At 70.7% G+C, this 41,638-nt stretch carries 42 protein-coding genes and 2 tRNA genes (1 of these 44 running past the window's edge); 15 read left to right on the top strand and 29 right to left on the bottom strand.

Features of this window, described 5'->3' with window-relative positions; all coding sequences use genetic code 11:
* Positions 1–854 carry the 5' portion of a UDP-glucose 4-epimerase GalE gene (galE, locus tag CRP50_RS19915; protein ID WP_097280945.1) on the bottom strand. The gene continues 148 nt to the left of window position 1, outside the view, so only the first 854 of its 1,002 coding nucleotides appear in the window; it begins with the start codon at positions 852–854; the stop codon falls past the left edge of the window.
* A 235-nt stretch (positions 855–1,089) separates the two neighbouring features.
* Between galE and CRP50_RS19920 the strand changes: the two genes are divergently transcribed.
* Positions 1,090–2,202, top strand: coding sequence for a glycosyltransferase (locus CRP50_RS19920; RefSeq protein WP_217992089.1), 1,113 nt, complete (start codon positions 1,090–1,092; stop codon positions 2,200–2,202).
* Positions 2,203–2,221: 19 nt separating this feature from the next.
* Here CRP50_RS19920 and CRP50_RS19925 read toward each other — a convergent pair whose 3' ends face one another.
* Both CRP50_RS19925 and CRP50_RS19930 read right to left on the bottom strand, forming a co-directional pair.
* On the bottom strand, positions 2,222–3,370 hold the full coding sequence (locus CRP50_RS19925) for a cyclic nucleotide-binding domain-containing protein (protein WP_097280947.1): 1,149 nt from the start codon (positions 3,368–3,370) through the stop codon (positions 2,222–2,224).
* A 34-nt stretch (positions 3,371–3,404) separates the two neighbouring features.
* On the bottom strand, positions 3,405–4,079 hold the full coding sequence (locus CRP50_RS19930; RefSeq protein WP_097280948.1) for a DUF6962 family protein: 675 nt from the start codon (positions 4,077–4,079) through the stop codon (positions 3,405–3,407).
* A 280-nt stretch (positions 4,080–4,359) separates the two neighbouring features.
* Between CRP50_RS19930 and CRP50_RS19935 the strand changes: the two genes are divergently transcribed.
* Positions 4,360–5,304 carry a diacylglycerol/lipid kinase family protein gene (locus CRP50_RS19935; protein WP_176525271.1) on the top strand — a complete coding sequence of 315 codons (945 nt, stop codon included), beginning with the start codon at positions 4,360–4,362 and terminating at the stop codon, positions 5,302–5,304.
* Here CRP50_RS19935 and CRP50_RS19940 read toward each other — a convergent pair.
* Together CRP50_RS19940 and CRP50_RS19945 are read right to left on the bottom strand one after the other, a co-directional pair.
* A complete protein-coding gene (locus CRP50_RS19940; protein WP_097280950.1) occupies positions 5,208–5,837 on the bottom strand; it encodes a class I SAM-dependent methyltransferase in 630 nt (209 codons plus the stop codon). The two genes, CRP50_RS19935 and CRP50_RS19940, sit on opposite strands and share 97 nt — an antisense overlap.
* A gap of 292 nt (positions 5,838–6,129) precedes the next feature.
* Positions 6,130–6,203 (bottom strand) — tRNA-Gln (locus CRP50_RS19945).
* Between the two features lie 320 nt (positions 6,204–6,523).
* Between CRP50_RS19945 and CRP50_RS19950 the strand changes: the two genes are divergently transcribed.
* The 3 genes from CRP50_RS19950 to CRP50_RS19960 are packed head-to-tail and all read left to right on the top strand — an operon-like array spanning position 6,524 to position 8,959.
* Positions 6,524–7,567: a Ppx/GppA phosphatase family protein gene (locus CRP50_RS19950; protein ID WP_245913552.1), complete on the top strand. Its 1,044-nt coding sequence runs from the start codon at positions 6,524–6,526 to the stop codon at positions 7,565–7,567.
* Between the two features lie 4 nt (positions 7,568–7,571).
* Positions 7,572–8,348: an RlmE family RNA methyltransferase gene (locus CRP50_RS19955; protein ID WP_097280952.1), complete on the top strand. Its 777-nt coding sequence runs from the start codon at positions 7,572–7,574 to the stop codon at positions 8,346–8,348.
* A gap of 59 nt (positions 8,349–8,407) precedes the next feature.
* The gene (locus tag CRP50_RS19960) at positions 8,408–8,959 is read left to right on the top strand and encodes a septation protein A (protein WP_097280988.1); all 552 of its coding nucleotides are present in this window, start codon (positions 8,408–8,410) and stop codon (positions 8,957–8,959) included.
* Positions 8,960–8,966: 7 nt separating this feature from the next.
* On the opposite strand, the gene CRP50_RS19965 is transcribed toward CRP50_RS19960, so the two are convergent.
* The 6 genes from CRP50_RS19965 to proV form a co-directional block, all read right to left on the bottom strand.
* Complete coding sequence (locus tag CRP50_RS19965; RefSeq protein ID WP_097280953.1) at positions 8,967–9,305, bottom strand: helix-turn-helix domain-containing protein; 339 nt, start codon at positions 9,303–9,305, stop codon at positions 8,967–8,969.
* Complete coding sequence (locus tag CRP50_RS19970; RefSeq protein WP_097280954.1) at positions 9,298–9,555, bottom strand: type II toxin-antitoxin system RelE family toxin; 258 nt, start codon at positions 9,553–9,555, stop codon at positions 9,298–9,300. The genes CRP50_RS19965 and CRP50_RS19970 overlap by 8 nt, the downstream gene beginning before the upstream one ends.
* Positions 9,556–9,691: 136 nt before the next feature.
* Positions 9,692–9,768 (bottom strand) — tRNA-Pro (locus tag CRP50_RS19975).
* 124 nt (positions 9,769–9,892) lie between these two features.
* On the bottom strand, positions 9,893–10,915 hold the full coding sequence (gene proX, locus CRP50_RS19980; protein ID WP_097280955.1) for a glycine betaine/L-proline ABC transporter substrate-binding protein ProX: 1,023 nt from the start codon (positions 10,913–10,915) through the stop codon (positions 9,893–9,895).
* Positions 10,916–10,961: 46 nt separating this feature from the next.
* On the bottom strand, positions 10,962–11,945 hold the full coding sequence (gene proW / locus CRP50_RS19985) for a glycine betaine/L-proline ABC transporter permease ProW (protein WP_097280956.1): 984 nt from the start codon (positions 11,943–11,945) through the stop codon (positions 10,962–10,964).
* 2 nt (positions 11,946–11,947) lie between these two features.
* Positions 11,948–13,141 carry a glycine betaine/L-proline ABC transporter ATP-binding protein ProV gene (gene proV / locus CRP50_RS19990; RefSeq protein WP_097280957.1) on the bottom strand — a complete coding sequence of 398 codons (1,194 nt, stop codon included), beginning with the start codon at positions 13,139–13,141 and terminating at the stop codon, positions 11,948–11,950.
* Between the two features lie 424 nt (positions 13,142–13,565).
* Here proV and CRP50_RS19995 point away from each other — a divergent pair, with 424 nt between their 5' ends.
* Together CRP50_RS19995 and CRP50_RS20000 are read left to right on the top strand one after the other, a co-directional pair.
* Complete coding sequence (locus CRP50_RS19995; protein WP_097280958.1) at positions 13,566–13,865, top strand: SCP2 sterol-binding domain-containing protein; 300 nt, start codon at positions 13,566–13,568, stop codon at positions 13,863–13,865.
* Between the two features lie 19 nt (positions 13,866–13,884).
* The gene (locus CRP50_RS20000; RefSeq protein WP_097280959.1) at positions 13,885–14,502 is read left to right on the top strand and encodes a DUF6134 family protein; all 618 of its coding nucleotides are present in this window, start codon (positions 13,885–13,887) and stop codon (positions 14,500–14,502) included.
* 153 nt (positions 14,503–14,655) lie between these two features.
* Here CRP50_RS20000 and CRP50_RS20005 read toward each other — a convergent pair whose 3' ends face one another.
* Together CRP50_RS20005 and CRP50_RS20010 are read right to left on the bottom strand one after the other, a co-directional pair.
* Positions 14,656–17,733, bottom strand: a complete 3,078-nt coding sequence (locus CRP50_RS20005; protein ID WP_097280960.1) for an efflux RND transporter permease subunit — start codon at positions 17,731–17,733, stop codon at positions 14,656–14,658.
* 19 nt (positions 17,734–17,752) lie between these two features.
* Positions 17,753–18,871, bottom strand: coding sequence for an efflux RND transporter periplasmic adaptor subunit (locus CRP50_RS20010; protein WP_097280961.1), 1,119 nt, complete (start codon positions 18,869–18,871; stop codon positions 17,753–17,755).
* Positions 18,872–19,039: 168 nt separating this feature from the next.
* On the opposite strand from CRP50_RS20010, the gene CRP50_RS20015 reads away from it, so the two are divergent.
* Complete coding sequence (locus CRP50_RS20015) at positions 19,040–19,447, top strand: response regulator (protein WP_097280962.1); 408 nt, start codon at positions 19,040–19,042, stop codon at positions 19,445–19,447.
* Here CRP50_RS20015 and CRP50_RS20020 read toward each other — a convergent pair.
* The 9 genes from CRP50_RS20020 to CRP50_RS20060 all read right to left on the bottom strand — a co-directional run bounded on the left by CRP50_RS20020 (position 19,420) and on the right by CRP50_RS20060 (position 29,033).
* Complete coding sequence (locus tag CRP50_RS20020) at positions 19,420–19,722, bottom strand: hypothetical protein (protein WP_097280963.1); 303 nt, start codon at positions 19,720–19,722, stop codon at positions 19,420–19,422. The two genes, CRP50_RS20015 and CRP50_RS20020, sit on opposite strands and share 28 nt — an antisense overlap.
* A gap of 84 nt (positions 19,723–19,806) precedes the next feature.
* Positions 19,807–22,914 (bottom strand): efflux RND transporter permease subunit, encoded by a 3,108-nt coding sequence (locus CRP50_RS20025; protein WP_097280964.1) that lies wholly within the window; start codon positions 22,912–22,914, stop codon positions 19,807–19,809.
* 5 nt (positions 22,915–22,919) lie between these two features.
* Positions 22,920–24,245: an efflux RND transporter periplasmic adaptor subunit gene (locus tag CRP50_RS20030; protein WP_097280965.1), complete on the bottom strand. Its 1,326-nt coding sequence runs from the start codon at positions 24,243–24,245 to the stop codon at positions 22,920–22,922.
* A 79-nt stretch (positions 24,246–24,324) separates the two neighbouring features.
* A complete protein-coding gene (locus CRP50_RS20035; protein WP_097280966.1) occupies positions 24,325–24,708 on the bottom strand; it encodes a response regulator in 384 nt (127 codons plus the stop codon).
* A gap of 142 nt (positions 24,709–24,850) precedes the next feature.
* Entirely contained in the window at positions 24,851–25,804 is a 954-nt protein-coding gene (locus CRP50_RS20040) for an Hsp33 family molecular chaperone HslO (protein WP_245913554.1), read from the bottom strand.
* The gene (gene argF / locus CRP50_RS20045; RefSeq protein ID WP_097280968.1) at positions 25,786–26,700 is read right to left on the bottom strand and encodes an ornithine carbamoyltransferase; all 915 of its coding nucleotides are present in this window, start codon (positions 26,698–26,700) and stop codon (positions 25,786–25,788) included. Before argF ends, CRP50_RS20040 begins: the two co-directional genes overlap by 19 nt.
* A gap of 18 nt (positions 26,701–26,718) precedes the next feature.
* Positions 26,719–27,897 carry an aspartate aminotransferase family protein gene (locus CRP50_RS20050; RefSeq protein WP_097280969.1) on the bottom strand — a complete coding sequence of 393 codons (1,179 nt, stop codon included), beginning with the start codon at positions 27,895–27,897 and terminating at the stop codon, positions 26,719–26,721.
* A gap of 110 nt (positions 27,898–28,007) precedes the next feature.
* A complete protein-coding gene (locus tag CRP50_RS20055) occupies positions 28,008–28,247 on the bottom strand; it encodes a hypothetical protein (RefSeq protein ID WP_176525272.1) in 240 nt (79 codons plus the stop codon).
* Positions 28,248–28,262: 15 nt separating this feature from the next.
* Positions 28,263–29,033 carry an ABC transporter permease gene (locus CRP50_RS20060; RefSeq protein WP_097280970.1) on the bottom strand — a complete coding sequence of 257 codons (771 nt, stop codon included), beginning with the start codon at positions 29,031–29,033 and terminating at the stop codon, positions 28,263–28,265.
* A 98-nt stretch (positions 29,034–29,131) separates the two neighbouring features.
* Between CRP50_RS20060 and CRP50_RS20065 the strand changes: the two genes are divergently transcribed.
* From CRP50_RS20065 to CRP50_RS20075, 3 genes are all read left to right on the top strand, one after another.
* The gene (locus CRP50_RS20065) at positions 29,132–29,758 is read left to right on the top strand and encodes a regulatory protein RecX (protein ID WP_245913556.1); all 627 of its coding nucleotides are present in this window, start codon (positions 29,132–29,134) and stop codon (positions 29,756–29,758) included.
* Positions 29,759–29,856: 98 nt separating this feature from the next.
* Positions 29,857–30,315 (top strand): c-type cytochrome, encoded by a 459-nt coding sequence (locus CRP50_RS20070; protein WP_176525273.1) that lies wholly within the window; start codon positions 29,857–29,859, stop codon positions 30,313–30,315.
* A 57-nt stretch (positions 30,316–30,372) separates the two neighbouring features.
* Positions 30,373–32,556 carry an adenylate/guanylate cyclase domain-containing protein gene (locus CRP50_RS20075; protein ID WP_097280972.1) on the top strand — a complete coding sequence of 728 codons (2,184 nt, stop codon included), beginning with the start codon at positions 30,373–30,375 and terminating at the stop codon, positions 32,554–32,556.
* A 240-nt stretch (positions 32,557–32,796) separates the two neighbouring features.
* Here CRP50_RS20075 and CRP50_RS20080 read toward each other — a convergent pair whose 3' ends face one another.
* The 4 genes from CRP50_RS20080 to CRP50_RS20095 form a co-directional block, all read right to left on the bottom strand.
* Positions 32,797–33,435 (bottom strand): FecR domain-containing protein, encoded by a 639-nt coding sequence (locus CRP50_RS20080; protein WP_097280973.1) that lies wholly within the window; start codon positions 33,433–33,435, stop codon positions 32,797–32,799.
* Between the two features lie 98 nt (positions 33,436–33,533).
* A complete protein-coding gene (rsmD, locus tag CRP50_RS20085; RefSeq protein WP_097280974.1) occupies positions 33,534–34,094 on the bottom strand; it encodes a 16S rRNA (guanine(966)-N(2))-methyltransferase RsmD in 561 nt (186 codons plus the stop codon).
* Positions 34,094–35,122: a pseudouridine synthase gene (locus CRP50_RS20090; protein WP_097280975.1), complete on the bottom strand. Its 1,029-nt coding sequence runs from the start codon at positions 35,120–35,122 to the stop codon at positions 34,094–34,096. The genes rsmD and CRP50_RS20090 overlap by 1 nt, the downstream gene beginning before the upstream one ends.
* Positions 35,119–35,835: a gamma-glutamyl-gamma-aminobutyrate hydrolase family protein gene (locus tag CRP50_RS20095; protein ID WP_097280976.1), complete on the bottom strand. Its 717-nt coding sequence runs from the start codon at positions 35,833–35,835 to the stop codon at positions 35,119–35,121. The genes CRP50_RS20090 and CRP50_RS20095 overlap by 4 nt, the downstream gene beginning before the upstream one ends.
* 99 nt (positions 35,836–35,934) lie before the next feature.
* Here CRP50_RS20095 and CRP50_RS20100 point away from each other — a divergent pair, with 99 nt between their 5' ends.
* Positions 35,935–36,390, top strand: a complete 456-nt coding sequence (locus CRP50_RS20100) for a nucleoside deaminase (RefSeq protein ID WP_245913558.1) — start codon at positions 35,935–35,937, stop codon at positions 36,388–36,390.
* A 23-nt stretch (positions 36,391–36,413) separates the two neighbouring features.
* On the opposite strand, the gene CRP50_RS20105 is transcribed toward CRP50_RS20100, so the two are convergent.
* A complete protein-coding gene (locus CRP50_RS20105) occupies positions 36,414–36,971 on the bottom strand; it encodes a hypothetical protein (protein WP_097280977.1) in 558 nt (185 codons plus the stop codon).
* A gap of 240 nt (positions 36,972–37,211) precedes the next feature.
* Between CRP50_RS20105 and ispH the strand changes: the two genes are divergently transcribed.
* Genes ispH through rnhA form a run of 3 tightly spaced genes read left to right on the top strand, consistent with a single transcriptional unit; the run spans position 37,212 to position 39,662 of the window.
* On the top strand, positions 37,212–38,171 hold the full coding sequence (ispH, locus tag CRP50_RS20110) for a 4-hydroxy-3-methylbut-2-enyl diphosphate reductase (RefSeq protein WP_097280978.1): 960 nt from the start codon (positions 37,212–37,214) through the stop codon (positions 38,169–38,171).
* Positions 38,172–38,223: 52 nt separating this feature from the next.
* Complete coding sequence (locus CRP50_RS20115; RefSeq protein ID WP_097280979.1) at positions 38,224–39,201, top strand: homoserine kinase; 978 nt, start codon at positions 38,224–38,226, stop codon at positions 39,199–39,201.
* Complete coding sequence (gene rnhA / locus CRP50_RS20120; protein WP_097280980.1) at positions 39,198–39,662, top strand: ribonuclease HI; 465 nt, start codon at positions 39,198–39,200, stop codon at positions 39,660–39,662. Before CRP50_RS20115 ends, rnhA begins: the two co-directional genes overlap by 4 nt.
* A 28-nt stretch (positions 39,663–39,690) precedes the next feature.
* Here the strand turns inward: rnhA and CRP50_RS25270 are convergent, their stop codons facing one another.
* Together CRP50_RS25270 and CRP50_RS20130 are read right to left on the bottom strand one after the other, a co-directional pair.
* On the bottom strand, positions 39,691–40,899 hold the full coding sequence (locus CRP50_RS25270) for a DnaJ domain-containing protein (protein WP_245913565.1): 1,209 nt from the start codon (positions 40,897–40,899) through the stop codon (positions 39,691–39,693).
* A 13-nt stretch (positions 40,900–40,912) separates the two neighbouring features.
* Positions 40,913–41,308, bottom strand: a complete 396-nt coding sequence (locus tag CRP50_RS20130) for a hypothetical protein (protein WP_097280981.1) — start codon at positions 41,306–41,308, stop codon at positions 40,913–40,915.
* Positions 41,309–41,638: the final 330 nt, after the last annotated feature.

Raw genomic sequence — 41,638 nt, forward strand, 5'->3', positions numbered from 1 at the left:
GCACGGGCGTCACGGTGTTCTGTCGGCACCGGCACGCCCGCCACGGCCTCCAGGCTGTCGAGCACCTGGAGCACCGAGGCGCCGGTCCCGGTGCCCAGGTTGAAGGTGGTCGACGCGCCGCCGTCCAGCAGCCGCTTCAGGGCGAGCACGTGGGCCTCCGCCAGATCGGAGACGTGGATGAAGTCGCGGATGCACGATCCGTCCGCCGTCGGGTAGTCGGTGCCGAACACGGCGAAGGCGCCACGTTCGCCGCGGGCGGCCTGCACGGCCAGCGGGATCAGGTGGGTCTCGTGGCGGTGCGCCTCGCCGATGGTGCCCTCGGGGTCGGCGCCGGCGGCGTTGAAATAGCGCAGGTTGGTCCAGCTCATGCCCGTCGCCGCGCCCATGTCGGCGATCATCCGCTCGGCCACCAGCTTGGAGCGGCCGTAGGGATTGATGGGGTCGCAGGGGTGGCTCTCCGGCGCCGGCGTCGCATGGAGCACGCCGTAGGTCGCGGCGGTGCTGGAGAAGATCAGCGCCTGGATGCCGGCCTCGGCCATGACGTCCAGCAGGGTGAGCGTGCCGGCGACGTTCACGTCGTAGAAGGGGAAGGGTGCCAGCAGGGACTCGCCCACCTCGATCCGGCCGGCGAAGTGCAGCACGGCTTCCGGCCGGTAGGCGGCGACCACGGCGCGCAGGCGGTCGCGGTCGCGGATGTCGCCGCGCTCCAGCGGTCCCCACTGCACCGCCCAGGCGTGGCCGTTGGAGAGGTCGTCGTAGGCGACGGGCGTCCATCCGGCCTCGGCCAGGGCCTTGCAGACGTGGCTGCCGATATAGCCGGCGCCACCCGTCACGAGAACGGCCCTTGCTTGCATCGCCGCGATCCTCGAAAGTCCTGAACAGTCGATTTCTGTCGTATTGCGATTTGGTGAAGTAGGAACCGAAACCGCAGCGCGAGCGGGAGGTTTTCACGGTGGGTTTTCGAAGTCAATGTGAACCGCGCCAAACATGGACGAAAGTCATAGTCGTAGACCTTGGTCGGTAAGGGTTATTTGAATGTGGTTTATTCCTCGTCCGAGCCGTCGAGTGCCCGGGCCTCCTGTGGATATCGTGGTCCTGACGACCGCGGCGCTGCCGTGGCGCACCGGTCCGTCCATCTTCTCCCTGTGGCATGCCGGCGGTCTCGCCGCCCTGGGCCATCGCGTGGCCTACGGCGTGCCGTGGCTGGATGCGGCGTCGCAGAAGCGCCTGTGGGGCGAAGTCCTGTTCGCCGACGAGGACGCCCAGGCCGACTGGCTGCGGGCCGAGGCGCAGCGGCTCGGCGTGCCGCCGCTGCCGGAGGTCTTCTTCTTCGACGGCGTGTTTTCCCGCTCCATGTTCAGCATCTTCATCACCGAGGACGCTTTCGCCGCCGCCCCGCCGGCCCGCGCCATCCTGGTGCAGGAGCCGGAGCATTTCGGCTGGCTGCCGGTGACCAGTCCGCGCCGGCGGGTCGCCGCCGACAAGGTCGTCGGCATCGTGATGACCAACTACGGCTACTACATCCGCCGCCCCGGCCGTCCCGACCGCGCGGTCTTCGCCGCCGGGGTGGAGCGCACCCACAAGCAGCTCATGCGCCGCTTCACCGACGTCGTCGTGCCGCTGTCGCCGGCCCTCGACCTGCGGGGGCTGGAGGACATGACGGAGTGGCGGCAGGTGACCGGTGTGCTGCGCGCCTTCGCCGAGGTGCCGCCGGTGGCCGAGGGCGACGACGGCGTCTACTTCCTCGGCCGCCTGACCTGGGACAAGGGCCTGCGGGACGTGATCGACGCCGCCGCCCGCCTGGACGTGCCGGTGGACGTCTACGGCGAGGGGCCCGACCAGGCCGCCATCCGCGCCGCCGCCGCCGAGGCGGGGGCGCCGCTGCGCTTCCTCGGCGGGACGGCGAGCCCGTGGGAGGTGATGCGGCCCTACCGGGTGTTCTTCAACCCGTCGCTGTCGGAAGTGCTGTGCTCCACCACCGCCGAGGCGCTGGTCGCCGGCCGGCACGTGGTGCTGCCGCGCTGCCCGGCCAACGAACCGTTCTACGACCTGCCCAACGTCCACCTCTACGACACGCCGGCGGAGATGGACGCCGCCCTCCGTCACGCCCGCACGGCCGCGGTGGAGCCGCCGACGGTGGCGCGGGCGCGCTTCGACTGGGAGGCGGTGTGCCGCTCGGTGGCCGACCTGCTGCTGTCGTGACGGCCGCCGGCGCGGCGCCTCAGAGCAGGCCGCTCCAGAAGGCGGCGCCGCCGGCGAAGAAGTGCAGCAGCGTCACGCCGGCCAGGTTGCGGTGGCGCAGGTAGACGGCGCCGAACAGCAGGCCCGACAGGATCGTCACCACCACCGCCATGAAGCCGAAGTGGATGTGGAAGACGCCGAACAGCGTCGACGACAGCACCACCGACTGCAGGCCGCGGCGGTCGTCGAGGAAGCGCTGGAACGACGACTGCAGCAGCCCGCGCGCCACCAGTTCCTGCAGCACGCTGTGGAAGAAGTAGCCGGTGGTCGGCCCCCATTCGGCGGGCACCGGCGTGCCGGCATGGATGCCGGTGGTGCGCAGGACCCAGGCGGCGGCGAAGGCGACGGCGACCGTCGCCGCCGACAGGATGGCGCCCTCGACGATGGAGCGCTTCATCCCGATGGTGGTGATGCCGAGGTCCCGCAGCGGGATCTTCATGCGCCAGATCACCAGCGACGTCGGGATCATGATGATGAGCAGATAGACCCAGGCGAAGGTCGGCGTGAAGATGTCGACGTCGAGGATCTGCTTGGACAGGATGTCGTTGACCAGCAGGCCGATGGTCATCAGGCCGAGGGCGTAGATGAAGAACCGGCCGAAATGCTGGCGTTCCTTGATCGCCGCCATTTCGCGCTCGACGGCGGCGACGTACTTGTCGGTCTGGGTCCGCATGCGGTTGGTGACGGCGACGGCGAGGCTGCTGCGGATGGCGGCGAGCACCTGCTCGCCGTTGGGCAGCGCCAGGACCTTCGCCGGCGCGATCTCGGTCAGGCGGCAGTCGGTGGCGGCGCGCACCGACGCCGACCGCGGCTGACCGTCGAGCAGCGCCATCTCGCCGAGGATGGCCCCGGCGGGCAGGGTCGCGAGGATGCGTTCGCCGCCGTCGATCCCCAGCGCGCGGAACACGGTGACGTTGCCGTCCTCGATGAGGTAGAGCGAGTCCGTCCGGTCGCCTTCGGTCATGATCGTGGCGCCGGCGGCGACGTGGCGGACCACCATCGCCTGCCGGACGGCGTCGGCCATGGCCGGCGACAGGCCGGGCAGGATCTTGTCCAGGGCGTCCCGCGGCGATGCCGCAGGGGCCTCTGAACTCGGGGCCGGGGGGACGGAGGCGAGGGGCGATGTCATCGGGTGTCCGTGGTGCGGGCGGCGCTGGGCAGGGTCAGGCGGTGGTGGTGGAGGGCGCGGGAACAGGAGCCCCGGCGGGCCGCGGCCGGTCGTCGTCGAGCGCCCGGCCGGCGAAGTAGAAGGCCACGACCGCCGGCATCAGGGCAATATGGTAGGTGGCATAGATGCCGAGGCCGGCGATGCCCTCGTACCCCACCAGCGGCAGGGCGGAGGCGCCGAAGGTGATGACGATGCCGGCGATCATGGCGGGCGAGCCGGTGCCGCGGCGCAGGCCGGCGATGCTCAGGACCAGCAGCAGCAGCAGGGCCGTGGAATAGCCGGCGATGACGATGAAGAAGTTGTCCGACAGGAACACCAGGACGACCACCGCCGCATTGCCGATGGCGCCCAGCGCCAGCACCACCCGGCGGGCCTGCGGGCCGAGGAAGCGGACGGCCGCGACCGCGATCATCAGGAAGGACACCACGGCGACCAGCGCCCGGTTCACGCTCATCAGCGTCGGGTGCAGCGGGTGATCGACGGGCTCGAAGAAGCCGTGGTCGATGGCGCCGACCAGGAAGACGGCGGCGATCAGGGTCATGGTCCAGGCCCACAGGCCCGCGGCCGACATCGTCCGCAGGCCGGGGCGGAACAGCAAGCCGGCCGCGAAGGCCTGCAGGCTCGCCAGGATGACGTCGGTCAGGGCGGACAGGGCGAGTTCGGACAACATGGAAAACCCTCGCGGCAGGGGGCAGACGACCGCCCGATTTCGGCCGGGCGACGGGCGGGCATTCAACCCTGAAATTTCTACTCGTTGCCGTTGTATCGCCGATCTGGTTTGCTAGTCATCGAGTTTTTCGTGTTCCAACCGGAACAGGACCGATCGTCCGGTCCCGTCGCGGCACAGGCCGCAGGGGTCGGCGGCGGGGACGGAGGGGGCTTGGGGGCCCATGCCTAGAGGGGAACGGGACAGCGCAGGGGAAGGTGCGGCCGGACCGGCGGATGCGCCGGTGGACCGACCGCGACACCTGCTGATCATTCTCAACCGGCGTGCGGCGCAGAAGCGGATGGACCGGTTCCGCGCCGTGCTCGGGCTGCTCGACGCCGTCGGATGCACCTACGAGGTGAAGGAGACGCAGGCCGCCGGCGATGCCGCCCGGTTCGCCGCCGAGGCCGCCGCCGAGACGGTGGATGCGGTGGCCGTGGCCGGCGGCGACGGCACCATCAACGACGCGATCAACGGGTTCCATCCCGCCACGCCGCCGCTCGGCCTCATTCCGCTCGGCACCGCCAACGTGCTCGCCCACGAGATCGGCCTCGCCACCGATCCCGCCGCCATCGCCGCCGCCCTGACGGCGGGCCGGTGCCTCTCCGTCGTGCCGGGCCAGGCCAACGGCCGCCGGTTCATGATGATGGCGAGCGTCGGCTTCGACGCCCATGTGGTGGGCGGGGTGCGGCGCTCGGTCAAGCGCCGGATCGGCAAGCTGGTCTACGTCCTGTCGGCCCTGCGCCAGCTGCTCCGCTACCCGTGCCCGCATCTGACGGCGCTGGTGGACGGACGGCCCGTCACCGCGGCCACCTTGGTCGTGTCCCGCGGTCGGCTGTACGGCGGTCGCTACGTCATGGCGCCCGCGGCCGATCTGGCGACGCCGGAATTCCAGGTGTCGATCTTCCGCCGCAAGGGCCGGCTGGCCATGGCGGGCTATTCCGCCGCGCTTCCGCTGGGCTTGCTGAACCGGTGGAACCTGATCGACCACGTCGTCGCCCGCCGGGTCGAGGTCCACGCCCGTCCCGGCGATCCGGTACAGGCGGACGGCGATACGGCCACCGCGCTGCCCGTGGTCATCGACCTGGCGGATCAGGCCATAGAGGTGCTCGTGCCGCCCGATTCCCCCGTGCCCTCGGTCGGTGCGAGCAGGAAGACGACCTGCTTGGAACGGTCGTACGGCGCATAGTGGAACCGTTCGGTCGATACGGCGGTGAGGGACAGTTCTTCGAACAGGGCGGACCACTGCTCCATGCGCAGGAAGTTGTAGGGCAGCGCGACCCCGTTGGGCTTGTTGCCGAGGTAGTCCGCCAGCGCCAGAATCCACCGGTCGAGCCGCGTCACCCAGTAGTGGTCCTTGACCAGGACGGGCCCCTTGGAAACGCGCGCCGCCTCGGCCAGAAGACGGCTGCAATGCATGGTGTGGTGCAGCACGTCGATCAGGGTGACGAGATCGAAGGTGTCGTCCTCGTAGGGAAGGTGGTGGCCGTCGAAGACCGTGACGGGGATGTGCGGCTTGGGCTGCGGCAGAACGTCGACGCCGCAGACGCCCGCCGCGCCGGCCTCGTGCAGCAGGCGGCTCGCGATGTAGCCGTCGCCCGAGCCGACATCCAGAACGGTCCCGCCGGCCGGCACGTAAGGGATCAGCAGTGCCGGCAGGCGCCGCGTGCGGACTTGCGAGACTTCCAGCCTGTTCCAGCAGCGGAGCAACGGTGCAATCATCGGGATCTGCTTCTTTCCATCGGCGCGACAAGGCAGCCGCCTGATCCGGGCCGTCTGCCGCCATCGCCGACGGTTTCTGGTGGTCGCGTCGGCGGCGGTGCTGCCCGTGCATGGGGCCGCCGCCGGAAATGATACGGACGTCGTGGGCTTTGAACAACGGGCCACGACCTGGCACCGCAGCGGCTGCGCGGAGGCGGCGAGGACTGAAGCGCCGAGCAGCGGAGTTTGCAGAACCGGCTGCAAAACCAAGAAGGGCTTGCCGATCTGCCGATCGGCAAGCCCTTCATGTTGGTGGCTGGGGGACCAGGACTCGAACCTGGACTAACGGAGTCAGAGTCCGCAGTTCTACCATTAAACTATCCCCCACCAGGGGTTCTTCGTCGGTCCGCCGGGGCGGTTCGTTCCGAAGAGGCCGCGTATGTACCATCGTGATTTCGGGCTGTAAACCCTTTTTTGCAAAAAATTCCGACGTGGATTCGCCCGTCCGGCTGCGGCCGGTGGCCGCGATGCCTTACCTTGGATGGACGATTCAGACACGGCCGGGGTTTCATCAAGGCCCGCCCTGCTATAGGTTATAAGGTAAGTATAAACATGCCGCCGTGCCCCAGCGGGCCCTTGTGCGCCGTGCGCGCGCCTCGTGCGCCCGGTGACGGACCGGCGGCCGGGAACGAGGACAGATACCAACCGTGGTCGTGATCAGCGCTGGATACCCCGGGTTCGCCCCCGGTCCGTCGGCGCGGCGCAGCCTCGGCGCGGACGGGGACGACGGCGTCTATGCCGCCATCGACCTCGGGACCAACAACTGCCGCATGCTGGTCGCCCGGCCCACGCCGGACGGCTTCCGGGTGATCGACAGTTACTCCCGCATCACCCGGCTCGGCGAAGGACTCGCCGGCAGCGGCACCTTGTCCCGGGCGGCCATGGATCGCACGCTCGATGCGCTCGCCCATTGCGCCGACAAGATGCGCCGCCGCGGCGTCACCGCCGCCCGTACCGTGGCGACCGAAGCCTGCCGCCGGGCCCGCAACGGCTCCGCCTTCCTCGACGAGGTGCGGCACAAGACCGGGCTGCGGCTCGAAACCATCTCGCCGGCCGAGGAGGCGCGTCTCGCGCTCGGCGGCTGTGCGCCCCTGCTGGACCCCGAGATCCCCTATGCCCTGGTGTTCGACATCGGCGGCGGCTCGACCGAGCTTCTGTGGGTGGAGCTGAAGCCCGACGGCGGTCTCGACGTCCAGGGGCTGGCCAGCCTGCCGCTCGGCGTCGTCACCGTGGCCGAGGAATGCGGCGGCGGCGACCTGTGCAGCCGCACCTACCGCGCCGTGAAGGAGCGCGTCATGCAGCTTCTGCGCCCCTTTGAGGCCATGCATGCCGTGGCCGAGCAGGTGGAGAGCGGCGGCGTGCAGATGCTCGGCACCTCGGGCACGGTGACGACGCTCGGCGGCGTGCACCTCGGGCTGAAGCGCTACGACCGCTCGCTGGTGGACGGCATCAGCATCGAATTCGCCGACATCTTCGACGTCAGCCGGCGCCTGTCGTGCATGACGCTGCGCGAACGTGCCCAGCACCCCTGCGTCGGCCGCGAGCGCGCCGACCTGGTGCTGTCCGGCTGCGCCATTCTGGAAGGCCTGTGCGAGCTGTGGCCGGTGGGGCGCCTGCGCGTCGCCGACCGGGGCCTGCGCGAAGGCATGCTGCTCGACCTCATGCGGGTCGATGCGATGGAGGTTGCATAACGACATGACACGCAAGCCCACGTCCTCCCGCGGTGGCGCCCGGCGCTCCGCGGCGGGCGCGGTCGCCAATACGGGCGACCGACAGCTGACGGTGCGGGTGAAGACCGCCAAGAAGCGCTCCAAGTCCTCGGCGGCCTGGCTGCAGCGCCAGCTCAACGATCCCTATGTCGCCGAGGCCAAGGCGCGCGGCCTGCGCTCGCGCGCCGCCTTCAAGATCATCGAGCTGGACGACCGCTTCGGCTTCCTCGTCCCCGGCGCCCGCGTCGTCGACCTGGGCGCCGCCCCGGGCGGCTGGACCCAGGTGGCGGTGGACCGGGTGAACGCCGGCAAGCCGGGCGGCGGCCGGGTGGTCGGCCTCGACATCCTGGAGTGGGAGAGCGTGCCCGGCGCCACCTGCATCACCAAGGACTTCAACGACGACGACGCGCCCGCCGTGCTGAAGGCCGCCCTGGGTGGCCCGGCGGACGTGGTGCTGTCGGACATGGCGGCGCCCACCACCGGCCATCCGGCGACCGATCACCTGCGTATCATGAACCTGCTGGAACTGGCCTGGCACTTCGCCGAGGACGTGCTGGCGCCCGGCGGCACCTTCGTGTGCAAGGTCTTCCAGGGCGGCACCGAGAACGAGCTGCTGGCCCGCATGAAGGCGACCTGCGAGACGGTGCGCCACGCCAAGCCGCCGGCCAGCCGCAAGGACAGCGCGGAAATGTACGTGATCGCCTCCGGCTTCAAGGGCCGCCCGGCCGACCGCGACGACGACGACCAGGAGGAAACGGCGTGAGCGGCGAGGCGCGGCAGCAGCCGGAGACGACGGCGGCCGAGACCGGCGGCAGGAAGCCCCTGAACCAGTGGCTGAAGCTGCTGCTGGAGGCCGGGCCGCTGGTGATCTTCTTCATCGGCAACAACAAGTTCGGCATCATCCCGGCGACCGCGGCCTTCGTGGCGGCGACGGTGGTGTCGCTGGCGGTGACCTGGACGCTGGCGCGCAAGCTGCCGGTGGTGCCGCTGGTGTCGGGCATCTTCGTGGTGGGCTTCGGCGGGCTGACGATCCTGCTGGAGGACGACCTGTTCATCAAGCTGAAGCCGACCATCGTCAACGCGCTGTTCGCGGCGACCCTGTTCGTCAGCCTGTTCTTGCGCAAGAACGTGCTGAAGATCGTTTTCGACGCGGCCTTCCACCTGACCGACGAAGGCTGGCGCAAGCTCACCTGGCGCTGGGCGTGGTTCTTCGTGCTGCTGGCGGTGCTGAACGAGATCGTCTGGCGCAGCTTCGAAACGGACGTGTGGGTGCAGTTCAAGGTCTTCGGCATCATGCCGCTGACCATCGTGTTCAGCCTTACGCTGATCCCGCTGCTGACGAAGTACCACCCGGAGAAGGAAGGGAAGGCGTAGGGCGCCTTCAGTCGGCCGGCGGCAACAGCTCGTCGACGCTGACGTCGAGCGCGGCCGCCAGCGCCCGATAGGCTTCGACCGTGCCGGTCTTCCGGCTGCTCTCCATCTCCGTAATGGTGCTCAGCCCGACGCCCGAGGCTTCGGACAGCGCCTGCTGCGTCAAGCCGCGATGGCGGCGCCACAGGCGCAGCGCGCTCTCCCCGCCGCTCAGGAGCAGGGTGACGAGGTCATGCGGTAGGCGCTCGTCGTGTTCCGCGGCGCGGGAGGCGACGATGTCCTCCAGGTCCTCGAGGCGCTCCCGCATGGCGTCGTACGTGGCGCGGGGGATGGTGATCATCTCATTCATAGGCTTCCCTCCGGTGCAGAACGCGCTGGATCACCATGAGGATGATGGTGTCGTTCTCGATCCGGTAGATGACGCGGTAGTCGGCGACCCGTAAGCGGAAGTCGGGGGATCCCTGCAGGGCCTTCACGTTGTTGGCGAGGCTGTGCGGATCCGCCGCGAACTGTTCGATCTTGGCGACAATGCGAGTGCGGTCGGCGGACGCAATCCGCCGCATGTCCTTCTGCGCCGTCCTGGTCCACGCGATCCGCACGGTGGTCTCCCCCCAACCAGCCGAATTATCTCATGGCGAGAGGGGGCGTGGCAACGTGACCGATTGCGGCTGGAGGGCGGCCGGATCCGGGCAAAAGAAAAGAGCGCCAAGTCGATGACTTGACGCTCTTTTCTTCTGGTCGGAGTGAGAGGATTCGAACCTCCGGCCCCTGCCTCCCGAAGACAGTGCTCTACCAGGCTGAGCTACACTCCGTTCGCCGTGAGGCCCGGGTTATAGACCGCCGGGCCGGACCCTTGCAAGGGATTTTTTGCATTTTCTTCATCGTGCTGACGGCGCCCGGCCGGCCCGCGTCCCGGGCCGGCCTGAGCCCCGTGGATCAGCCTTCGCCGGCGGCGGCGCGGGCCTGCTTCAGCCACTCGTCGAAGGTGGCGCGGTTGGCCGCGATCCATTCCTCGGCGTGGCGTTCGATGTCACTCGGGCTGTCTTCGCCGTTCTGCATCTTCAGGTTTTGGGCGGAGACGTCGTTGACCGGCAGCTCGGCCACCTCGAACAGCTTGGCGGCGGCCGGGTTGTCGTCGATCCAGGCCTTGGTGGCGATGACCTTCTGGTCGTTGACGGCGAAGCCCAGGTTGCGGCCGTCGGCCAGCTCGGTCTTGGCTTCCTGGCCGTCGGGCAGCGAGGTGTAGGGCACTTCGAGCCACGTCACGTCCTCGCCCGGCGCCAGCACGCCCGACACCCACAGCGGCGTCCAGGTGTAGTAGAGGATCGGGTCGCCCTTCTCGAAGCGGGTCATGGTGTCGGCCATGAGGGCGAAGTAGCTGCCCTGGTTGTGTTCCACCGTGTCGCGCAGGCCGTATTCGTCCAGGTGATGCTCGATCACCCGCTCGCAGCCCCAGCCGGGGTTGCAGCCGGTCAGGTCGGCCTTGCCGTCGCCGTCGGCGTCGAACAGCTTGGCGATGTCGGGCTTCTTCAGGTCCTCGACGCTCTTGATACCGTGGGCGTCGGCCGTCTTCTTGTCGATCAGGTAGCCCTGCAGCGAGTTGGAGACGTAGGGGCCGGAGCGCCACAGCATGTCCGGGCCGCCGGCCTTCTCGAAGAACGCCTTGTGCAGCGGATCCCAGTGGACGGCGGCGAAGGTGATGTCGCCGTTGGCGATGCCGAGGTGCATGGTGGGATACTCGAGCTCGACGTGTTCCTTCACGTCGTAGCCCAGTTCCGCCAGCGCGCTCATGAGGATCTTCGTCTGGAAGATCTCCTCGGCGATGGAGCTGGTGGCGGGCGTCACCGCGACGCCTTCGCCCGGCTTGTCGGCGGCGGCCAGGGCGGGGCCGGCGAAGGCCAGGGCCAGGCCGGCGCTGCCGGCGGCGAGCAGGCTGCGCAGGGTGGTCCGATCGCTCATGGGATACTCCTCTGGCTGTTGTGTCGGGTCGGGCATGGAAGAGGCGTCAGCGGGGGCGCGGCTGCGGCGTCGTCTCGCGCGCCTCGGCGGCGGTGGCCTCGGTGCGGCGGCGGTCGCGCAGGCCGAACAGCAGGCCGGCGGGGCCGCGCTGGCGCCAGCCGATGCCGGCGTTCTCCTTGGCGGAGGTGCCGAGCGCCTGGGTGAAGCGGTCGATGATGATGGCGAGCACCACGATGCCGACGCCGCCCACCGTCGCGAGGCCCATGTCGAGGCGGCCGATGCCGCGCAGCACCATCTGGCCGAGGCCGCCGACGGCGATCATGGAGGCGATCACCACCATGGACAGGGCCAGCATGAGGGTCTGGTTGACGCCGGCCATGATGGTGCGCATGGCGAGCGGCAGCTGCACCTTGAACAGCAGCTGGCGGGGGCTCGCGCCGAAGCTGTTGGCGGCCTCGATCACGTCGCCGGGCACCTGCCGGATGCCGAGGTCGGTGAGGCGGATGAGCGGCGGCAGGGCGAAGATGATGGTCACCACCACGCCCGGCACGTTGCCGATGCCGAACAGCATGACGATGGGCACCAGGTAGACGAAGGCCGGCAGCGTCTGCATGGCGTCGAGCAGCGGACGCAGGGCGCTCTGGGCGCGGTCGCTGCGGGCCAGCGCGATGCCCGTCGGCACGCCGATCAGCACGCAGAAGAACACGCTGGTCAGCACCAGCGACAGGGTGGTCATGGCCTCGTCCCAGGCGCCGACCAGGCCGACGAAGATCATGCCGAGCACGGCGCCGATGGCGACGCGGCCGCCGGCGATCTGCCAGCCGATGAGGCCGATGAGGGCGAGCATGATCAGCGCCGGGGTGCCCTGCAGCAGGGCGTCGATGCCCGACAGCACGCCGTCCACCGGCCAGCGCACCGCCTGGAAGACGGGGCGGAAGTTGCCGACCAGCCAGTCGAGGGCGGTTTCCACCCAGTCGCCGAGCGGAATGACGGCGTCCTCGAAGGGGTCGAGCAAGGTGCGTTCGGCCATGGTCAGCTGTCCCGGTCCAGTGTCTGGAGAAGGCGGGTCTTGGAAATGGCGCCGAGGTAGCGCCCGTCGCCGTCGACCACCGGCACGGCGATGGGACTGCCGGCAACGGCGCCCAGCAGGTCGTTGAGCAGGGTCTCGGCCGGCACCGGCGCGACACCGTCGACGAAGGCGTGGCGGAAGCGCGGCTCGGTCTCGGCCTTGATGGCGGCGCGCAGGGTCTCGACGCTGACGACGCCGTGGAACTTGCGCTGCTTGTCGACCACGAAGCCGTACTCGCGGTCGTGGTCCTGCAGGCGCTTCAGCGCCGTGCGCACGCCGAAGTCGGCGCGGTCGATCACCGTCACCTGCTCGCGCCGGGCGATGTCGGCGGCGGTGAGCACCTTGGAAACGTCGACGCCGCGGAAGAACGAGCGGACGTAGTCGTCGGCGGGGTTACGCAGGATCTCGTCGGGCGTGCCCACCTGCACGACGCGGCCGCCTTCCATTATGGCGATGCGGTCGCCGATGCGCATGGCCTCGTCGAGGTCGTGCGAGATGAAGATGATGGTGCGGTTGCTGTCGGCCTGCAACTTGACCAGTTCGTCCTGCATCTCGGCGCGGATGAGCGGGTCGAGGGCCGAAAATGCCTCGTCCATCAGCATGATCGACGGATCGGCGGCCAGCGCGCGGGCGAGGCCGACGCGCTGCTGCATGCCGCCCGACAGTTCCGACGGATAGCTGTCGGCATAGGGCGCGAGGCCCACCTGGTCGAGCGCGTGAAGCGCCCGGCCGTGGCGCTCGTCCCGGGGGACGCCGGCCAGTTCCAGCCCGAAGGCGGCGTTGTCGATCACCTTCAGGTGCAGCATGAGGGCGAAGGACTGGAATACCATGCTCATGTCGCGGCGGCGCAGCTCGCGCAGGTCGGCGACCGACAGCTTGGCGATGTCGCGGCCGTCCACCAGCACCTCGCCGGCGGTCGGCTCGATCAGGCGGTTGAGCAGGCGCACCAGCGTCGACTTGCCGGAGCCCGACAGGCCCATGACGACGAAGATCTCGCCGGCCTGGACGCTGAAGCTGGCGTCGTTGACGCCCACCGTGTTGCCCGTGCGGGCGAAGATGTCCTCCTTGGACAGCCCCTGGCGCACCAGGTCCAGGGCCTCGTCGGGATTCGGTCCGAAGATCTTGTAGAGATTCCGGACGACAAGTTTTTCGGTCATGCGATCGGTGCCTCGCCCTGTGGGCAAACAAAGCCCGTCCGCTCCGGCGCCATCGCGTCGAAGCGGTGCTGCTGTTTCGGTATCATTCATTTTCTAGATAGTTAACATCGCAGCTACCAATGGTCAAGGGCGATGAGGGAGTATGCTACCGATCCGCGCCTTAGACTTGGCGATGACTTGGGCGGACGGCGCGAAGACTTGGCGGGGAAGACATTTCGGCGACCCCGAAGACGGGCCGGAAATAGTCCGAAAGGAACCGGCCCCCTGCGCCGGCGGAGGAAGCGACGCGCCCTCCGTCCGTCGCGCCGGCCCTGTGGCAGCATAATTTCCTTAATCGGCAGCCTGTTTACCTATACGTCATTTCCGGCTAAGCTGACCCCACGCAACGAGCGGCGCCGGATCGCCGCCGCGCAGGGAGAGCACCATGAGCCTGGAAAGCATCGAACACCGCCTGACGCCGCTGCTGCCGCGGCTCGGCTCCGTCAATGCCCGCGTCAAGATCGTCTGCGACAAGGACGGCGTCGTGCACCTGGACGCCACGCAGTCGCCCGCCGTGATGACCTTCGCCGACGGCCCGGCCGACTGCACCATCCGCATCAGCAAGGCGAACCTGGAAAAGCTCATCGACGGCAAGCTCGATCCCATGGTGGCCTTCGCCATGGGCCGGCTGAAGGTGGACGGCTCCAAGGGTGTCGCCGCCAAGCTGACCGGCGTGTTCGGCTGACGGCGGGGGAGGGCGATCCATGATGCTGCACACGCGCCTCGCCGCCGGCCTGATGCTGGCCGCGGCCGTCACCTTTCCCGCCGCGGCGGCCGAGACGGTGACCTTCGACATCTACAAGGACGGCGATTCCATCGGGCAGGAGGTCTACACCTTCGACCAGGGCCCCGACGGTCAACTGACCGTCGACGTGGCCGCCCGCACCGACGTGCAGGTGCTGTTCCTGAAGTTCCACTACGACCACCAGCGCACCGAGGTCTGGCAGGGCGGCGAGCTGAAGTCCATGACGGCGCAGACCGACGACGACGGGACGCCGCACCAGATGGCGCTCGCCCGCGAAGGCGAGGCCTGGCGCGTGCAGGTGGACGGCGGCCAGCGCACGGAACAGCCCGGCGCCCTGCCGCTCACCCTGTGGACGCCGAAGGTGCTGGAAGCGAGCCGCGTGCTGTCGGTCATCGACGGCGAGCCGTGGGACGTGACGGTCGAGAAGGTCGGGCCGGACCCGGTGCGCGGCCGCGACGCCGTGCGCTGGCGCATGACCGGCGGCGTCACCCGTGACCTGTGGTACTCGCCGCAGGGCGACCTGCTGCAGATCGGCTTCGAGCGCCAGGGCTACGACATCACCTACGTGCGGCGGTAAGGGCTTGTTCGGAGGTGATCGTGGCCGATCACCTCCGGCCCTCAGGCGCCGGGCGCGGCCCTCGGCCGCTTGGCTCCCGCGGCAGGGGCCGCGCGGCGCGGTCGCGCCGTGGGGACGGGCCGCCCGACCATTCGTTTTGCAGGCAACCTCCGCCTACTCCGCCGGTGCGGTCTCGGTTTCCGGGGCCGTGTCGGCGGAGGTTTTTCTTGCCGCCCAGCGGTACAGGCTCGGCACCACGAACAGCGTCAGCACCGTCGCGAAGCAGATGCCCGACAGGATGACGACGCCGAGCACGTAGCGGGTCTCGAACCCGGCCCCTTCCCCCAGCATCAACGGCACCGCGCCGGCCGCCGTCGAGATGGCGGTCATCAGCACCGGCCGCAGGCGGGCGACCGCCGCCTCCACCGCCGCATCGGCGCGGCGGGCGCCGGCTTCGGCCAGCTGGTTGGCGTATTCCACCAGCAGGATGCCGTTCTTCGCCGCCAGCCCGACCAGCATGACGATGCCGATCTGGCTGTAGATGTTGACGCTCTGGCCCGTCACCCACAGGCCGAACAGGGCGCCGGTCATGGCGAGCGGCACGGTCATCATGATGAGGCCGGGCAGGCGCAGGCTCTCGAACTGCGCCGCCAGCACCAGGAACACCACCGCCAGCGCCAGCACGAAGGTCAGGATGCCGGCTTCCTCGGCCTCCACCAGTTCCTGCGCCTGGCCGGTGAACGAGATGCGGGCGTCGGCCGGCAAGTCCTCCGCCGCCACCTGACGCACCCAGTCCACCGCCTGGCCGAGCGTATAGCCGGGCTCCAGCGAGGCGCTGACGGTGACGGCGCGCATGCGGTTGTAGCGGTTGTATTCCGATGCCGCCGCCACCTCCTGCAGGGTGACGAGGCCGGTGAGCGGCACCAGTTCCCCGGCGCGGGCGGAACGCACGTAAAGCCCGCCGATGTCGGCCGGCGCCCGGCGGTCGGTCTCCTGCGCCTGCAGGATCACGTTGTACTCCTCGCCGCGGTCGACGAAGGTGCCGACGGTGCGCGACCCCAGCGCCGTCTGCAGGGTGCGGCTGATGTCTTCCGCCGTCACGCCCAGTTCGGCGGCGCGCGCCTGATCGATGGTGACCTCGATCTGCGGCCGGCGCTCGTCGTAGTCGGCGTCGGGGTTGGACAGGCCGGGGTTTTCCTCGATGCGCGCCATCATGCGGTCGCGCCAGCGGGCGAGGTCCTCGTAGGTCGGGCCGCCGATGACCACCTGCAGCCGATTGCCGCCGCCGCCGGAAATGACGCCGCTGCGCGCCCGCACGAAGCTGGTCACGCCCGGCAGCTCGCGCAGGTCCTTGCGGATGTCGTCGACGATGGGGTCGATGCCGCGCTCACGCTCCTCCCAGTCGCTCAGGGCCACGATGCCGCGGATGCGCTGCTCGGCGCCGCCGAAAATGGCGGTCAGGGCCTGCGAGATCTCGCCCGACTCCACGTGCGGCTGCAACGCCTCCTGCAGCGCCTCGACGTAGGACAGGGCGTAGTCGTAGGACGCGCCTTCGGGCGCGTTGACCACCACGAAGAACCCGCCGCGGTCCTCGCGCGGCGACAGCTCGTGCGGCAGGGCGCGGTAGAGGAAGACCGCCGCCGCCGTCGACGCCACCAGGACCGCGATCACCGGCAGGCGCGAGGCGAGGAACAGCCCCAGCAGCCGGCGATAGCCGCGCTCCAGTCCGTCCAGCAGGCGGTCGATGAAGCGGATGAGGGCGTTCGGCTTGTGGTCGGACCCCAGCATCTTGCCCGCCAGCGCCGGCACCAGGGTCAGCGCCACCAGGGTCGAGATGACCACCGTCGCCGCCATGGTCAGGGCGAATTCGGCGAACAGGCGGCCGACGTCGCCTTGTTGCAGGGCGAGCGGCGCGAACACCGCCACCAGCACCAGCGACGTGGCGATCACCGCCATGCCGACCACGCGCGCCCCGCCGTCGGCGGCGGCCTCGGCGCGCTCGCCGTGCTCGAAGCGGCGCCAGATGCTCTCCACCACCACGATGGCGTCGTCGACCACCAGGCCCGCCGCCAGCACGAAGGCGAGCAGCGTCAGCACGTTGATGGAAAAGCCCATGACCCACATGGCGAGCAGCCCGCCGATGAGGGAAACCGGGATGGCCGTCGCCGCGATGAAGGTCATGCGGCCCGACCCGAGGAACAGATAGATGACCGCCGTCACCAGCACGACCGCGATGACCAGCGTCTCCAGCACGCCGTCCAGCGCCGCCTGCACGAAGACCGAACTGTCGTAGCTGACGCCGACGCTCATGTCCTTGGGCAGGTCGTCGAGGATCTGGGCGACGGCCTGCTTCACGCCCGCCGCCACCTCCAGCACGTTGGCGTCGGCCTGGGCGATGATGCCGAGGCCGACCGCCTGCTGGCCGTTGGCGCGGAAGTAGCGGTAGGGGTTTTCCGCCGCCACCTCGATGCGGGCGAGGTCGCCGAGGCGGATGAGGTCGCCGGTCTGGGTGGTGCGCACGGGCAGGGCGGCGAAGTCTTCCGGCGTCTTGTAGCCGCGCACGGTGCGCACGGCGAGCGTCTGGTCGCTGCCCTCGATGCGGCCGCCGGGCAGTTCCAGGTTCTCGCGCCGCAGGGCGGTCTCGACGTCGGTGACGGTCACCTGCCGCGCCGCCATGGCCTGACGGTCGAGCCAGATGCGCAGGGCGTAGCGCTGCTCGCCGCCGATGTTGATCTGCGCCACGCCGTCCACCGCCGTCAGCCGGTCGACCACCAGCCGCTCCGCCAGATCCGTGAGCGACAGCGGGTCGAGCACGTCGGACCGCAGCGTCAGCCACATCACCTCGTCGGCGTTTTCGTCGGCCTTGGCGATGCGGGGGGTGTCGATGTCGTCTGGCAGGTCGCCCATGGCGCGGTTGACGCGGTCGCGCACGTCGTTGGCGGCGGCGTCGATGTCGCGGTCGAGGCTGAACTCCACCACCACCCGCGACCGCCCTTCCGACGAGAAGGAGGTGATGGTGTCCACCCCGGCGATGCCGCTCAGGGTGTCTTCCACCACCTTGGTGACGCGGCTTTCCACCACCTCGGCGGCGGCGCCGGTATAGGTGGTGGTGACGGTGACCACGGGCGGGTTGATGTCGGGCGCCTCGCGCACCGACAACTGGCCGAGCGCAAAGAGGCCGAACACCAGGATCAGCAGGTTGACGACGCTGGCGAAGATCGGCCGCTTGACCGACAGGCTGGAAATGACCACGGGCCGCCGCCTCCGCCGCTCAGGATTCGGCGGCGGTCTGGGCGGGGTCGACCGCCAGGGCCGGCACCACCTCGACCCGGTCGCCGCCGTCGAGCTTGGCGGCGCCTTCGATCACCAGGCGTTCGCCCTCCTGCACGCCCTCGACGATCTCCACCTCGCCGGCGGTGCGGGTGCCGAGGCGCACCTCGCGGCGCTCGGCGATGCCGTTCGGGCCGACGACGAAGACGAAATGCTGGTAGCCGACGGCGACCACGGCGGCGGCGGGAACCATGAGGGCGGGGCGTTCCTGCACCGCCACGTCCACCGCCACCATCTGGCCGGGGCGCAGGCGGTCGTCGGGATTGGGCACGTCGGCCCGCACCCGCACCTGCCGGCTGGCCGGGTCGACCCGCGAGCCGACGGTGGCGACGGTGCCGGCGAAGGTGCGGTCGGGGTGGGCGGCGGAGATCAGCGTCACCGCCTGCCGCGGCGCCACGGCGGACAGGCTCGCCTCGGGCACGGCGAAGTCCACCTGCACCACCGACACGTCGTCCAGCGTGGTGATTTCCTCCCCCGGCGTCAGGTAGGTGCCGGGGCTGACCTCGCGGAAGCCGAGGCGGCCGGCGAAGGGGGCGCGCACCGTGCGCTTCTCCAGCGTCAACTCGGCGAGCGCCACGACGGAGCGGGCGGCTTCCAGGGCGGCGGCGGCCTCGTCGTAGACCGGCTGGGCGATGGTGCCGTTGCGGCGCAGCTGGCTGGCGCGATCGTAGGCGCGCTGGGCATTGGTCAGTTCCGCGCGGGCGGCGGCCAGCTCGGCACGGGCCTCGGCGTCGTCCAGGCGCACCAGCGGCGCGCCCTTGTCGACCCGCGATCCGTTGTCGAACAGCACCTCGCGCACCACGCCCGTGGCTTCCGCGGTCACGACGATGCTCTCGCGGGCCCGGATGGTGCCGATGGCCGACAGGCGGTCGGTGATGGTGGAGGGTTCGACGGCGGCGACCGCGACCGTCTTGGCCTGCGGCCCGCGGGCCTGCCCGCCCGGCTTGCCGGCGCCGCCACGGTCGCCCCCGGCCGCGAAGGGCGGCAGGCCGGCCGACCATGCGTAGGCGAGGCCGCCCAAGGCCGCCAGGGCCACGATGCTGATGACGCGCGCCTTCATGCCCGATCCCCGAAGCCCGGCCCGACGCGGCCGGTCGCTTCGGAATGTAAGGTGCCGCAGCCTTCGGTGGAAGCCCGCGCTGTCGCCAGCGCAATGCTCCCGCAGGCGCGATGCGATGTGCTAGGCTGCCGCGTCGCCCGGTCGCCTGCAAACAGCCGAAAGCGCAGCATGACCCCCGACCCGTCCGCGCCGCGCATCGTCGTCGTCGACGACGACTTCCTGATCCAGGCCTATCTGACGGAAATCGTCGGCGGGCTCGGCTGCCGCGTGGTCGATGCCGCCGCCACGGCGGCCGAGGCGGTGGCGGCGGTGGAGCGCCACCGGCCCGACGTGGTGCTCATGGACGTGCGCCTCGGCGGCCCGCCCGACGGCATCGCGGCGGCGCAGGAGATCAAGGCCAGGGCGCCCGAAGTGGCGGTGATCTTCATCACCGGCTCGACGGAACCGGAAACCGCCGCCCGCATGGCGGCGGTGGAGCCGCTGGCGGTGCTGGCCAAGCCGATCCTGCCGGAGCAGCTCGCCCGCATCCTCTGCCGCGAGGCGCCGGCTCAGCCGCGGCGCGTGCCGCCCATGTAGGCGAGGAAGGGGTTGGCCTGCATGAGGCCGAGCCACGGGCGCCACGCCGCTTCCATCATGCCCATCCACAGCGCCATGGGGTTGCCGGCCACCGGCGAGCCCATGACGGCCATGAGCGCCGCCGGATTGGCGAGCAGCGCGCCGGCGGCGGCGCCGAGCGTCGGGGTGGCGGTCAGGGTGACGGTCACCGTCTCCGACCCGCCGCCGGCCGGGCGGCGGCTGACGATCTCCACGTCGAGGTTGGGCAGGGCGCCGGTGAGGCGGAGTTCGTCCATGACAAGGGCTTTCCTGAGGGAGGGCCGACGCGCGAGACTCCAGTTGTGACACGCCGCCGGCCGCCGCTCAAGCGCACGGGCGGATCACGGCGGGGCGCCGTCCGGTACCGTCGCCTCCTGGTCCGACCGCTCCGCCCGCCGCTTGTCGGCGGCGAGCACGCTGTAGAAGGCCGGCACCACGAACAGGGTGAACAGGGTGCCGATGCCGAGGCCGGCGGCGATGACCAGGCCGATGGCGTAGCGCGCTTCCGCCCCCGCGCCGGTGGCGATGAGCAGGGGCACCACGCCCGCCACCATGGACAGCGCCGTCATGAGGATCGGCCGCAGGCGGATGACGGCCGCCTGGACGACGGCGTCCGTACGGGACTTGTCTTCCTCCGCCTGGATCTTGTTGGCGAACTCCACGATCAGGATGCCGTGCTTGGCGATGAGGCCGATGAGGGTGATGAGCCCCACCTGGGTGTAGATGTTGATGGTGGCGAAGCCGAGCCACAGGAACAGCAGCGCCCCGGCGATGGCCGTCGGCACGCTGATGAGGATGATGATCGGGTCGCGGAAGCTCTCGTACTGCGCCGACAGCACCAGATAGATCACCAGCAGCGCCAGCCCGAAGGTGATGCCGAGCGAGCCGCCCTCCTGCACGAACTGGCGCGACGGCCCGGCATAGTCCACCTGGTAGGACGGCGGCAGCACCTCCGCCGCCGCGTCCTCCAGCCACGTCAGTGCCTCGCCGACGGTGGTGCCCGGCGCCGGCACGCCCTGGATGGTGGCGGCGTTGAGCTGCTGGAACCGCGTCAACTGCCGCGGCTCGACGTCGTAGGAGACGGTGACCACCGACCCCAGCGGCACCATCTCGCCGTCGCGGGAGCGGACGTAGTAGTCGCGCAGGTCCTCCGGGTTCAGGCGTTTCAGGCGGTCGACCTGGGGGATCACCTTGTAGCTGCGGCCCTGCAGGGCGAAGCGGTTGACCCAGCCCTCCGACAGGAAGGTGGCGAGCGTCGCCGCCACGTCGCGCATCTCGAGCCCGAGGTCGGCGGCGCGGTTGCGGTCGATGCGCACCACGCCCGTCGGCTGGTCGAACTTGAGGTCGCTTTCCACGTAGGCGAACAGCCCGCTGCCGCGCGCCTTCTCCACCAGCGTCTCGGAGGCGTCGCGCAGGGCCTGGGCCGGCTCGATGGTGGCGATGACGAACTGCACCGGCGGCCCGCCGCCCCCGGCTGGCAGCGACGGTGGCAGGAAGACCACGCCGTCGAGCCCGGGAATGCCGGCCAGCGCCCCCTGGATCTGCGGCTGCAGCTCGGTGACGGAAACATCGCGCTCGCTCCACGGCTTCAGGGAGATGCCGCCGAACAGGCTGGTGGCGGCGCCGACGCCGCCGCCGCTCTGGGTGCCGATGGTGACGAAGGTGGCGTCGGCGGCGTCGACGCCTTCCATCACCTGCACCAGCGGTCTGGTCCACAGCTGCATCTGGTCGATGGAGGCGTTGGGCGCGCCGTCGGCGGAGATGACGATGAAGCCCTGGTCCTCCTGGGGCGCCAGTTCGCTCTGGGTGTGGGTGAACATCCACCAGATGCCGCCGAGCATGGCGACGGTCACGCCGATCACCACCCAGCGCCCGGCCATGACCGCGCGCAGCACCGCCTCGTAGGCGCCGTTGACGCGGTCGAACACCCGGTCGACCACGCCGGCGAAGCCGCGCCGCTCGTCGGGGTTCACCGGCTTCAGGATCTTGGCGCACATCATGGGCGACAGCGTGAGGGCGACGATGCCCGAGATGAACACCGCCGCCGCCAGGGTGAAGGCGAATTCCCCGAACAGCGAGCCCACGAGGCCGCCCATGAAGCCGATGGGGGCGTAGACGGCGACGATGGTGGTGGTCATGGCGACCACCGGCCCGGCCAATTCTCGCGCGCCGCGGATGGCGGCGTCATAGGGGCGCATGCCCTCTTCCACGTGGCGGTGGATGTTCTCCAGCACCACGATGGCGTCGTCGACCACGAGGCCGATGGCGAGCACCATGGCGAGCAACGTCAGCACGTTCAGCGAATAGCCGAGGGCATACATGATGAATCCCGCGCCGATGAGCGACAGCGGGATGGCGACCGCCGGGATGAGCACGCTGCGCAGCGAGCCCAGGAACAAGAAGATCACCACGATGACGATGACCAGCGCCTCGGCGATGGTGCGCATGACCTCGGTGATGCTCTCGTCGATGTACTTGGTGACGTCGTAGACGATTTCCGCGTTCAGCCCCTGCGGCAGTTGCGTCCGTACCCGGTTCTCCATGACCTCGCGCACGTCGGCGATGACGGTCAGGGCATTGGCGCCGGGCTGGGTGGTGATGCCCATGAACACCGCTTCCTCGCCGGAGAAGTAGACGGCGTTGTCGTAGCTTTCCGCCCCCAGTTCCACGTCGGCGACGTCGGCCAGGCGGATGATGGCGCCGTCGGTCTCGCGGATCACCAGGTCGCGGAACTGCTCGACGTCGGCGATGTCGGTCTCGGCGCGCATGGGCAGGGCGGTCAGCACGCCCTTGGTGCTGCCGGCGCCGGCCAGCACGTTGTTGGCCTCGATGGCCGCCCGCACGTCGCCCGCGGTGACGCCGAGCGAGGCCATGCGGTCGGGGTCGAGCCAGATTCGCATGGCGACCTGCCGGGCGCCCAGGATCTGCGCCGACTGCACCCCCTGCACCGTTTCCAGCTCCGGGCGCACGGCGCGCACCAGGTAGTCGGTCACCTGGTTGCGGTCCAGCTCGTCGGAATAGAAGCTGATGTACATGGACGCGGTGCTCTGCCCGACCTGGATGTCGACGGTCGGCGCCTGCGCCTCCGCCGGAAGGTCGTTGCGCACCTGGTTGACCTTGGTGTTGATCTCGGCCAGCGCGTCGTTGGGGTCGGTCTCGAGCGCCAGATGCGCCGTCACGAGGCTCACCCCCTGGGCCGAGGTCGAGGTGATGTAGTCGATGCCCGAGGCGCCGGCGACCGCCTGCTCCAGCCGCGTCGTGATGAAGCCCTGCACCAGGTCCGCCGAGGCGCCGACGTAAGCGGTCTGCACCGTGATGGTGGCGTCGGAGGTGACGGGGTACTCGCGCACGTTCAAAAGCCGCAGCGACTGCAGCCCCATGAGCAGGATGAGCAGGCTGACGACGGTCGCCAGCACCGGGCGCTTGATGAAGATGTCTGTCGGGTGCATGGCGGTCACTCCGCCTGCGCTTCGCCGGGGCCGCCGGCATCGGCGCGATCGTCGCCGGCCGGCGCGCCGCCGGCATTTTCCGGTGTGTCGGCGGGCGCGCCGCCGACGGGAGGCACCAGGTCCTCCACCTGCTCCACCTCGGCGACCGAGGGCGGCACGATGCTGTTGTCGATGGTCAGGCCGACGCCGTCCTGCAGCTTGTGCAGGCCCGAGGTGACGACCCGCTGGCCGGCCTCCAGCCCTTCGACGATGGCGATCTGGGTGCCGCGCCGCTCGCCGGCGGTGACGAAGCGGCGCTCGGCGGTCAGGGTGCCGCCGGACTCGCCGTTGCCGCCGCCGGCGCCCTCGCCCTCGCTCTGGCTCCCGGTGACCAGGAAGACGAAGTCGCCGTAGGGATTGTAGCTGAGCGCCGACTGCGGCACCGTCACCACGTTCTGCTGTTCGGGCAGGCGGATGGTGACGTCGGCGAACATGCCGGGGCGCAGCAGCTGGCCGTCGTTCTGCATCTCGGCTTCCACCTGCACGGTGCGGGTGCGGCGGTCGAGCACCGGGTCGATGGCGCGCACGACGCCCTGGAAGGTGCGGTCCGGATAGCTGCTGACGCCCACCTCCACCGTCTGTCCGGTCTCCACGCGCGCCAGTTGCTGCTGCGGCAGGGTGAAGATGACGCGGATGGGATCGAGCGCCGACAGCGACACGATGGGCTCGCCGGGCTGCACGTAGGCGCCTTCGTTGATCTCGCGGATGCCGAGCTTGCCGGCGAAGGGGGCCGTGATGGTCTTTTCCGTGATGCGTTCCTGCTGCGCCGCCACCTGCGCCTCGGCACTGGCGTAGCGGGCCTGGGCGCGATCGAGTTCCGCCTCGGCGGCGAAGCCTTCGCCGGCCAGTTCGCGCTGGCGGGCCAGTTCGGCGCCGGCGAGGTCGCGGCTGGCTTCCAGGTCGGCGAGCTGGGCGCGGTCCTGGTCGGCCTCCAGGGTGAGCAGCACGTCCCCGGCCGCCACCTCGTCGCCCGACTGGAAGCGCACCGCCTCCACCTGGCCCGGTACCTCCGACGTCACGTCGATGCTCTGCAGGGCGCTGAGGGTGCCGACCGCCCGCAACCGCGGCTGCCAGGTGGCCGCCTCCGCCTCGCCGGCGGTGACGGTGACGCTGCGGCCGCCCTGCGCCTGCTGCTGGCCTCCGCCGCTGCCGTCGCCGCCGCCCGGATCGCGCAGCGCGGACCACCAGATGCCGGCGCCGACGGCGACGAGCAGCAGCAGGACACCGGCGGCGAGGCCGGCGCGGCGCCGCGGACGCGGCGAGCGGGCGGAGGGTTTCGTGTCTTCGGCCATATCCGAAGTACGCGCAACCCAGGGCAGTGGTTTTGTGACGATTGCGCGCAGGACCGCACGACGGTTCGCGCAGGCCGGGTCAGCCGGCGGCGGCGAGGCCCCGCAGGACACGCTTCAGGTCGACCACCGCCACCGGTTTCACCAGCCGCGGCAGGTCCGCCAGCTCGGCGGGCATGTCGGGCGGGATGTCGTACCCGGTGGTGAAGATCACCGGAATGCCGCGCGCCCGGCATTGTTCGGCGGCGGCATAGCCGGTGCCGTCGCCCATGTCGATGTCGAGCAGGGCGCAATCGGCGGTAACGGTTCGGGCCGCCTCGGTGGCGGCGGCGGCGTCCCCGGCCTCGGCGACGACGACGCAGCCGAGGTCTTCGAGCATGCCGCTCATGGCCAGGGCGATGGCGAAGTGGTCTTCGGCCAGCAGCACGCGCAGGCCGCTGAGGGGGCGGGCGGCGTCCATGGTCATCAGATCCCTCCGTCGACGTTTCTCAGCATAACGAGCCAGCACGCCGAAGGGAGCACCGAACACGCGGAGGCCCACATATAGAGGGTCCCACGCGGAGCGTCATCCCCCGGTTGGAGGTAGGCTATCGGGATGAGGCGGGGGGTTACCGCCGCGGTTCGCCGAGGGCGGTGAGAGCGGCGATCTGGTCTTCGCTGAACAGGTACTGCTCGTTGCAGAAGTCGCAGGTGACGTCGACCACGCCGTCGACCTTCATGGTCTCCAGGTCGTCCCGCGTGAAGCCGCGCAAGGTGGCCTCGACCCTCTCCCGCGAGCAGCGGCAACCGAAATGCGGGTGGCGCGGGGCGCTGGTGCGCAGGTCCTGCTCGTGGAACAGGCGGTGCAGCACCTGCTGCGGCGGCAGCGCGGGGTCGAGCAGCTCGCCGGTGGTCAGGCTGCCGAGCAGGATCACGCCGGTGCGCCAGGCGTCCTCGATGATCTCTTCCTCGTCGCCCGTCGGGGTGAAGCCCGAGGGCAGGGGCATGCGCTGCAGCATGACACCGCCGGCGCGCCAGCGGGCGGCCTCGCGGTCGTGCTCCACGCCGATCTTCACCGCCGTCTCCAGCTGCTCGGAGTTGCGGAAGTAGGTGTGGGCGCAGTCGGCGACGGTCTGGCCGGTCAGTTCGGTGATGCCCTGGTAGCGCTCGGTGTCCGGCCCCTGGTCGACCGTGAAGGCGAGGTAGCCGGAGCCGAGCAGGCGCGGCACCCGGTCGCCGACCGCGGCGACGCCGCCGGCCTTCTCCACCACCTCGGTCAGGCGCTGCGCGTCGAAGTGGGCGACGCCGCGCACGTCGCCGCCCGAGGTCACGTCGACCACCATCTGGGCGATGGGGCCGTCGGAGCGGGTCTGCAGGGTGAAGATGCCGTCGTACTTCAGGCTGTCGGCCAGCGCGGCGGCCAGCACCACCGTCTCGGCCAGCATGAGGGCGACCGGCTCGGGGTACTGGTGGCGCGACACGATGGTCGACACCGTGTCGTCCAGCCGCAGCAGGCGCCCGCGGAAGGCGCCGTGGTTGATGAGGAACGGTACGATCTGGTCGGTCACGAGCGTGTCAGACACCAGGCGAGGATTCCCTTCTGGGCGTGAAGCCGGTTTTCCGCCTCGTCCCACACCACCGACTGCGGGCCGTCGATGACCTCGCTGGTCACCTCTTCCTCGCGGTGGCACGGCAGGCAGTGCATGAAGAGCGCATCGGGAGCGGCCGCCCGCATGAGCGCGCCGTTCACCTGATAGGGACGCAGCAGGTTGTGCAGGTTGGCGCCTTCCTCGTGCATGCTGACCCAGGTATCGGTCACCACGCAGTCGGCGCCCTGCGCCAGGGCCTGCGGATCGCGGCCGATGACGATGGAGGCACCGCGGTCGCGCGCCCACTGCACAACGCTCGCGTCCGGCTCGCGGTTTTCCGGGCAGGCGACGCGCATCTCGAAGCCGAAGTGGGCGGCGGCCTGGATCCACGAGGCGGCGACGTTGTTGCCGTCGCCCGACCAGCACACGACCTTGCCGGCGATGGAGCCGCGGTGCTCCTCGAAGGTCATGACGTCGGCCATGACCTGGCACGGGTGCGTCTCGTCGGTCAGGCCGTTGATGACCGGGATGCTGGCGTGCAGCGCCAGCTCGTGCAGCTTCGCCGGATCGTCGGTGCGGATCATGATGGCGTCGCAGTAGCGCGACAGCACCCGCGCCGTATCGGCGATGGTCTCGCCACGGCCCAGCTGGCTCGCGCCGTTGGACAGGTTCACCACGTCGCCGCCGAGCTGGCGCATGCCCACTTCGAAGCTGACGCGGGTGCGGGTCGAGGGCTTCTCGAAGATCATGGCCAGCGTCTTGCCGGCCAGCGGACGTCGCTGGTCTTCCGCGACGGCCCCTCGCTTGAAGTCCGACCCGAGCTTCAGCATGGCGCGCAGGGTATCCGCGTCGAACTGGTCGAGGTCGAGGAAGTGCGTCGGGGCTGTCATGGAAGGTGTCTCGCTTTTTCAGCTTGCCGGGGTCGGTTCCTTGCAGACCCGGTCCAGGATATCGACGGCGGTGTCGATGTCGGCCTCGCCGACCACCAGGGGCGGCAGCAGGCGCACGACGTTGTCGCCGGCGGGAACCGTGAGCAGCCCGTGGCTCAGGGCGCGGCTCACGAAATCGGTGTTGGTCGGCACGGTCTTCAGGCCGAGCATGAGGCCGACGCCGCGGACTTCCTCGACGACGCCCGGGTGGCGGGCGGCGAGGTCGTCCAGGCGGCCGCGCAGAAGGGCGCCCATGGACTGCACGCGGTCGAGGAAGCCCTCGCCCAGCAGCACGTCGAGCACGGCGTTGACCGCCGCCATGGCGAGCGGATTGCCGCCGAAGGTGGAGCCGTGGGTGCCGGCGGTCATGGCCGCGGCGGCCGTCTCGGTCGCCAGCACGGCGCCGACGGGGAAGCCACCGCCGAGGCCCTTGGCGGTCGCCATGACGTCGGGCGTGATGCCGGCCCATTCGTGGGCGTAGAGCTTGCCGGTGCGGCCGTTGCCGGTCTGCACTTCGTCGAGCATGAGCAGCAGGCCGTATTCGTCGCACATGGCGCGCAGGCCCTGCAGGTACTGGGCATCGGCGGCGCGGATGCCGCCCTCGCCCTGCACCGGCTCCACCAGCACGGCGGCGGTCTGCTCGCCGACGGCTTGGCGGGCCTCGTTCAGGTTGCCGAAGCCGACGCGATCGAAGCCTTCCACCATGGGCGCGAAGCCGGCCAGGTGCTTCTCCTGCCCGCCGGCGGCGATGGTCGCCAGCGTGCGGCCATGGAAGGCCTGCCGCGCGACGATGACGCGATAGCGGTCGGAGCCCTGGGCCTGGTGGTAGCGGCGGGCGATCTTGATGGCCATCTCCAGCGCCTCGGCGCCGGAGTTGTTGAAGAAGACGGTGTCGGCGAAGGTGTTCTCCACCAGCCGCGCCGCCGCCCGTTCCTGGCCCGGCACGCGGTAGAGGTTGGAGGTGTGGATGACCCGCGCCGCCTGCTCCTGGATCGCCTTGACCAGATGCGGGTGCGAATGCCCGAGGCTGTTGACCGCGACGCCCGAGCCGAAGTCGAGGTAGCGGCGACCGTCGGTGGCGGTCAGCCAGCATCCCTCGCCGCTCTCGAAGGCGACGTCGGCCCGTCCGTAGGTGGGCATGAGGGCGGGAATGGTCATCGCTTTCCTGGCCTCTGATGGGGACGCAAGTCCCTCGGAAAGCGGTGGACTATCCGGCCTCTCCCGGCCTTTGTCAAGCCGGACGGGAGGCCGAGTCGCACGTCACGCCTTCAGCTTGTATCGGCGGCGTCATTGGACGTCGCGCCGTCGTGCGGGCGCTGAGTGTCCTCGCCCACGAGCGCGAGATAGTCGTCGACGGCTTCGCGGAAGGCTGCGGTCAATCCGTGTCGATCGTCTGCCTCGTAGGTAACCAGATCACGGATCGCCAGCAGTCGGCCGTGGAATACGCCGTCCTCGGCGCTGAACTCGACCGACCCCGTACATCCCATGTATTCCAGGCTAGTCGTCATGCCCCGTCTGGTCCCTCACGCCTTCAGCTTGTACCCGGTCTTGAACATGGCATAGGTCACCGCCAGCAGCACCGCGTTGGTGGCGGCGACTACCGCCAAGCCGGTCAGCGGCAGGGCGTCGTCGTGGCCGATGAAGCCGTAGCGGAAGCCGTCGATCATGTAGAAGAACGGGTTGATGTGGGCCAGGAACTGCAGGTTCTCCGGCAGGCGGTCGATGGTGTAGAAGGTGCCCGACAGGAACGACAGCGGCGTGACGACGAAGTTGGTCACCGCCGCGATGTGGTCGAACTTGTCGGCCCAGATGCCGCCCACCAGCCCCAGCAGCGACAGCATCAGCGACGCCATCACGCCGTGGTAGACGATGTAGAAGACGTCGTGGACGTGGATGGTGACGAAGAAGGCCATGGCCGCCGTCGTCGCGATGCCGACCACGATGCCGCGCGTGGTGCCGCCCAGCGCATAGGCCGCCGTCAGTTCGCTCGCCGACAGGGGCGGCATCAGGATGTCGACGATGTTGCCCTGGACCTTGGAAATCACCATGGACGACGAGGTATTGGCGAAGGCGTTCTGCACCATCGCCATGATGACGAGGCCGGGCGCCAGGAACTCGATGAAGCTGACGCCGTAGCTCTGCGGCACCTGACGGCCGAGCGCCAGGGCGAAGATCGCCAGGAACAGCAGCGTCGTCACGATGGGCGCCGCCACGGTCTGCAGGTAGACCTTCATGAAGCGGCGCACTTCCTTCATGTACAGCTCCCACCCGCCGCGCCAGTTGACGCGGCCCATGCGGCGGGGGCTCGGGGGAAGGGCGGTGGACGACGGCACGACGGCATCTCCTGGAATTGTCTCTGGCACGCGCTCGGCGGGCCGTTAACATAGGCCGCATGGACGAGAAAATCACCCCGCCCGCCGACAGCCCCGCCATGCCCGGCAAGCGCCGCAAGCGGCCACGCCTGGTGACGGCGGACTATCTGGAGAACTCGGCGCTCTACTACCTGCAACGGTTCTCCACCAGCGCCGCCAACCTGCGCCGCGTGCTGCTGCGCAAGGTGCAGCTGTCGGCCGGCGAGCACGGCACCGACCCGGAGGAGGGGGGGCGGCTGGTGGATGCCCTGCTCGCCCGCTACCGCTCCGCCGGGCTGATCGACGATGCCGCCTATGCCGCCGGCAAGGCGCGGTCGCTGCACCGCCAGGGCGGCAGCACGCGCGCCATCAAGGCCAAGCTCGCCGCCAAGGGCGTGGAGGCCGAGGTGGTGGCGGCCGCCGTCGACGACCTGGCCGAGGACACCGCCGGCGATCCCGACCTCGCCGCCGCCGTGGCGCTCGCCCGCCGCCGCGGCTTCGGGCCGTTCCGCCGACCGAGCCTCTCGGGCAAGGCGGTCGATCCGGCCGAGCGGCGCATGAAGGAACTGGCGGCGCTCGCCCGCGCCGGCTTCCCCTTCGCGGTGGCGGCCCGGGTGGTCGACGCCGAGGACGCCGCCGCCCTGGAGGACGAAGCGCGCGGAGGTTGAAGGTCCTGCCTCTTTCGCATGGCTGTACCGGCGGGCGTGCCGCCGCTACACTCGCCGCCGTCGCCGAAGGCCGCTCGACACGACGGAGGGAGATGCCGATGCGCCTGCCGATCGCCCTGGCCGGGGCCGCGCTGCTGGGAAGCGCCGCCCTGTGGTGGATGCACGACACGGGGGCTCTGCTGCCCGATTCGGTGGCCGTCTCGGCGGCCCAGGTGGCGGAGGGGCGCGCGATTTATGCCCGCAACTGCGCCGTCTGCCACGGTGCCGACCTGGAAGGCGCGCCCGACTGGCGGCCGACCCTGGCCGGCGTCGCGCCACCGCCTCATACCGCGGACGGGCCGGCGGCCCGGCGCGGCGACGCCTTCCTGCTGGCCGTGGTGCGCGAGGGCAGCGCCACCGTCCACGGCGACCGCAACCGCGACGGCATGCCGGGGTTCTCCGGCCTGCTCGACAACCGCCAGATCCACAGCGTCGTCGCCTTCCTCAAGACCCGTTGGCCGGAAGGCGAGGCGGCGGTGCGGGAAGCGGCGGCGGGCGGTCGCGCCGGGGTGCGGTAGCCGCGGCCTCCCCCTCGTGCTAAGGTCCCGGCTGGGGACAAGGCCTTGGGGGGAACCATGGCGACAGACCAGCCACCGCACGGCGGCCGAACCGGCGGCCTGACGTTCCGCGTCAACATCGCCACGGTGTTCACGGCATTGGTGCTCTGCATCTGCGGCACCATCATCGCCTATACCTACGACCGCCACAGCGACGCCGTGCTCGACCAGGCCGGCACGGTCATCGAAAGCGCCGCCGACGCCGCCATCCGCCATACCGGCGGCATGCTGCAGCCGCTCGGCTCGGCGGTGTCCGCCCTGGCGGCACTCGGCGCGGCCGATCCGGAGCTGGCCCGCGACCCTGCCGTCTTCCCGGTCCTGCTGCGCGTGCTGCGCGAGCATCCGCAGCTGCAGAGCGTCTACTTCGCCTTCGAGGACGGCCGCTTCCTGCAGGCTTTCGCGGTGCCGCCCGACGTGCGGCGCTACGGACCCAACGACACGCCGACCCATCCCGAGGTGGCTTATGCCGTCCGCGTTCTCGACCGCGGCGGCGCCGCGCCGGTCGACCGCTGGTCCTACCTGACCGCCGACGGCACGGAACTGCTGGCCGAAGACGCCCGCGAGGTGACCTACGACGCCCGCAACCGCGATTGGTACAAGGCGGTGAAGGCGCGGGCGGAGGCGGGCGACGACGGCGTGATGTGGACGGACGTGGTGATCTTCACCAGTTCCCGCCTGCCGGGCGTCGCGCCGGCGGTCCCCATGGTGGACGACGAGGGCCGCTTCCTCGGCGCCGCGGCGGCCAACATCACGCTCGAAAGCCTGTCCGGCTTCCTGCAGACCCTGGTACCGCAAAGCTCCGGCGCGGCCTTCGTGCTGGACGGCGATCAGCGGCTCATCGCCTTCCCCGACGCCAGCCGCACCGTGCGCCAGCTCGGCACGACGGTGGAGCTGGTGCCGGCGGACCAGCTGGAGGAGGTGTGGCTCGCCGAGGCGGTGCGGCACCATCAGGGCGAGACGGGGCGCGGCCGCTACGAATTCACCCTCGGCGGCAGCCACTACATGGCCGCCTTCCTGCCCTTCCCCGAAGGCGTCGGCGGCGAGTGGACCATGGCCGTGGTGGTGCCGACGGACGACTTCGTCGGCAGCCTGAAGGACACCACGCGCGAGATCATCATCCTGTCGGTGGCGGTGACGCTGATCGGCATGGTGCTCATCGGCCTGTTCTCCCAGTGGATCAGCCGGCCGCTGCGCCAGATGGTGGCCGAGTTCGACCGCATCATCCGCTTCGACATGGACAACGGCCGCGTCCTGCGCAGCAACGTGCAGGAGATCAACCAGCTCGCCGGCGCCCTGGTGACCCTGCGCACGGCGCTGCAGATCTTCGGCCGCTACGTGCCGAAGGAACTGGTGCGCGACCTCATCGCCTCCGGCCAGCCCATCGCGCTGGGTGGGCAGTCGCGCCACGTCACCATCCTGTTCTCCGACATCGCCGGCTTCACCCAGCTGTCGGAGCGCATGCCGACGCGCGAACTGATGCTGCTGGTGTCGGACCATCTGGCGGCCGTCGCCCAGGCGGTGCTGGAGACCGAGGGCACCATCGACAAGTACATCGGCGATTCGGTCATGGCCTTCTGGGGCGCGCCGGTGCCCGACGACGACCACGCCGCCAACGCCTGCCTCGCCGCCCTGCTGGCCCAGGCGCGGCTGGCCGAGGTCAACCGGCGGGCGGCGGAGGAGGGGCGGCCGGTGCTGCAGACCCGCATCGGCCTGCATGCCGATTCCGTCATGGTCGGCAACATCGGCTCCATGGAGCGCATGAGCTACACGGTCATGGGCGACGGCGCCAACGTGGCGGCGCGCCTGGAAGGTGCCAACAAGGTCTACGGCACCGGCATCCTGGCGAGCCACGCCGTCTTCCGCGACGCCGGCGAGCGCTTCCTGTTCCGCCCGCTCGATCTGGTGGCGGTGAAGGGGCGGCGGGAGCCGGTGCGCATCTACGAGCTCATGGGCGCCCACGATCCGCGCCGCCCCGACGTGGCCGCGACGGCCGAGCAGCGTGCCCTCGCCGCGCTGACGGAAGCGGGCTTCTACGCCTACATGGAACGCCAGTGGGACGCGGCGGAAGCCGCCTACCGCGAGATCGAGGCCCGCTTCCCCACCGACCCGCTGCCGGCCATGTTCCTCACCCGCATCGCCCTGTGGCGCACCACACCCCCGCCCGAGGGCTGGACCGGTGTGCATGAGCTGACGACGAAGTAGGGGGGGCGTCGGGCTGGACACGAACTGGCCAGGGTGATTTTTGCGTTGCATTTCAATGTGTTGTCATGGCCGGGCTCGACCCGGCCATCCACGGCTCCCCTGCCGGCGGCCGTGGAAGGCGATGCCGTGACGGCCGCCGTCGTGCACGCCGTGGATGGCCGGCTCGGGGGCCGGCCATGACAGTTCTTCTGGCAGGGTGCCGTAGAGCGCCCCGCGCCCCGCGTCGCCCCCGGCCCGGCCTTACGGCTGGAACGTCACCGTTTCCACCGCGCGCGCCACCTTGGCGTCGGCCCAGCGCACCGGGTCGGTGGGCGGGGCGTCGGGGCTGGTGATGGTGGTGCCGGTGCCCGGCGTGTCGAGGACCACCGTGCCGGCGCGGGTGGTCACTTCCACCACGCCGGAAAGGATGAACACGCCCCAGGCGCCGTCGATCTGGCCGCCCCACACGTCGGTGCCGCGGATGCCGATGGTGGCGACCGGGGTGACGATGGTCGTGCCTTCCTTATGGTGCAGGGCGCCCGACAGCAGGCGGAACGGCCCGTCGACGGCGAGGCGCAGGAGCGAGCCGTCCTCCGGCGCACCGACGGTCAGTTCGTCCACCGTCAGGCGGGTGTTCTCGCCGAGCGTCAGCGAGCCCTCGTCGAGCAGCGCCACCTGCAGCCGCGACGCCTCGCCGGTCGCCACTTCGTCGCGCCACGCCACCGGGTCGCTCGGGCCGAGCGGCGTGGCGCCGCCGGTGCGCACCGCCTGCACGTCGCCTTGGGCGCGCGAGACGATGCCGACGGGGCGCGGCGCCTCGCCGCCGGCGGGCGGCGCGGCCAGGGCGGGCGCGGCGGCGGTGAGGGTGGCGAGAAACAGGGCGGCGGCGGTACGGCGCATCGGCGGAGAGTCCTCGGTCGGCGGCGGGTCGGTCTGATGCTCCTACATGGGGAGCCTAGACGGCAATGGTAAGGTACGCCGCCGCCGCCGTCGCCGGATCAGGAGCGGTACCGCAGATAGGCGACCTGGGCCCGGCCGTAGGTGCGCTGGTCGTCGAGGGTGAAACCGTCCGGCACCACCATCTCGCGCCCCGTCGGCATCTCCACCACCACCACCGCCGCGGGGGCGATCCAGCCCTGTGCCGCCAGCGCAGTCAGCGCCGGGGTTTCGAGGCCGCTGGCATAGGGCGGGTCCATGAGCACGAGGCGGCAGGCCTCAGGCGCCGGCGGCGGGCGCACCGCGTCGCCGCGCACGATGGAGACCTTGCGGGCGGCGCCCAGCGCCTCGACGTTGGCGTGCAGCAGACGCAGGGAGTCGGGGCTGGCGTCGATGAAGGTGACGTGCGCCGCCCCACGCGACAGCGCCTCGAGCCCGAGGGCGCCGGTGCCCGCGAAGGCGTCCAGCACGCGGGCACCGTGCAGGGTGAAGTCGTCGGCGTCCCAGCGGTGGGCGAGGGTGTTGAACACGGCCTCGCGCGTGCGGTCGGAGGTCGGACGCACGTCGCGACCCTCCGGCGCCTCCAGCTTACGGCCGCGCCAGGTTCCGGCGACGATGCGCATCAGCCGCGGCCCCCGCGCGCTCCACCGGGACGACCCGCGCCGCCGCTGCCGCCGCGTCCGCCCGCACCACCACGGCCGCCCGCGCCGCTGCGGGCGCCACCGCCGCCGGCACCGCCGGAGCGCTGCGGCTTGCCGGGCGCGTCGGGACGGCGGTCGGCGGAGGGTTTGGCCTGGGCCTTGGCGGCACCGGGGCGCAGGCGCTTCTTCGGCTTGGCGACGGCGGTGCCGCCGGCGTGGCCCTCGCCCTTGGGCTTGGCCTTCTTCTGGCCGCCCAGCTGCTCGCGCAGCACCTTGGCCGGCACTTCGTCGAGGTCGCCGCGCTCCAGCAGGCCCAGGTGGAACGGGCCGTAGGAGACGCGCAGCAGGCGGGTCACCGTATAGCCCAGATGCTCCATCACGCGGCGCACCTCGCGGTTCTTGCCCTCGGTCAGCGCCACGGTCACCCAGGCGTTGGCCCCGGTCTGGCGGTCGAGCGTCGCGGTGATGGGACCGTAGTGGACGCCTTCGATGGTGACGCCCTTCTCCAGCGTCGCCAGCACCTCGGGCTTCACGTAGCCGTGGACGCGCACGCGGTAGCGGCGCACCCAGCCGTTGGACGGGTGTTCCAGCTTGCGCGCCAGCTCGCCGTCGTTGGTGAGCAGCAGCAGGCCTTCGGAATTGATGTCGAGGCGCCCGACGGAAATGACGCGCGGCAGGCGGTCGGCCACCTTCTCGAAGACGGTGGGGCGGCCTTCCGGGTCCTTGTGCGTGGTCAGCACGCCGGCCGGCTTGTGGTAGCGCCACAGGCGGGCGGGCTCGGGCGGCAGCACGGGCTTGCCGTCGACGGTGATCTGCTCGTCGCCGGTCACCAGCGTCGCCGGCGTGTCCACCACGTGGCCGTCGACCTTGACGCGGCGCTCGGCGATGAGCTTCTCGGCGTCGCGGCGCGAGGCGATGCCGGCGCGGGCGAGATACTTGGCGAGGCGGTCGCCCTTGGCGCCGGAGGCGCCAGCGTCGGCCGGGGTGATGTCGTCGGGCTGGTCGGTCATGCGCTGCAGGCCTTCACGAAGGCCGCAAGGATCGCATCGTCGGCCGGGCTGATGGAATACTCGGGGTGCCACTGCACGCCGAGGCAGAACGGATGGGCGGGGTCTTCGACGCCCTCGATGACGCCGTCGGGCGCCACCGCATTGACCACGAGGCCCGCTGGCACCGCCTTCACCGCCTGATGGTGGGCGGAATTGACGGGGAACTGCGCCTGCCCGGTCACCCGGTGCAGCAGGGTTCCTTCCGTCACCACGACTTCGTGGCCGGGCTCGGTGCGTGGGTTGGGCTGCTCGTGGGCGAGCGCCGTCTCCACCTCGTCGGGGATGTGCTGGATGAGCGTCGAGCCCAGAATCACCGCCAGCAACTGCTGGCCGCCGCAAATGCCGAGGATGGGCATGCCGCGGGCGTGGGCGCCCTTGCAGATCGCCAGCTCGAAAGCGGTGCGGCCTTCCTTCAGCGTCACCGTGCCGTGCCGTTCGGTGGCCCCGAACAGCGTCGGGTCGACGTCGAAGGCGCCGCCGGCGATGAGCAGGCCGTCGATCATGGAAAGGTACTGCTCGGCCCGGTCGGCGTGATGCGGCAGGAGGATCGGCGTCCCCCCTGCCTTCACGACGGCTTCGCAGTAGTTCTGGCGCAGGGCATACCACGGCAGCGCGGAATAGCCGCCGCCGTTTTCGCTGTCGAGCGGGATGCCGATCACGGGTCGTTTCGTCATGGCCCCTTACTTACGCCTGAGGCGGCGGGGGCGCAATGGGCGAGCGTGTCCGGCGCGGCGCCCCTTGACGGCGTCGGGGCGCCGCCGCACCCTCGCGCCATGACCGCGCCCAACCCCTTCATGTCCGCCGCCTTCGCCGAGGCCGAAGCCGCCGCCGCCCGCGGCGAGGTGCCCATCGGTGCCGTGGTGGTGGAGGCGGCGACCGGCCGCATCCTGGCCGCCGCCGGCAACCGCACGGAAGCCGACGCCGACCCGACGGCGCATGCCGAACTGCTGGCGATCCGGGCCGCCTGCGCCCTGCGCGGCGACCCGCGGCTGCCCGACTGCGATCTTTATGTGACGCTGGAGCCGTGCCCCATGTGCGCCACGGCCATCAGCTTCGCCCGCGTCCGCCGGCTCTACTTCGCCGCCTACGACCCCAAGGGCGGCGGCGTCGAGCACGGCCCGCGGCTCTACGAGCAGCCCACCTGCCACCACCGGCCGGAGGTCTACGGCGGCATCGGCGAAAGCCGCGCGGCGGATCTGCTGCGCGGCTTCTTCCGCGAGCGGCGGTAACGGGGCGCGACCGCCCCGATCCCTTACCGCACGCCGCTCTGGCGGTTGTACTGCAGCTGCTCCGGCGTCAGCTGGAGGCCGAGGTAGATCTCCAGGCCCTCCAGGCTTTCGCCCGGCCGGCGCGGCAGGGTGAGGGTGACGGGGGCGTCGGCGACGCGCATGCGCGGGGTCACCGGGTCGGGGAACTGGAAGGTCACGCCGAACACTTCCTTCGCCGCCGGGCTCGGGTAGTAGCTCGGGATGGCGACGAAGTACTGGAAGCTGCCGTCCGCCGTGCCGTTGCCGGCGGCCGGGCCCTTCTCCACGGTGAAGCCGGGCACCAGCGCCAGCACCACCTGGTCTTCTTCATAGACGCAGTCGCCCTGGTAGCCGGCGAGGTCCACCTTGTGCAGCATGTCGGTGATGTCGCGACCCTCGCCCTGGAAGGTGACGGCCTGCGCGGTCATGCGGTCGATGCGCACCTGCGGGCACGGCGGCGGCGTCTCTTTCTCCAGCGACAGGCCGGAACACGCCGCCAGCACGGGCAGGGCGAGGGCGGCGCAGGCGAGGCGGCGGACGGTGCGGGCAGGACTGGCGGACATGACGGCTCCCGGAAAGGGCGATGGCGCGCGCGAAGGGCGCGCCGGAGACAGGGCTTCAGAGATACTTGCTCGCCGCCGTCACGGCAACCGCCATCGCCGCACGGGCGCCCTGCGCGCCCAAGACCTTTCGGTGACCGGCCGCATCTGCTATTGCATGGATCGGCCGGACGCCCTTCATGGCGCCTCGCGCGTTACATCGCGCCGCCCGCTTTTTCCCGGAACCACCGGACAGTTGCTTACATGACCGAGACGATCCAGTTCCTGCCCCCGCTCACCCTCGTGCTCGCCGGCCCGCGCGGCTTCTGCGCCGGAGTCGATCGCGCCATCCAGATCGTGGAACGGGCGCTGCAGAAGTACGGGGCGCCGGTCTACGTGCGGCACGAAATCGTCCACAACAAGTTCGTGGTCGACAGTCTGAAGGCCAAGGGCGCCGTCTTCGTGGAAGACCTGGCCGAGGTGCCCGACGACGCGCCGGTCATCTTCTCCGCCCACGGCGTGCCCAAGGCGGTGCCGGCGGAAGCCACGCGCCGCGGCCTCACCTACCTGGACGCCACCTGCCCGCTGGTGAGCAAGGTGCATACCGAGGCCGAGCGCCACGCCGCCGACGGCCGCCAGATCATCCTCATCGGCCACGCCAACCATCCCGAGGTCATCGGCACCATGGGCCAGGTGCCCGAGGGCCGCATGATCCTGGTCGAGGACCTGGCGCAGGCCGAGACGGTGCAGCCCGCCGACCCCGAGAACCTCGCCTTCGTCACCCAGACCACCCTGTCGGTGGACGAGACGGCGACCATCGTCGCCGTGCTGCGCCGCCGCTTCCCCGCCATCCAGGGGCCGCGCAAGGAAGACATCTGCTACGCCACCACCAACCGCCAGGCGGCGGTGCGCGCCATGGCGCGGCGGGTGGACGCGGTGCTGGTGCTCGGCGCGCCCAACAGCTCCAACAGCCGCCGTCTGGTGGAAGTGGCCAAGGGCGAGGGCTGCGACCGGGCCGTCCTGGTGCAGCGCGCCGCCGACATCGACTGGGCGCAGCTCGACGGTGTGCGCCGTCTCGGCATCACCGCCGGGGCCAGCGCGCCCGAGGTGCTGGTGGAGGAGGTGGTCGAGGCCGCCCGCCGCCGCCACACGGTGACGGTGGAGCACGCCTCGGTGACCGAGGAAACCATCACCTTCAAGCTGCCGCGCGCGCTCAGCGCCTGACGCGGCCGGCTTTACGAACCGACAGACGAAGAAGAAGGACCGCGGGGACCGCATGGCCGTCTACACCGACGTATCGGACGAGGATCTGGCGGCGTTCGTCGCGCAGTACGACATCGGCACCGTCGAAAGCTGCAAGGGCATCGCCGAGGGGGTGGAGAACTCCAACTACCTCCTGCAGACCGAGCGCGGCCCGTTCATCCTGACGCTCTATGAAAAGCGCGTCGATCCGAACGATCTGCCGTTCTTCCTCGGCCTGATGGACCACCTGGCGGCGCGCGGCGTGAAGTGCCCGACGCCCATCCACGGCCGCGACGGCCGGGCGCTGCGGGAGCTGTGCGGCCGCCCCGCCGCCATCACCGGCTTCCTGCGCGGCATGTGGCCGAAGCGCATCCTGCCCTACCACACGGGGGAACTGGGCAAGGCCATGGCGGAGATGCACACCGCCGCCGCCGACTTCGCCCTGCGCCGCCCCAACAACCTGTCCGTCGCCGGCTGGCGGCCGCTGTTCGACCGTTGCGCCGAGGCCGCCGACACGGTGCAGCCCGGCCTGCGCGACACCATCGCCCGCGAGCTGGACGTGCTGGAGGCCCGCTGGCCGCACGACCTGCCGACCGGCGTCATCCACGCCGACCTGTTCCCCGACAACGTCTTCTTCCTGGGCGAGCGGTGCTCGGGCCTCATCGACTTCTACTTCGCCTGCACCGACGCCTTCGCTTACGACATCGCCATCTGCCTCAACGCCTGGTGCTTCGAGGCTGACTGGTCGTTCAACGTCACCAAGGCGCGCATGATGCTGGCGGCCTACCGCAAGGTGCGGCCGTTCTCGCAGGCGGAATACGACGCGCTGCCCGTCCTGTGCCGCGGTGCCGCCATGCGCTTCCTGCTCACCCGCCTGTACGACTGGGTGAACACGCCCGAGGGCGCGCTGGTGAAGCGCAAGGACCCGGTCGAGTACCTGCGCAAGCTGACCTTCCACCAGACGGTGCCCGGCGCCGGCGCCTACGGCCTCGACCCGGTGGTGGCGGCATGAGCGGCGAGACCGAGGCGGGCGAACCGCGCGTCGAGCTGTACACCGACGGTGCCTGCTCGGGCAATCCCGGGCCGGGCGGCTGGGGGGCCATTCTGCGCTACAAGGGGCAGGAGAAGGAACTGTCGGGCGGCGAGGCCCAGACGACCAACAACCGCATGGAGATGATGGCCGTCATCGAGGGCCTGGGGGCCCTGACGCGCCCGGTCGCCATCGACGTCTATACCGACAGCCGCTACGTGATGGACGGCATCACCAAGTGGATCCACGGCTGGAAGAAGAACGGCTGGAAGACCGCCGACAAGAAACCGGTGAAGAACGCCGAGCTGTGGCAGCAGCTCGACGAGGCCCGCCGCCGCCACGACGTCACCTTCCACTGGGTGAAGGGCCACGCCGGCCACCCGGAGAACGAGCGCGCTGACGAACTGGCGCGCCGGGCCATCAAGACACTGGCCGACGGCTGAGGTCCTGTAGCGCCGCCGACGCCGCCGCTCAGTCGGCGTCGGTGCGCCGCCGCAGCCCGTCCGCTTCCACGAACCCCGTCACGCCCTCGGCCGTCAGCACGCGCGCCCACTTGCCGTCGGGCGACAGCTCGTTGACCAGTACGGTGGCGCCCTTGTCGAGGGTGGCCGAGGCGCGATAGGCGACGCTCGGCCCGGTGCGTACGGCCAGGTGCTCGGCGGCGATGACGTTCAGGCGCCCCACTTCCGGCCGCAGCACGCCCGGCCGGGTGACCGCCTCGCGCACCGGCGGCAGCGTCGCCGGCAGGGGAGAGGGGGCGAACAGCGCGCCGAGGCCGGGGCCGGCGACGCTCGCCGCCACGATCAGCGCGCCGAGCGGCAGCAGCTGCACCGGCGCCGCCCAGCCGGGGCTCTTCCAGCGGTCGCGCAGGCGCCGGGTGCCGCGCGGGATGCGGCCGAGCAGATGCTCCACCTCCCGCCGGTCGGCGCCGTCGCGCACGAAATCATAGGCCTGTTCGGCACAGCCACGCGCCAGTTCCGGCTCGTGGCGGGCGAGGAAGGCGCGCGCCTGGCTCACCAGCAGGGTGCGGTTGGCATCGGCCGGCATCTCGCCGCCGCGCAGGTTGATCCACAGGGCGCGCATCGTCTCCACCGGGCCGCGCGGCACCGCCCACCATCCCTGCAGGAGCGTCGCATAGCTGGCGGCGACGGCGGTGACCTGGGCGCAGCGGCGGCAGAACACGCCCTCGACGGGGGTGACGACGGCGCGGCGCAGGCGACCGACGACGCGGCGGAAGATCAGGTGGCGCGGCTGCGCCGTCACCTTGCCGCAGCGGCCGCAGGCGCACAGCGGCTCGGCGCCGGCCGCCGCCGTATGGGTCCGGGTTCCGTGCGGGCGGGGCGGCGGTGGCGGCGGTGGCGGCGGTGGGGCCTGCTTCGCCTGTCCTTGTCCCTGGCGCTGCGGCCCCGACTCCCCCTGGGCCTTGGCGCCGGAGGTATAGGCGGCATGCACCCGCGCGGCGAGCCGGTCGTAGGCGGCGCGGCGGCGTGGGTCGCTCAACACCTGATAGGCCTCGTTGAGCCGCGCGAAGGCTTCGGTCGCGTGGTCCGACGGGTTGTGGTCGGGGTGCAGTTCCTTGGCGCGCGTGCGGTAGGCCGTCTTCAGCGAAGCGAGGTCGGCGTCCGGCGCCACGCCGAGGATGCGGTAGAACCCCTTGGGGTCGGCCACGGTGCGGCTCACGATGGGGGCTCCGTCACAGGGGCGCGAGCTGCGCGAGCAGCGCCGGGTTGTCCCAGCGCGGCCGCCGCTCTTCCATGACCACCGTGTGCCCGATGCCGCCGGGGCCGGGCGCCGGCGCGGTCACCGCGACGCGCAGCCAGCGCGGCAGCAGCTCGTTGGCGAGGTCGCCGAGTATGAGCGTGGCGGTCGCCTCCGGCCGGCCCGGCGGCACGGCGGCCAGGTACTCCGGCAGCGCCGTGGTGTCGAGCACGGCGCGGTCGGGCACGCAGCGCACGACCAGCCCGCCGCCGTCGGGCAGCGTGGCGGTCAGGGTGACCATATAGTCGAGGGCCGGTTCCGGATTGTCGGCCAGGCGCAGGAGCGCCCGGCGCGGTGCCGGATCCGCCACGGGAAGAGCGTCGCGACTCATGGCGCAGACGGTAGGCTCCGGCGGTTCATAACCCGTTAACGATGGCCCGCCTGTTGAAAGTCGGCAAGGGGGACGCATTTTTCCGGTTGACGCGGTCCGGTCGGGCGACTAGAAAGCGGACCTCCGGCGGCGACGTCGGATCAGCCGGAACGCATCGAGCTTCAGGCCGCCGTGAACGGATCACACCGCCACGGCCCACTTCGGTTTCTCCCTCGGGGGTGCTGAAGAGGCGATGAAAAAACCGGTTGACAGGGTGGCCGGCCCCGAGTAGAAACCGGCCTCCTTCAGCGGGGCGGAGCAAGTCTCCAAGTCGCTGAAAGAAAAGAGAAA

Origin of the sequence: Caenispirillum bisanense, from assembly GCF_900230255.1 — a bacterium.
GTDB lineage: Bacteria > Pseudomonadota > Alphaproteobacteria > Rhodospirillales > Rhodospirillaceae > Caenispirillum > Caenispirillum bisanense_A.

Excerpts from the sequence above, each read along its gene's own strand:
- CRP50_RS19925 (WP_097280947.1), bottom strand. The coding sequence starts at position 3,370 with ATGACATCGCCCCTCGCCTCCGTCCCCCCGGCCCCGAGTTCAGAGGCC.
- CRP50_RS19930 (WP_097280948.1), bottom strand. The coding sequence starts at position 4,079 with ATGTTGTCCGAACTCGCCCTGTCCGCCCTGACCGACGTCATCCTGGCG.
- CRP50_RS19940 (WP_097280950.1), bottom strand. The coding sequence starts at position 5,837 with ATGATTGCACCGTTGCTCCGCTGCTGGAACAGGCTGGAAGTCTCGCAA.
- CRP50_RS19955 (WP_097280952.1), top strand. The coding sequence starts at position 7,572 with ATGACACGCAAGCCCACGTCCTCCCGCGGTGGCGCCCGGCGCTCCGCG.
- CRP50_RS19965 (WP_097280953.1), bottom strand. The coding sequence starts at position 9,305 with ATGAATGAGATGATCACCATCCCCCGCGCCACGTACGACGCCATGCGG.
- proX (WP_097280955.1), bottom strand. The coding sequence starts at position 10,915 with ATGAGCGATCGGACCACCCTGCGCAGCCTGCTCGCCGCCGGCAGCGCC.
- proW (WP_097280956.1), bottom strand. The coding sequence starts at position 11,945 with ATGGCCGAACGCACCTTGCTCGACCCCTTCGAGGACGCCGTCATTCCG.
- proV (WP_097280957.1), bottom strand. The coding sequence starts at position 13,141 with ATGACCGAAAAACTTGTCGTCCGGAATCTCTACAAGATCTTCGGACCG.
- CRP50_RS19995 (WP_097280958.1), top strand. The coding sequence starts at position 13,566 with ATGAGCCTGGAAAGCATCGAACACCGCCTGACGCCGCTGCTGCCGCGG.
- CRP50_RS20000 (WP_097280959.1), top strand. The coding sequence starts at position 13,885 with ATGATGCTGCACACGCGCCTCGCCGCCGGCCTGATGCTGGCCGCGGCC.
- CRP50_RS20010 (WP_097280961.1), bottom strand. The coding sequence starts at position 18,871 with ATGAAGGCGCGCGTCATCAGCATCGTGGCCCTGGCGGCCTTGGGCGGC.
- CRP50_RS20015 (WP_097280962.1), top strand. The coding sequence starts at position 19,040 with ATGACCCCCGACCCGTCCGCGCCGCGCATCGTCGTCGTCGACGACGAC.
- CRP50_RS20020 (WP_097280963.1), bottom strand. The coding sequence starts at position 19,722 with ATGGACGAACTCCGCCTCACCGGCGCCCTGCCCAACCTCGACGTGGAG.
- CRP50_RS20025 (WP_097280964.1), bottom strand. The coding sequence starts at position 22,914 with ATGCACCCGACAGACATCTTCATCAAGCGCCCGGTGCTGGCGACCGTC.
- CRP50_RS20030 (WP_097280965.1), bottom strand. The coding sequence starts at position 24,245 with ATGGCCGAAGACACGAAACCCTCCGCCCGCTCGCCGCGTCCGCGGCGC.
- CRP50_RS20035 (WP_097280966.1), bottom strand. The coding sequence starts at position 24,708 with ATGACCATGGACGCCGCCCGCCCCCTCAGCGGCCTGCGCGTGCTGCTG.
- argF (WP_097280968.1), bottom strand. The coding sequence starts at position 26,700 with ATGACAGCCCCGACGCACTTCCTCGACCTCGACCAGTTCGACGCGGAT.
- CRP50_RS20050 (WP_097280969.1), bottom strand. The coding sequence starts at position 27,897 with ATGACCATTCCCGCCCTCATGCCCACCTACGGACGGGCCGACGTCGCC.
- CRP50_RS20055 (WP_176525272.1), bottom strand. The coding sequence starts at position 28,247 with ATGACGACTAGCCTGGAATACATGGGATGTACGGGGTCGGTCGAGTTC.
- CRP50_RS20060 (WP_097280970.1), bottom strand. The coding sequence starts at position 29,033 with ATGGGCCGCGTCAACTGGCGCGGCGGGTGGGAGCTGTACATGAAGGAA.
- CRP50_RS20065 (WP_245913556.1), top strand. The coding sequence starts at position 29,132 with ATGGACGAGAAAATCACCCCGCCCGCCGACAGCCCCGCCATGCCCGGC.
- CRP50_RS20070 (WP_176525273.1), top strand. The coding sequence starts at position 29,857 with ATGCGCCTGCCGATCGCCCTGGCCGGGGCCGCGCTGCTGGGAAGCGCC.
- CRP50_RS20075 (WP_097280972.1), top strand. The coding sequence starts at position 30,373 with ATGGCGACAGACCAGCCACCGCACGGCGGCCGAACCGGCGGCCTGACG.
- CRP50_RS20080 (WP_097280973.1), bottom strand. The coding sequence starts at position 33,435 with ATGCGCCGTACCGCCGCCGCCCTGTTTCTCGCCACCCTCACCGCCGCC.
- rsmD (WP_097280974.1), bottom strand. The coding sequence starts at position 34,094 with ATGCGCATCGTCGCCGGAACCTGGCGCGGCCGTAAGCTGGAGGCGCCG.
- CRP50_RS20090 (WP_097280975.1), bottom strand. The coding sequence starts at position 35,122 with ATGACCGACCAGCCCGACGACATCACCCCGGCCGACGCTGGCGCCTCC.
- CRP50_RS20095 (WP_097280976.1), bottom strand. The coding sequence starts at position 35,835 with ATGACGAAACGACCCGTGATCGGCATCCCGCTCGACAGCGAAAACGGC.
- CRP50_RS20100 (WP_245913558.1), top strand. The coding sequence starts at position 35,935 with ATGACCGCGCCCAACCCCTTCATGTCCGCCGCCTTCGCCGAGGCCGAA.
- CRP50_RS20105 (WP_097280977.1), bottom strand. The coding sequence starts at position 36,971 with ATGTCCGCCAGTCCTGCCCGCACCGTCCGCCGCCTCGCCTGCGCCGCC.
- ispH (WP_097280978.1), top strand. The coding sequence starts at position 37,212 with ATGACCGAGACGATCCAGTTCCTGCCCCCGCTCACCCTCGTGCTCGCC.
- CRP50_RS20115 (WP_097280979.1), top strand. The coding sequence starts at position 38,224 with ATGGCCGTCTACACCGACGTATCGGACGAGGATCTGGCGGCGTTCGTC.
- rnhA (WP_097280980.1), top strand. The coding sequence starts at position 39,198 with ATGAGCGGCGAGACCGAGGCGGGCGAACCGCGCGTCGAGCTGTACACC.
- CRP50_RS20130 (WP_097280981.1), bottom strand. The coding sequence starts at position 41,308 with ATGAGTCGCGACGCTCTTCCCGTGGCGGATCCGGCACCGCGCCGGGCG.